The organism is Pseudomonas viridiflava (genome assembly GCF_003702045.1).
In the GTDB taxonomy this organism is placed as follows: Bacteria; Pseudomonadota; Gammaproteobacteria; order Pseudomonadales; family Pseudomonadaceae; genus Aquipseudomonas; species Aquipseudomonas viridiflava_C.
Map to the genome: position 1 here is coordinate 1 of NZ_RBTP01000012.1, position 57,671 is coordinate 57,671.

Here is a 57,671-nt window from a genome sequence, read left to right on the forward strand (position 1 = left end):
CGGCGATGCCGATCCTGGCTTCGTCCAGCCAGATGCGCACGGTGCGGCGGTCGAAGGTCAGCGGGGCCTGGACGAATGCCTGGCTGCCGAACAGGATCAGGCCAACCCGGTCACCTTGCCGTCCTTCCAGAAAATCGCCCAGCAAATGCTGAACCAGCACCAGCCGGCTGACTTCATCGCTGCGCCACTGCATGTCCGGGTAATCCATCGAACCTGACACATCCACGGCCACCAGCAGATCGCGGCCACTGGCGGCAATGGGCAAGGGTTCGCCCAGCCATTGCGGACGTGCGGCGGCCATCAGCAGTAGCAGCCAGATCAGCAGAAACGGTGAGCGCTGTCGCCACGCTGGCAGGTTGGCCTTGGCCCGGCGGCCGCTGAGGCCTTCGAGTTCGTTCAGGAAGCTGACCTTGAGCGCGGCTTCGCCACTGTCGGCCATCGGCAGCAGGAAACGCATCAGCCAGGGCAGTGGCAGCAGCACAAATGCCCACGGCCAGACGAGTTCAAACATGTTTGCGAATCCAGGTGTCGACCGCCTGGGTCAGGCCGGTGATGGCTTTGTCATCCAGCTTGCACTCGGGTTTGTAGGCGCCCTCGACCAAAATCATCCAGCGGGTCAGACCCGCAGCGGGGCAGCGATTATCGAGGAAGGCTAGCCATTTTCGACCGTTGAGGGTGTGGCTCTGGCTGTGGGGGTAATGGTTGCGGCACAGGCGCTTGAGCAGGCCGTTGATCTGCTGTAGCCAGGCACCGGCGGGGGCACCGTCGTAGGGTTTGGGCAGGCTGGCCAGTTCGGCCAGCGCGGCGACGCGTACCGGGTCCAGAGGTTGCTCGGTGCGGCTTTTGTTGTCCTTGGCCGGCAGCCACGTGCGCAATCGCCAGGCCCCCCAGCCCAGCGCGGGAATCACCAGCAACAGCAACCACCAGCCCGGCGCGGGCGGCCAGAAGCTTATGGCTTGGGGGGCGATCAGGGGCTTCAATTGATCCAGTGGATTCATTTGCGCCTCACTGGACGCCGGGCATTGAGGTATTCGCGCAGTTGCTCGACCAGCTCGACCTGGGTGCTCAGCGGCATGAGCAGCACGCGCAGCTTTTGAGCAAGCAGTTCCCAGCGCGCCGAGCGCTCTTCGCCCTGAACGCGGTACGCCCGGCGCAACTCCGGGTCGAGGGTGTCGAGTTCCAGTTGCGCGCCACGTTCGGCGAAGCGCAACAGCCCGGCAGCAGGCAATGCGCGGTCCAGCGGGTCGGAGACAGGCAGCAGCAACAGGTCGCTGTGGCGCGCCAGCAGGGTGAGTTGCTGCTCTGCGGTATCGGACAGGGCGCGTTCGTCGCACAGCACGATGACCAGGCTGCCAGGACGCAGTACCTCACGGGCGCGCCTCAAGGCCGAACCGAAGGCATCGCGTTCGGCCGGAATCTCGGTGTGCAGCGACTGATTGACCCGCACCAACCGGTTGAGCAATTGCAGCAGGCTCTGTTTGCTGCGCCGTGGCTTGATCTCGTAATGCTCGTTGTCGCCGAACACCAGTCCGCCGACCCGGTCGTTGTGTTCCAGCGCCGCCCAGCCGATCAGTGCCGCCGCCTGCGCGGCCAGCACCGACTTGAACATTTGCCCGGAACCAAAGAACAGGCGACGGCTTTGTTCCACCAGAATGAAGATGGGCCGCTCGCGCTCTTCATGGAAGAGTTTGGTGTGCGGTTCCTGAGTGCGCGCAGTCACTCGCCAGTCGATGCTGCGCACATCGTCGCCTGCCTGATAGACCCGGACCTGATCGAAATCTACGCCACGGCCACGCAGTTTGGAGTGGTGCAGGCCGATCAGCGGACTGCGCTGGCTCGGCGTCGAGAAAAGTTGCACTTCCCGCACGCGATGGCGCATTTCGATCAGCTCGCTGAGCGTGACGCGAATGCCCGGTTGGGGGATCAGGTAGGGTTGCATGGGGTCAGGCGACGGCCACGACGTCGAGGATCCGCTGTATTACGCGGTCCTGATCGATGCCGGCAGCTTCGGCTTCGAACGACAGGATAATGCGATGGCGCAGCACATCGAACAGCACCGCCTGGATATCCTCGGGGCTGACGAAGTCGCGTCCGGCCAGCCAGGCGTGGGCCCGTGCGCAACGGTCCAGCGAGATCGAACCACGCGGGCTGGCACCATAGGCGATCCACTCGGCCAGCTCCTGATCGAATTTGGCCGGGGTGCGCGTGGCCATGACCAGTTGCACCAGGTATTCCTCAACCGCGTCGGCCATGTACAGCCCCAGGATTTCCTTGCGGGCGGCGAAGATGGCCTGCTGGCTGACACGCCGCTCCGGCTTGGTTTCGCCGTTCAGCGCTTCGCCACGGGCCTGCTGCAAAATCTTGCGCTCGACGGCAGCGTCCGGGAAGCCGATCTTGACGTGCATCAGGAAACGGTCGAGCTGCGCTTCGGGCAATGGGTAGGTGCCTTCCTGCTCGATGGGGTTCTGCGTCGCCATGACCAGAAACAGTGGCGAAAGGTCGTACGTGCTACGTCCGACACTGACCTGGCGTTCGGCCATAGCCTCAAGCAACGCTGACTGCACCTTGGCGGGCGCCCGGTTGATTTCGTCCGCCAACACCAGGTTGTGGAAGATCGGGCCTTGCTGGAACACGAAACTGCCGGTTTCCGGGCGATAGATTTCGGTGCCGGTGATGTCGGCAGGCAGCAGGTCGGGGGTGAATTGAATGCGATGAAACTGTGCTTCGATGCCTTCTGCCAGTTCCTTGATGGCCTTGGTCTTGGCAAGACCCGGAGCGCCCTCGACCAGCATGTGGCCGTCGGCAAGCAAGGCGATGAGCAGGCGTTCGATCAGCTTTTCCTGGCCGAGGATTTGCGTTGAAAGAAATGTTCGCAGCGCAATCAGCGCCTCACGATGTTCCATCGGTGACTGTTCCTGGCAGGGTAATCAGCCGCGTCGAGCGACGTCAGGCTGGGGGCGATACTTTAATTCATTCGGGCGGGTATCGACTAACGACTCTAGGGTTTTTTATGGAGTTTAGAGAGAGTTCCCGCTTTTATCTGGGAATTGTCCTACATGTTCTGTCCGTTCTTTGTAGGAAGTTAGAGGCGAGGGCCAGTGGTCGTCGATAAGATGACTCACGCATGCCTGAAAGTGGGAGCACGCTTGCTCGCGAAAAAGGGCGGTACACCCAATCACAGGCGTGCGGCAGGCCACGTCGATCATGACACCCGATAAAACGCTGCCGCATTGCTCCACAGCGCTTTCTGCGCACCCGCGTCACCCAGCGCTTCGACCACCAGATCGACATCACTCGGCTCGAATGGCCGAGGTGCACGAGTGGACGGCAGGTCGGTGCCGAACATCAGGGCGTCGGGGTTGGCAGAGTGAATGTCCTTCAACACCGCTGGCACAGCAAAATCGACACGTCCGAAACCGCAGGCCTTGATCCGTACGCCTCGCTCGGCCAGACGCAGCAACACAGGCAAGCCCTCAGCGCTCAGCCCCAGATGGTCGATGCTGACGGCAGGCAGCCTGAGCAGGCGGGTTTCGATGCCAGCCAGCTCGCGCGAATCGATGTACAGCTCCGAGTGCCAGCCGACCTGATCATGGACCCGCAGTGCCAGCGCTTCCAGTTGATCCAACTGTTCCGAACCCCCGCGCTTGAGGTTGAAGCGCAGCGCACGTACGCCGGACGCGGAGAGGGTTTGCAGCTCTGCCTCGGTGACGCTTGCGGGCAACTGCGTGACACCCACGAAGCCCGGTCCCAGGCGTTTCAGTGCAGCGAGCAGGTAGCTCTGATCGAAGCCCTGAAACGAACCTGAAACCACCGCACCGCCCTTGACGCCCAACGGTTCGACGAGCGACAGGTAATCGGCGACGCCAAAAGGCTCCGGCAAGAAGCCGTTGTTGGCCTGCAGCGGATAAGCGGGGTCGATGATGTGGCAGTGGGCGTCGAAAATGTCGGGCATGTCAGGCTCCTGATGGCGGTGCAGGTTTACTTAGGCGAGTTCGCTGACGTAGGTGCCCACGTCTTTCAAAAGGATGTGCAGGGTTTCTTCGACTTCGCGCAGCTCGGCTTGCGAGGTGCTGTGCAGGATTTCGTAACGGTCATGGCCGTCCAGTTGCTTGCCATCCGCCGGTTCTATTTCCAGCAGCAGGCGTTCGGCACTGAAGGTGACTTTCAGCGTTGAAACCGTGTGTGTCTTGTCGTCGCGAACGGTGATTTCCACTTCGTTCTCATCAGGGAAACGGCTCAGCGAGAACAGCTCGCCGTTCTCGCTGTGGCAGCAGAGCAGGGCCATGTTGTCGTATTCGTCGTCGCAGGGATTGACGATGAGGCTGGCAGTCTTGATGAGCATGGTCGGTTTCCGGTTTGTCGAAAGTGGGCGAGCAGTACGGATTTTGCCAGTCCCCGAGACATTTTGTCGGCCATTAATTGGCACTATCGTGCGAGTTGGCGTGCTAGGCGATGACCGAATATGTCGCAGCCTCGTAAGTAGTGTCCGGTCTGCTGTCGTTAAGCTGCACCAAAGGTGTGCGCGCACGAAGCCTTGGGGCTTGCTGTTTCTTTTTTCATCGCGTGCCCTGCGACATTCAAATGTGACTACCCTGACACGACAGGCGTTAGTACTTTAGCTTTACACTCGATCAGGTGGTGTCCATTCAACCGGACGCCGGTACACCCGGATCCCGACACCTTCTACAAGCCTCCCCAATAAAAGCCAAAGCGGAGTACCACAGATGGCGTTCTTCACCGCAGCCAGCAAGGCCGATTTCCAGCATCAACTGCAATCGGCACTGGCTCAGCACATCAGCGAACAGGCACTGCCACAAGTGGCGCTGTTCGCTGAACAGTTCTTCGGCATCATTTCACTGGATGAACTCACTCAGCGTCGGCTGTCTGACCTTGCGGGCTGCACGCTGTCCGCGTGGCGCCTGTTGGAGCGTTTCGAACACGCCCATCCTCAGGTTCGCGTCTACAACCCCGATTACGAGCGTCACGGATGGCAATCGACTCACAGTGCCGTAGAAGTGCTGCATCACGACCTGCCGTTTTTGGTCGACTCCGTACGCACCGAGCTGAACCGTCGCGGTTACAGCATCCATACCCTGCAAACCACCGTCCTCAGCGTACGACGCGGCCCGAATGGTCAACTGCTCGAACTGCTGCCTAAAGGCACCACTGGCGACGACGTACTGCAAGAATCGCTGATGTACCTGGAGATCGACCGCTGCGCCAATGCCAGCGAGTTGAATGTCCTGGCCCGCGAACTGGAGCAGGTGCTGGGCGAAGTCCGCGCGGCTGTGGAAGATTTCGAGCCGATGAAGGCGCGTCTGCGTGAATTGCTGGTCAGCATCGACGCCAACGAATCCAACACCGACGTTGAGGAAAAGGCCGAGATCAAGGTCTTTCTGGAGTGGCTGGTAGACAACCACTTCACCTTTCTGGGCTACGAAGAATTCGAAGTCAGCAGCGACGCCAACGGCGGCCAGCTGGTGTACGACGAATCCTCGTTCCTGGGCCTGACCAAACTGCTGCGCCCGGGCCTGAGCCGTGAAGAACTGCACATCGAAGATTACGCAGTGAAATACCTGCAAGAGCCGATGCTGCTGTCATTCGCCAAGGCTGCGGTGCCAAGCCGTGTGCATCGTCCGGCCTACCCTGATTTCGTCTCGATCCGTCAGATCGACGCATCGGGCAAGGTCATCAAGGAATGCCGCTTCATGGGCCTCTACACCTCGTCGGTGTATGGCGAGAGTGTGCGGCAGATCCCGTACATCCGTCGCAAGGTCGCCGAAGTCGAGCGCCGTTCCGGTTTCGATGCCAAGGCGCATCTGGGCAAGGAACTGGCGCAGGTGGTCGAAGTGCTGCCCCGCGACGATCTGTTCCAGACTCCGGTAGACGAGCTGTTCACCACCGTGATGTCCATCGTGCAGATTCAGGAGCGCAACAAGATTCGCGTGTTCCTGCGCAAGGACCCGTACGGCCGTTTCTGCTACTGCCTGGCCTACGTGCCGCGTGACGTGTACTCCACCGAAGTGCGACAGAAGATCCAGCAGGTGCTGATGGATCGCCTGAAAGCCAGCGATTGCGAATTCTGGACGTTCTTCTCCGAATCCGTTCTGGCGCGCGTGCAGTTGATTCTGCGTGTGGACCCGAAGGTCAATCTGGAAATCGACGTTGCCCAACTGGAGAACGAGGTCATTCAGGCCTGCCGTTCCTGGAAGGACGACTACGCCAGTCTGGTGGTCGAAAGCTTCGGCGAGGCCCACGGCACCAACGTGCTGGCCGATTTCCCGAAAGGCTTCCCGGCAGGCTACCGCGAGCGTTTTGCGGCGCATTCGGCTGTGGTCGACATGCAGCACGTGCTGAGCCTGAGCGAAACCAACCCGTTGGTGATGAGCTTCTACCAGCCTCTGGCCGGTGGACGTCAGCAGCTGCACTGCAAGCTGTACCACGCCGATACACCGCTGGCGCTGTCCGACGTACTGCCGATTCTGGAGAACCTCGGCCTGCGTGTGCTGGGTGAGTTCCCGTACCGCCTGCATCACGCCAACGGTCGTGAGTTCTGGATTCACGATTTCGCCTTTACCTACGGCGAAGGCCTGAATCTCGACATTCAGCAGCTCAACGACACGCTGCAGGACGCTTTCGTACACATCGTCAGCGGCGACGCCGAGAACGATGCCTTCAACCGTCTGGTACTGACGGCCGGTCTGCCGTGGCGCGACGTGGCCTTGCTGCGCGCCTATGCCCGCTACCTGAAGCAGATTCGTCTGGGCTTCGACCTGGGTTATATCGCCAGCACCCTGAACAACCACACCGACATTGCACGTGAGCTGACGCGTCTGTTCAAGACCCGTTTCTACCTGGCGCGCAAGTTGGGTTCGGACGATCTGGACGACAAGCAGCTGCGTCTGGAACAGGCCATTCTGACCGCGCTGGACGATGTCCAGGTGCTCAACGAAGACCGCATCTTGCGTCGTTACCTTGACCTGATCAAAGCGACGCTGCGGACCAACTTCTACCAGACCGATGCCAACGGCCAGAACAAGGGCTACTTCAGCTTCAAATTCAACCCGCGCCTGATCCCCGAGCTGCCGAAGCCGGTGCCCAAGTTCGAGATTTTCGTCTACTCGCCACGCGTCGAGGGCGTGCATCTGCGCTTCGGCAACGTTGCCCGCGGCGGCCTGCGCTGGTCGGATCGCGAAGAAGACTTCCGCACCGAAGTGCTGGGCCTGGTAAAAGCCCAGCAGGTGAAGAACTCGGTCATCGTGCCGGTCGGCGCCAAGGGTGGTTTCGTGCCGCGCCGCCTGCCGACCACAGGCAACCGTGACGAAGTGCAGGCAGAGGCGATCGCCTGCTACCGCATCTTCATCTCGGGCCTGCTGGACATCACCGACAACCTCAAGGAAGGCGTACTCGTGCCGCCGGTCAACGTGGTTCGCCACGATGACGACGATCCGTACCTGGTCGTTGCCGCCGACAAAGGCACGGCGACCTTCTCCGACATCGCCAACGGCATCGCTATCGATTACGGTTTCTGGCTGGGCGACGCGTTTGCGTCCGGTGGTTCGGCCGGTTACGACCACAAGAAGATGGGCATCACCGCCAAGGGTGCCTGGGTGGGCGTGCAGCGTCACTTCCGCGAGCGTGACATCAACGTTCAGCAAGACAGCATCAGTGTGATCGGCATCGGCGACATGGCCGGTGACGTGTTCGGTAACGGTCTGTTGATGTCCGACAAGCTGCAACTGGTCGCGGCTTTCAACCATCTGCACATCTTCATTGATCCGAATCCGGATCCGGCCACCAGCTTCGTCGAGCGTCAGCGTCTGTTCGATCTGCCACGTTCGGCCTGGACCGACTACGACGCCAGCATCATGTCCGCAGGCGGCGGCATCTTCCCGCGCAGCGCCAAGAGCATCGCCATCAGCGAGCAGATGAAGGCGCGCTTCGACATCAAGGCCGACAAGCTGACCCCGACCGAACTGCTGCATGCGCTGCTCAAGGCACCTGTGGACCTGTTGTGGAACGGCGGCATTGGTACGTACGTGAAGTCCAGCGAAGAGTCTCATGCAGACGTGGGCGACAAGGCCAACGATGCGCTGCGTGTCGACGGCAACGAGCTGCGCTGCAAGGTGGTGGGCGAGGGAGGCAACCTGGGCATGACCCAGCTGGGCCGTGTCGAGTTCGGCCTCAATGGCGGCGCGACCAACACCGACTTCATCGACAACGCCGGTGGTGTGGACTGCTCCGACCACGAAGTGAACATCAAAATCCTGCTCAACGAAGTGGTGCAGGCTGGTGACATGACCGAGAAGCAGCGCAACCAACTGCTCGAAAGCATGACCGATGAAGTCGGCAATCTGGTCTTGGGCAACAACTACAAGCAGACTCAGGCACTGTCGCTGGCGGCTCGTCGCGCCTATGACCGCATCGCTGAATACAAGCGCCTGATGAACGATCTGGAAGCCCGTGGCAAGCTGGACCGTGCCATTGAGTTCCTGCCGGCCGAAGACCAGATCGTCGAGCGTGTGTCGGCCGGTCATGGCCTGAGCCGTGCCGAGCTGTCGGTACTGATCTCGTACAGCAAGATCGACCTCAAGGAAGCGTTGCTGGAATCCCGTGTTCCGGATGACGACTACCTGGCACGTGACATGGAAACCGCGTTCCCGCCATCGCTGGGCGCCAAGTTCTCTGTGGCCATGCGCGGTCACCGTCTGAAGCGTGAAATCGTCAGCACCCAGATCGCCAACGACCTGGTCAACCACATGGGCATCACGTTCGTGCAGCGACTCAAAGAGTCGACCGGCATGAGCGCTGCCAGCGTGGCCGGTGCCTACGTGATCGTGCGTGACATCTTCCACCTCCCGCACTGGTTCCGTCAGATCGAGGCGCTGGACTACAAGGTGTCGGCGGAAATCCAGCTGGCGCTGATGGACGAACTGATGCGTCTGGGGCGTCGCGCCACACGCTGGTTCCTGCGCAGCCGTCGCAATGAACTGGACGCTGGCCGTGACGTGGCGCACTTCGGTCCGCACATTGCAGCACTGGGTCTGAAGCTCGACGAGTTGCTGGAAGGTCCGACCCGCGAAGTCTGGCAGACCCGCTATCAGGCGTATGTTGAAGCCGGTGTGCCTGAACTGCTGGCGCGTATGGTCGCAGGCACCACTCACCTGTACACGCTGTTGCCGATCATCGAAGCCTCCGATGTCACGGGGCAGAACGCTGCCGACGTGGCCAAGGTCTACTTCGCCGTGGGCAGTGCGCTGGACGTGACCTGGTACTTGCAGCAGATCAGCAGCCTGCCGGTGGAAAACAACTGGCAGGCCCTGGCCCGCGAAGCGTTCCGCGACGACATCGACTGGCAGCAGCGGGCGATCACCGTATCGGTTCTGCAGATGGCAGACGGTCCGGCCGACGTGGAAGAGCGTCTGGCGCTGTGGCTTGAACAGCACGCGCTTATGGTCGAGCGCTGGCGCGCCATGCTGGTCGAACTGCGTGCTGCAACCGGCACCGATTACGCCATGTACGCCGTCGCCAACCGCGAACTGCTGGACCTGGCCATGAGTGGGCAAGCCGTCACGGTGTGATGGCTTGATCAGGTTGTGCGCTAACTGAAAACCCCGCATCGAAAGATGCGGGGTTTTTTAATGGGTGCGCTGATGACGGCAGACATCGTGGGAGCGGACTCGTCCGCGAAAAGTCAGTACATCCGACGAGTATCCAACGCCTGAAATGCGCATTTGCGGACAAACGAAACGCCGCCCGGTCCGCTCCTGCGGTGTTTGCCTTTAGTCAGCGCTGTGTTGAAGATGCAAGGAAATTCCTGCGGCATTGGCCGCTGAGCATTTACACGATCGGCGAGGTCAATACCCTATCATCCACTCTTCGGGAGAATAACCATGCAGGCAGACGCACTCACCTGGGGCCACGGCCCGCGCATTCTTGAAGTGTTCCTTGAGCCCACATGCCCGTTTTCGGTCAAGGCTTTTCGCAAGCTCGACACGCTGCTGGAACAGGCTGGTGACGACCGCCTCACGGTCAAGATCCGACTCCAGTCCCAGCCGTGGCACATGTTTTCCGGGGTTATCGTGCGCTGCATCCTCGCCGCTTCGACCCTCGAAGGCGGCAAGGACACTGCCAAGGCTGTGATGGCCGCCGTGGCTGCGCATCGCGCCGAGTTCGAGTTCGAACACCACGCCAGCGGGCCTAATCTGGACGCCACGCCGAACGAGATCATTGCCCGTCTGGAAGGCTACAGCGGCGTGCAGCTGGCCGAAGCCTTTGCGCAGCCCGAGCTTGAACACGTTATCAAATGGCACTGTAAATACGCCCGCCAGAACGGTATTCATGTGTCCCCGACCTTTATGGTCGACGGTCTGGTGCAGCCTGCCATGAGCAGTGGCGATGCGATTGAGCAGTGGCTTTCGCAGCTTGGGTTGAACTGAGATCGCCGCTGGTTGGGCGTCACTGATTCAGAGCTTCATGCCCACCGCTAGCCGGTTGAATGCATTCATCAAGGCCACCGCGAGCGTCAGGTCGGAAATTTCGGTGTCGGAAAAGTGCGCTTTGAGGGGTTCGTAAAGCTCATCCGGCGCGCCCTTTTCGCTGACATGCGTCAGGGTTTCGGCCCATGCCAGCGCAGCGCGCTCGCGTTCGTCGAACAGCTCGCTGATGCGCCAGCCTGCCAGGCAATCGAGTTTCGCCTGCGACACTTCGCAGCCACGCAAGGTCTGTGAATGTTTGCCCAGACAGAAGGCGCAGCCATTGATCTGCGAGATACGCAAGTACACCAGCTCTACCAGCGGCAGGCCGAGCGGGCTTTCTTCCAGCGCTTTATTGGTGGCGAGCAAGCCTTGGTAGGCAACAGGTGAAAGGGTGGAGAAGGGCAGTCTGAGTTGGCTCATGATGAAGCTCCAGTGTGAAATTAAGGGTCAGGCGCAGGCCGGCGTGCTGAACAGCGGCTGCAAGGCCAGTCGATTGCGAGCCTGCTCCAGCGCGCTGCGAACGGCTTCTTCGCCGAACACCAGCCCTTGCAGGTAGATGAAGCCGGTGTCGTACAGCCCCAGCGTGTTGAGCACGACGCGCAGGTAAGACGTCAGAAAGTCCGGTTGTCTGGCGCGCTCGCCCTGATGGAAGCCGCCCGAACCGACCAGCACATACACAGGCCTGTCCGCCAGCAGACCGGTTTTGCCTTCCGGCCCTGAGCTGAACGTGCGCTGGATGCGCAGCACGTAGTCAATCCAGAGTTTCAAGGCGGCGGGCACGGTGAAGTTGTGCATCGGCGTGGCGATGATCAGCACATCGCAGGCTTCCAGTTCGCGGATCAGGGTTTCAGAAACGTCGAACACAGGATCCTCGAAGGGTGTTGGCGTCGTCAGGGCGCGGGCGTAATCCACCCCAAGCGCAGGCAAAGGTTGTGCGCTCAAATCGCGTTCAGTCAGGGTGATACCCGGATGGCGGGCTCTTAGTGAGTCAATCAGTTCGCCTGCCAGACCATTGGCATGGGAGGCGAAGCCCTGCGGGCTGGCATTGACCAGCAGCACATTGTTCATTGTTGATTCCTCGCCCGAAGGTCTTGAGTGAAGTGCATGCCACGGGCCAGCAGCCCCTGGCGGAAATAGAAGCGTTGCGCCAGGGGCATGTGCAGACCTGTGTCCAGCACCAGGTAATCGCTCTGGCGGCGCAGAGCCTCATCGCGTACGCCATTCAGCAGTTGCGCGCCTAGTCCTGAGCGCTGCAACTGCGGACTGATCACCAGATCATCGACGTAGACGAAGCGCCCATAGAGCAGGTTTTCCAGTTCGCGGTAACCGGCCAGGCCGAAGATTGACTGATCGTTGCGCACCGCCAGCAGGCGATAGCCCTGGTCCATCTGCCTTTGCAATTGGTCGGTGTAACTCTGTACGTCGGTGAGGTGTGGTCGCAGCATGCACATCAAGGCAAAACTGGCCTGCAAGGCGTAATGGTCTTCGAGGTGTTCGATGATGCCGGTCATGCCCGTTATCCGTAGTGCAGATGAGGGCTTACTTTAAGTGGGCAATGACATAGTCTATAGAGCCAAAAATTGAACAAACGACTAGGCCATGCGGATTTCCTTCGAGCTTGATCGCAACCACTCGGCCCCGATCTATCGCCAGTTGTATCGGCGCTTTCGCGAATGCATGACCGACGGGCGCCTGCGCCCTGGCGACCGGGTGCCCTCCGTCCGGGCGCTCGCCGCCGAGCTGAACCTGGCACGTGGTACCGTGGAGGCGTCCTACCAGTTGCTGATTGGCGAGGGTTACCTGATCCCGCGCGGTCCGGCCGGGACCATCGTTTCTGCGCAACCGAAGGTGCATGTTGCGCCGGTCACTCAGGCGAAGGTCGAGCCCAGGGTTCATCAGGCGATTCATAGCGGCACCGCACCGCTCGCCTTGCAGATGGGATTGCCTGCACTGGATGCGTTTCCCCGAAAGCTCTGGACCCGACTGGCCAGCCGTCAATTGCGTCAGAGCGGTCCTGAGGGTCTGGTTTACCCGGGCGCGCAAGGGCATGGGCCACTGCGCACGGCCATCTCCCGCTATCTGGGCATTTCCCGAGGTATCACCTGCGGGCCCGAGCAGGTGTTTGTCTGCGCGGGGTATCGTGCCTGCCTCGACCTGATCAGCCACACGTTAATGGAACACGGCGATGCCTGCTGGGTAGAGGATCCCGGTTACTTCATGGCGCGCAATACCCTGAAACAGGCAGGCGCCCATCTGGTGCCTGTTCCGGTGGATGGCGGTGGGCTCGACGTCGCGCACGGTATCGCTCAGGCGTCGGATGCACGATTTGCAGTAGTCACCCTGACTCACCAGAGCCCCTTGGGCATGCCCTTGAGCCTTGCGCGTCGGCTGGCACTGCTGGACTGGGCCAATCGCCAGGGCAGTTGGATCATTGAGGACGACTATGACAGCGAATACCGTTATCTCGGGAAGCCGTTGCCTGCACTCAGGAGTCTGGATGAGCAGGGTCGCGTGCTCTACACCGGCACTTTCAGCAAGGTGTTGTTTCCGGGTTTACGCCTGGCTTATCTGGTGGTACCGCCTGAGCAGGTCGCGGCATTCGTGTTTCAGGCGGACCGTCTGCAAAACCATTGCCCGCTGCTGCTGCAGGCTACGGTTGCCACTTTTCTGGATGAAGGCCACTTCGCGCGGCACTTGAACAAGATGCGCAGTCTTTATGCCCATCGCCGCCAATGGCTGATCGATGCGTTGCATCATCAGTTCGGCGAACGCTTACACATCGACTTGCAGGCGGGTGGTATGCATGTTGTGGCTGTTCTAAAGGAGGGCGATGACCAGGACATCACCCAGCGCGCCCGTGCGTTCGGGCTGGCTATCGAGCCATTGTCGAAATGGCATCTGCAAACGACGCCGCGTCAGGGGCTGGTCATGTGCTTTACCAATGTTGTCAGTCCAGAGCAGGCACAGGAGCTGGTTGCGCGGTTGACGCACGCGTTTTCATGACGGCAGGTCCTGAATTGGTTTGTTTGTCGATGTGACGCGCAGCGTTGGGGCACGATCAGTCTCAACCCATCACCGATCGTTCCTCACGCTCCAGCGTGGGAATACCTTTCTGGACGCTCCGCGTCCGCTTTTTCTGCTTTATTGAAGGTATAAAAAACCCCGCACAAGGCGGGGTTCTTTCAATGCTGTGTTTCGCTATTACGCTTGAACGACCGGGATGTTGGCGTTCGCTGCGGCTTCACGGAACTCGGCGATCTGATCGAAGCTCAGGTAGCGGTACACGTCCGCTGCCATCGTGTCGATCTGCTGGGCGTAACCCATGTACTCCTCGACGGTCGGCAGGCGACCCAGGATCGATGCGACAGACGCCAGTTCGGCCGAGGCCAGGTAGACGTTCGCGCCGTCGCCCAGACGGTTCGGGAAGTTACGGGTCGACGTCGACACAACGGTCGAGTTCGGTTCTACGCGTGCCTGGTTACCCATGCACAGCGAGCAGCCCGGCATTTCCATGCGCGCGCCAGCCTTGCCGTAGATGCCGTAGTAGCCTTCTTCGGTCAACTGATGAGCATCCATCTTGGTTGGCGGCGACAGCCACAGGCGTGTCGGCAACTGGCCTTTGACCTTGTCCAGCAACTTGCCCGCAGCGCGGAAGTGGCCGATGTTGGTCATGCAGGAACCGATGAACACTTCGTCGATCTTCTCGCCCTGTACCGAAGACAGCAGGCGTGCATCGTCCGGGTCGTTCGGTGCGCAGAGCACAGGCTCTTTGACGTCGGCCAGGTCGATCTCGATGATCTCAGCGTACTCGGCGTCCTTGTCGGCTTCCAGCAGCTCAGGGTTGGCAACCCAGGCTTCCATCGCCTGAGCACGACGCTCCAGGGTGCGAGGATCACCGTAACCTTGTTCGATCATCCAGCGCAGCAGGGTGATGTTGGAGTTCAGGTATTCGATGATCGGCTCTTTGGCCAGCTTGATGGTGCAGCCTGCAGCCGAACGTTCGGCCGATGCGTCGGACAGCTCGAAGGCCTGCTCGATGCTCAGGTTGTCCAGGCCTTCGATTTCCAGGATGCGGCCGGAGAACGCGTTCTTCTTGCCTTTCTTCTCTACGGTCAGCAGGCCAGCCTGAATCGCGTAGTAAGGAATGGCGTGAACCAGGTCGCGCAATGTGATGCCAGGTTGCATCTTGCCTTTGAAGCGAACCAGGATCGATTCAGGCATGTCCAGCGGCATGACGCCGGTGGCCGCAGCGAACGCAACCAGACCGGAACCGGCCGGGAAGGAAATGCCGATCGGGAAGCGGGTGTGCGAGTCGCCACCGGTGCCGACGGTGTCCGGCAGCAGCATGCGGTTCAGCCAGCTGTGGATGATGCCGTCGCCCGGACGCAGTGAAACGCCGCCACGGGTCATGATGAAGTCAGGCAGCGTGTGGTGCGTCTTGACGTCGATCGGCTTTGGATAGGCAGCGGTGTGGCAGAAGGACTGCATGACCAGATCGGTCGAGAAGCCCAGGCACGCCAGGTCTTTCAGCTCGTCGCGGGTCATCGGGCCAGTGGTGTCCTGGGAACCGACGGTGGTCATTTTCGGTTCGCAGTAGGTGCCCGGACGGATACCTTCCACGCCGCACGCCTTGCCGACCATCTTCTGCGCCAGGGTGAAACCCTTGGTGCTTTCGGCTGGCTGATCAGGCGTCTTGAACAGGTCGAAGGCTGGCAGGCCCAGTTCGGCGCGAGCCTTGCTGGTCAGGCCACGGCCAATGATCAGCGGGATACGGCCACCGGCACGGACTTCGTCCAACAGCACCGGAGTCTTCATTTCGAAGGTGGTGATGACCTCGTCGCTGTCGTGCTTGCAGACCTTGCCAGCGTACGGGTAAACGTCGATCACATCGCCCATGTTGATGTTCGAGACATCGAATTCGATCGGCAGGGCGCCTGCGTCTTCCATCGTGTTGTAGAAGATCGGAGCGATCTTGCTGCCGAAGCAGAAGCCGCCAGCGCGCTTGTTCGGCACGTAAGGCACGTCGTCGCCGAAGAACCACAGTACCGAGTTGGTCGCCGATTTACGCGAGGAACCGGTACCGACCACGTCACCGACGTAAGCGATAGGGAAGCCCTGGCCGCGCATTTCTTCGATCTGCTTCATCGGGCCGATGGAGCCCTGTACGTCTGGAACGATGCCTTCACGGGCCATTTTCAGCATGGCCAGTGCGTGCAACGGGATGTCTGGACGCGACCAGGCATCAGGCGCAGGGGACAGGTCGTCGGTGTTGGTTTCGCCAGTGACCTTGAAGACGCGCAGGCTGATCTTGTCGGCCAGAGTAGGACGCTTCTTGAACCACTCGCCGTCAGCCCAGGATTGCAGAACTTCTTTGGCGTGAGCGTTGCCGCTCTTGGCTTTTTCGGCCACGTCGTGAAAGGCGTCGAACATCAGCAGCGTGTGCTTGAGCTGTTCGGCAGCGACCGGTGCCAGGGTGGCGTCGTCGAGCAGGTCAACCAGCGTGACGATGTTGTAGCCACCCTGCATGGTGCCCAACAGTTCGGTTGCGCGTTTTTTGTCGATCAAGGGAGAAGTGGCTTCCCCCTTGGCCAGGGCAGACAGGAAACCGGCCTTGACGTAGGCAGCCTCGTCAACGCCTGGTGGAACGCGATTGGTGATCAGGTCGACAAGGAAAGCTTCTTCGCCAGCCGGAGGATTTTTCAGCAGCTCAATGACGCCTGCGGTTTGTTCGGCGTTAAGCGGCTGGGGCACGATACCCTGGGCGGCACGCTCTTCGATGTGTTTACGGTAGGCTTCAAGCACAGTATTACCCTCATCAGTGGTCCCAAATGGGTGTCCGGGACGCTCATCCAGAAATTGTCCGTACCCACGCAAGACTTTAGAGCCTTGTTGGCAGGGTGTCGGCAATTCCTAACAGAAGCTGTTTTCAAAGTTTTACGCCTGCAGGACGGGGAGGAGAGGCGGCCGACACGGCCATTCGTGATGAGGGAATGGCCTGTCGACGCCGCACTGCGGGATTAACTTGACTGTGCTCGTGACGCTTTGAAAACAGCTTCCAACGGACATTGGCGCCTTAAAAGGCTCGCTGATTCTACGGCAAATCTGAACTAAAGGTAAGTTAGCCCCTACATGTTCGGGGGTGAAAGTGCTTAGACAAAGGACTAATATGAGTCCTTGTTTCGCCTGCCCAAGCCCCGCCAGCCATGCCTGATCACATCATCAAAACACCCTGCGTCGGCCTTTGCTCCACTGTTTACGGGGATTTGGTGTGCCGTGGCTGCAAACGCTTCCATCACGAAGTCATCCACTGGAATGGTTACAACGAAGACGAAAAAAGAGCCGTCTGGTTGCGTCTGGAACAATTGCTGGTTCAGGTGATGACCGCCAAGCTCGAAATTTTCGATGTCGACAAGCTGCGGTTACAGCTCACCCAGCGCAAGATCCGCTTCGTGCCCCACCAGTCCGAATATTGCTGGGCGTATCAATTGATCGCGCGCGGTGCCAGGGTCATCAGCCAGGTTGAAGCCTACGGATTCGTGTTGTTACCCGAATTTCGTAACTGGTCACTGCCGGAATTGCGCGATGCGATCGACCGGGAATTCTTCCTGCTTTCCGAAGCGCACTATCAGCGTTATATAGCGCCGGGCTTTCTCAGGGACGCTTTCGGCGCCTGATCCGCTTCGCGCTTTTGTCTCGCGGGACGTCCACAGCCCTCGTATAATGCCCGGCTTTGCCTCCCCGCCATCTGTGAGCCTATGTACCCGATCCCTGAAATCGAAGCCTTTCTGCTTTGCCGTACGCCTGACAGTTGGGTTCAGGCTGCATTGCGCAACCTCGACATCCTGTTGATCGACCACGCGAACAACGAGAAGAAAGCGGCCGGGGCGGCGTTTCAGTTCATGTTCCAGTACAACGACAAGTTCGACCTGTTGGCCAAGATGTCGCGGCTGGCTCGCGAGGAGCTGCGTCATTTCGAGCAGGTGATCAGCATCATCCGCAAGCGCCAGATTCCGCTGGTCAATATCAGCTCGGCGCGTTATGCCGGGGCATTGCGCAAGTTGGTGCGCAATCACAACCCTTACCGGTTGACCGATGCGCTGGTGGTAGGGGCTTTTGTTGAAGCCCGGTCCTGCGAACGCTTTGCCGCGCTGGTGCCCCACTTGGATGAAGACCTGGCCAAGTTCTACGGCAGCCTGCTCAAGTCCGAGTCACGGCATTTTCAGGATTATCTGAAGCTGGCTTATACCTATGGCGACAGGGCGGACGTGGACGCCAAGATCGAAGAAATTCGTCTGGCCGAGCGGGAGCTGATCGAGAGCCCTGACGAAGAGTTCCGTTTTCACAGTGGTGTACCTGTCGCTGCCTGATCCAGCGTGCAGCTCCCGGCAGCGACAAGAAAAACGACCGCCTAACCAGCGGTCGTTTTTTTATGTCTATTTAGCAAGCAAGCTAACAAATGCTTTGACAATGGCTGTCTAGGCAGTAATATTTTGTAATCACTGCTTAGGCAGCTTTCTGGGTGGTCACTTGAAACATTTCAGTCCTGAGAACTTCGACTCCAGCCTGATCGGGCTGCTGGTCGGCCGTACCAATGCGCTGAAAGACCGCATGCTGGACAAGTACCTGCTGCCTTACGACGTCACGTTCGCGCAGTTCAAGGTGCTGATCATCATTGCTCAGTTTTCGACCGATACGCCGGTGGAGTTGTGTCGGCACCTGTCGCTGGACAGTGGTTCGATGACTCGCATGCTGGATCGCCTGGAACAGAAAGAACTGATCGTACGCACTCGTTCCGAAACCGATCGCCGTCAGGTGCATGTCGCCTTGACGCCGCAGGGACAGACGCTATCGGATCTGTTGCCGCAGATTGGTGCCGATGCGATGAACGACACCTTCGCCGCCCTCGACACCGAGGAAGTGGAGGCTTTGCGCCGGATTCTGACCAAGGTCCTGGTCGCCGCCGATGATCACATCACCCTGACTCGCCTGAGCTTTAACGGCAAAGGCAAATAAATACGAGCACGAAGTTGGGGTGGCCCCTCTGGCCGGACCTCAGCCGTATTGCCGACTTGAAGGTAATTTGTCATGGCCACTGCCGCCGCTGAAAACACTTCTGCCCCTGAACAGAAAGCGCCCAACGGCCCGTCATCCGGCAAGCGCAGGTTTTTGCTGATCGGGCTCGCCATCATCGTCGTGCTGTGTGGACTGGCGATCTGGGGCTGGTATGAGGTGTACGGTCAATGGAGCGAAGAGACCGATGACGCCTACGTGAGTGGCAACGTGGTGGAAATCACGCCGCTGGTCACCGGTACGGTCATCAGTATTGCCGCTGACGACGGCGATCTGGTCCGGGAAGGTCAGGTTTTGCTGCGGTTCGATCCAAGCGATGCCGAGGTCGGGCTTCAGAGCGCCGAAGCCAATCTGGGCAAAGTCGTGCGTCAGGTTCGCGGCCTTTACAGCAACGTCGATGGCATGAAAGCTCAATTGGCCGCACAGCGTGCGGCTGTGCAGACGGCTCAGGACAACTACAGCCGTCGTCGCAGCCTGGCGGCCGGTGGCGCGATTTCCCAGGAAGAGCTGTCCCATGCGCGGGACCAACTGACCAGCGCCCAAAGTGCCTTGAATAACATCCAGCAACAGTTGAGCACCAGTGTCGCGCTGGTTGACGACACCGTGGTGTCTTCTCATCCGGATGTGAAGGCGGCTGCGGCGCAGTTGCGACAGGCCTATCTGGCCAACGCGCGGACCACACTGGTCGCGCCGGTCACCGGTTACGTAGCTAAACGTAGCGTGCAACTCGGTCAGCGCGTTCAGCCGGGCACTGCGACGATGGCCGTGATTCCGCTGGATCAGCTGTGGATCGATGCCAACTTCAAGGAAACCCAGTTGGGCAAGATGCGCATCGGTCAACCGGTGGAAATCAGCTCCGACCTGTATGGCAGCGATGTGAAATACAGCGGCACCATCGACAGCCTGGGTGCGGGGACCGGCAGTGCATTTGCGCTCTTGCCTGCCCAGAATGCCACCGGCAACTGGATCAAGATCGTTCAGCGCGTACCGGTCCGGGTTCACATCAACCCTGAAGAGCTGGCCCAACACCCTTTGCGCATCGGGCTGTCGACCACCGTCGAAGTCAATCTGCACGACCAGAGCGGACCGGTTCTGGCGCAGCAGCCTCCGAAGCAGGCGGCGTTCAGCACCCAGATCTACGCCGAACAACTGGCCGACGCCGACGCTTTGATCGCGCGCCTGATCCATGAAAACAGCGCCGCCAGTGACAGAAGCAAAACCGCCCAGCGCTGATCCGCCCATTCGCATGCTCCGGCCTTTGGGCCGGAGTGTCGCCCACGTTTTCAGGGACTCGCGATGAGCACCAACGCCCCCGCTTCCTTTACGCCACCCAGCCTGTTGCTCTGCACCATCGGCCTGTCGCTGGCGACCTTCATGCAGGTGCTCGACACCACCATTGCCAACGTGGCCCTGCCGACCATTGCAGGTAACCTGGGCGTCAGCTCTGAGCAGAGCACCTGGGTCATCACTTCGTTCGCGGTCAGTAACGCCATTGCGCTGCCACTCACCGGCTGGCTGAGCCGCCGCTTCGGCGAGGTCAAACTGTTTCTGTGGGCAACCCTTCTGTTTGTGCTGGCGTCGTTTTTGTGCGGGATTTCCACGTCGATGCCTGAGCTGGTGGGTTTCCGGGCCTTGCAGGGGATCGTGGCCGGGCCGCTCTACCCGATGAGCCAGACCTTGCTGCTGGCGGTTTATCCACCGGCAAAGCGGGGCATGGCCTTGGCATTACTGGCAATGGTCACGGTGGTTGCGCCCATTGTGGGGCCGATTCTGGGCGGCTGGATCACGGACAGCTACAGTTGGCCGTGGATCTTCTTCATCAACATCCCGATCGGGTTGTTCGCCGCCTTTATAGTCCGTCTGCAGATGGCCAAGCGACCGGTCAGCACCCAGCAACAGCCGCTGGATTATGTGGGGTTGATTGCCCTGATCATCGGCGTCGGTGCGCTGCAGGTGGTACTGGACAAAGGTAATAACCTGGATTGGTTCGAATCGAACTTCATCGTGATCGGCTCGTTGATTTCGCTGGTGGCGCTGTCGGTGTTCGTGATCTGGGAGATGACCGACAAACATCCCATCGTCAATCTGCGGTTGTTTGCCTACCGTAATTTCCGGATCGGTACGCTGGCGATGATTGGCGGGTATTCGGCGTTCTTCGGTGTCAACCTGCTGTTGCCGCAATGGTTGCAGACGCAGATGGGCTACACCGCCACCTGGGCCGGGCTGGCGCTGGCACCGATCGGTATCCTGCCGGTGCTGATGTCGCCCTTCGTCGGCAAATACGCGCACACATTCGACCTGCGCCTGCTGGCCAGTCTCGCGTTTCTGGCAATGGGGCTGAGTTGTTTCATGCGTGCCGACTTCACCAATCAGGTGGACTTCGAGCACGTGGCGATGGTGCAGTTGTTCATGGGGATTGGCGTGGCGCTGTTCTTCATGCCGACGTTGAGTATCCTGTTGTCGGACTTGCCGCCCCATCAGATCGCCGATGGCTCCGGTCTTGCCACGTTCCTGCGCACGCTGGGCGGCAGTTTTGCGGCCTCGCTGACGACATGGATCTGGATTCGCCGTGCTGAACAGCACCACGCGTACCTGAGCGAGAACATCAGCACCTATGACCCGAATACGCGCCATGCGCTCGACGCCCTGGGTGGTGCAGGTCCGCAGGCCTACGCGCAACTGGAACAGACACTCAACGGTCAGGCGTACATGATGTCGACCGTGGATTACTTCTACATGCTGGGATGGTTGTTCGCAGGATTGATCCTGCTGGTCTGGTTCGCCAGACCTCCGTTTGCTGCCAAGGCGGGCCCAGCGGCGGGAGGAGGGCATTGATGCTCGGTCCACTGAGTAAACACTACTCAGTGGACCGAGCTTGCTCGCAAAGACCCTGTTCCAGACGTCCTGGAACGATCAGAGGATTGTGCGGGTTGACTTACAACGAAGACGGCAGCGCCAGCGTGCGATTTTCTTGCGGCACAAAATCAAACGAACCCAGGCTGAAACCCTGTTCGTCCACTTGCAGCGCCCAGCCCTGACGGTCCCAGTCGCCGAGCACGATGCGCTTGGCGGCAACATCGCCCAACTGCAATTTGTGAATGGCGGGACGGTGAGTGTGGCCGTGGACCAGCGTGCGCACACCGAACTGCAGCATGATCCGTGGCACCTCTTCAGGCGTCACGTCGACGATGTCGTTGGCTTTCATGCGGGTCTTGGCACGGCTTTCATTGCGCAGTTTGCGCGCCAGTTTGTAGCGGGTTTTCAGCGGTAGATGACGCAGAATGAACAGCGTCAGCGGATGGCGCAGGTAGCGACGCATCCTGATGTAACCCACGTCACGCGTACACAGGCTGTCGCCGTGCATCAACAGCACTGGCTCACCGTTCAACTGCACCACGGTCGGGTCGCTCAGCAGCGTACAACCCGCTGCCTTGCAGAAACCCTTGCCGATCATGAAGTCACGGTTGCCGTGCATCAGAAAAATTCGGGTACCACTGTCGCTCAGTTCGCGCAGGGCCTTGCAGATCGAAAGCTGGAACGGCGACATGGCGTCGTCACCGATCCAGGCTTCGAAGAAATCCCCGAGGATATACAGCGACTCGGCTGTGCGAGCCCGGCCTGCGAGTAGATCCAGAAACGCCCGGGTAATGTCGGGGCGTTCTTGCTCAAGATGCAAATCGGAGATCAGCAGTATCACTCAACGATCTCGGCTTTTTCGATGATCACGTCTTCGACAGGAACGTCCTGGTGACCGGCTTTGCTGCTGGTGGCAACGCCTTTGATCTTGTCGACGACGTCAGTGCCTTCGACAACTTCACCGAATACGGCATAGCCCCAACCCTGTACGGTCTTGGCGCTGTGGTTCAGGAAAGCGTTGTCAGCCACGTTGATGAAGAACTGCGCGGAAGCCGAATGCGGCTCCATCGTACGCGCCATTGCCACGGTGTACTTCTTGTTCGGCAGACCGTTGTCGGCTTCGTTCTGAATGCTTGGGCGCTTGTCTTTCTTTTCTTTCATGCCTGGCTCGAAACCGCCGCCCTGGACCATGAAGTTACCGATCACACGGTGGAAAACGGTGTTTTCATAATGGCCGGCGTTTACGTATTCGATGAAGTTGGCAACAGTCAGTGGCGCCTTTTCTGCATTCAATTGCAGAACGATGTCACCGTGGTTGGTGGTCAGTTTTACTTTGGACATATCGAAATCGCTCTCTTGGCGTTCATGAAAGGGGCGCAATATCACCCTGACGTGCAGTTTACAGGCGAGGTTACATTTTTCGCGCCTTTTGCCGCTTTTCTGCTCACAACCTTGCAGTCTGTTGTCAGGGACTTGACAGCTTCGGCTATGATAAGCGCTTTGATTTAGTCGGCCTACCCTGGCCGCGCACAAGTATGTCCAAGGATCTTATGAGCAAGCCCACTCCAGAACCCGTTGCGAATTCAAAGGCAGGCCCTGTCGTACCGACCAACTTCCTGCGTCCAATCGTGCAGGCTGACCTGGATTCCGGCAAACACACCCAGATCGTGACCCGCTTCCCGCCGGAGCCAAACGGCTATCTGCATATCGGTCATGCCAAGTCGATCTGCGTGAATTTCGGTCTGGCCAAAGAGTTTGGCGGCGCGACGCACCTGCGCTTCGACGACACCAACCCGGCCAAGGAAGACCAGGAATACATCGACGCCATCATGAGCGATGTGAAGTGGCTGGGCTTCGAGTGGGCAGGCGAAGTGCGCTACGCTTCGCAATACTTCGATCAGTTGCACGACTGGGCCGTCGAACTGATCAAGGCCGGCAAAGCCTATGTCGATGATCTGACCCCCGAGCAGGCCCGCGAGTACCGTGGCACCCTGACCGAGCCGGGCAAGAACAGCCCGTTTCGTGAGCGCAGCGTCGAGGAAAACCTGGACCTGTTCGCCCGCATGAAAGCCGGTGAGTTCGAAGACGGCGCTCGCGTATTGCGCGCCAAGATCGACATGGCGTCGCCGAACATGAACCTGCGTGACCCGATCCTGTACCGCATTCGCCATGCCCATCACCACCAGACCGGTGACAAGTGGTGCATCTATCCGATCTACGATTTCACTCATGGTCAGTCGGACGCCATCGAAGGCATCACCCACTCGATCTGCACCCTGGAATTCGAAAGCCATCGTCCGCTTTACGACTGGTTCCTGGACAACCTGCCGGTGCCGTGCAGACCGCGTCAGTACGAGTTCTCCCGCCTGAACCTGAGCTACACCGTGACCAGCAAGCGCAAGCTCAAGCAACTGGTCGACGAGAAGCACGTCAGCGGCTGGGACGACCCGCGCATGTCCACGCTGTCCGGCTTCCGCCGTCGTGGCTACACGCCGGCTTCGATCCGCAACTTCTGCGAAATGGTCGGCACCAACCGTTCCGACGGTGTGGTGGATTTCGGCATGCTCGAATTCAGCATCCGTGACGATCTGGACCGCAACGCACCGCGCGCCATGTGCGTGCTGCGCCCGTTGAAGGTCGTGATCACCAACTACCCGGAAGGTCAGGTCGAGAAGCTCGAGCTGCCGCGTCATCCCAAGGAAGACCTGGGCGTGCGCGAGCTGCCGTTTGCGCGTGAGATCTACATCGATCGCGACGACTACATGGAAGAGCCACCGAAAGGCTACAAGCGTCTGGAGCCCAATGGCGAAGTGCGTCTGCGTGGCAGTTACGTGATCCGTGCCGACGAGGCCATCAAGGATGCCGACGGCAATATTGTCGAGCTGCGCTGCTCCTACGACCCGGACACCTTGGGCAAAAACCCTGAAGGTCGCAAGGTCAAGGGCGTGATTCACTGGGTGCCGGCCGAGGCCAGCGTGGAATGCGAAGTGCGGCTGTACGACCGCCTGTTCCGTTCGCCTTCGCCTGACAAGGCCGAGGACGGCGCCACGTTCCTGGAAAACATCAACCCTGATTCCCTGCAGGTACTCACAGGTTGTCGTGCTGAACCATCGCTGGCTAATGCACAGCCGGAAGACAGGTTCCAGTTCGAGCGCGAAGGCTACTTCTGCGCCGACATCAAGGACACAAAACCTGGTCATCCGGTCTTCAACCGCACAGTGACACTGCGCGATTCCTGGAGCTGAGGCTGTACCACGGGGGTAGGAAAGTGCTTTCCATCTACAACACGCTCACCAAGAGCAAAGAAGTTTTCAAACCGCTGGATGGCAACAAGGTGCGCATGTACGTCTGCGGCATGACCGTGTACGACTACTGCCACCTGGGCCACGGCCGCAGCATGGTCGCGTTCGATCTGGTGACGCGCTGGTTGCGGTTCAGCGGTTATGAGCTGACCTATGTGCGCAACATCACCGACATCGACGACAAGATCATCAACCGTGCGCGTGACAACGGCGAGTCTTTCGACGCGCTGACGGCGCGCATGATCGACGCCATGCACGAGGATGAGGCGCGCCTCAACATCCTCAAGCCGGACATGGAGCCGCGTGCCACCGATCATATCGCCGGCATGCACGCCATGATCCAGACGCTGATCGACAAGGGCTATGCCTACGCGCCAGGCAATGGCGATGTGTATTACCGCGTCGGCAAGTTCGTCGGCTACGGCAAGCTGTCGCGCAAGAAGATCGAAGACTTGCGCATCGGTGCGCGGATCGAAGTGGATGAGTCCAAAGACGATCCGCTGGACTTCGTGCTCTGGAAAGGCGTCAAGCCCGGCGAGCCGAGCTGGGAGTCGCCGTGGGGGCCGGGGCGTCCGGGCTGGCACATCGAGTGCTCGGTGATGTCGACCTGCTGCCTGGGTGACACCTTCGATATTCACGGCGGCGGCAGTGACCTTGAGTTTCCGCACCATGAAAATGAAATCGCCCAGAGCGAAGCGGCGACCGGCAAGACGTACGCCAACGCGTGGTTGCACTGCGGCATGATTCGCATCAATGGCGAGAAGATGTCCAAGTCGCTGAACAACTTCTTCACCATTCGTGACGTGCTGGAGAAATACCACCCCGAGGTGGTGCGCTACCTGCTGGTGTCAAGCCACTACCGGAGCGCGATCAACTATTCCGAGGACAGCCTGCGCGAGTCCAAGGCGGCGCTGGAGCGCTTCTATCACGCGCTCAAGGGCTTGCCGGTGGCCGAGCCTGCGGGTGGCGAGGCGTTCGTCGAGCGCTTCACCACGGCGATGAACGACGACTTCGGTACGCCAGAAGCTTGCGCGGTGCTGTTCGACATGGTGCGCGAGATCAATCGTCTGCGTGACGCTGATCTTGCTGCCGCTGCGGGCCTTGCGGCGCGTCTCAAGCAGTTGGCAAGCGTGCTGGGTGTGTTGCAGCTCGAAGCCGACGACTTTTTGCGCGCAGGCGCTGAAGGCCGTGTCGATGCCGCTGAAGTGGAAGCGCTGATCCAGGCGCGTCTGGCTGCGCGTGCCGCCAAGGACTGGGCCGAATCCGACCGCATCCGTGATCAGATCACGGCGATGGGCGTGCTGCTGGAAGATGGCAAGGGTGGCACGACCTGGCGTCTGGCGGACTGAAGTCGATGATCGTGCCCATTCCTGAGCCCATCGTTATACACAAGTCGCGATGAGCATTTGGAGCGAGCACGATTTCGGCCGTGGGAGCGGACTCGTCCGCGAAAGCGGGTACATCCGACGATGATGCAGCGTCTGAAACGCAGTATTCGCGGACAAGTCCGCTCCCACGTTCTGGTAGAGCATCACGGGATGCATGCCCACGCGGAGCGATGGGTACGATCAGTGCCGAGGCGCCGATCAGGTGTCATCGCCTTGCTGTTCACGCAACCGCTTGTACAAGGTGTTGCGACTCACCCCGAGTCGCTTCGCCAGCTGTGAAATGTTGCCTCCGGTGGCCTGAAGCAGGTCGTTCAGGTCACCGGTCGGCAGCACACTCTCCTTGGTCATCTGCGCGATCTGCGTCTCATGAGGGGGCTCGTCCAGTCCCGCATCCAGAAAGAAATCCTCCGGCAAATGCTCGGTACTGATCGGCTGATCGTCAGCCAGTGCCAGTGCCACCTGAATCACGCTGTTCAACTGGCGGATATTGCCCGGCCAAGGGTGATGCTCGAACAGCTCCAGCACCTCCCGTGAAAAACCGGCGCGCTGGTGCGGGTCCCGATGCCTTTCCCAGATGCGCTGCACCAACGCGTGCTTGTCGGTTCTTTCACGCAATGGGGGCAGTTCGATGTTCAGGCCGCTGATCCGGTAGTACAGATCCTGACGAAAATGCCCAGCCTGTACCTGATCGCGCAACGTGCGATTGGTGGCCGATACCAGGCGGATGTCCACCGGGTACAATTCGCCGCCGCCCAATGGCTGAACGCAACGCTCCTGAAGAACGCGCAGCAAGCGCGCTTGCACTGACATAGGCATGTCACCGATTTCGTCCAGAAACAGCATGCCTTTGTCGGCTTTGCGAATCAGCCCGATGCTGCCTTTCTGGCTGGCACCTGTGAATGCGCCTCTGGCGTAACCGAACAGTTCAGCCTCTACCAGATCAGCGGGAATCGCCGCACAGTTCACCGCAATCAACGGCTGACTCGCCCGCGAGCTGGCCTGATGCAGTGCCTTGACGAACACTTCCTTGCCAACCCCGGTTTCCCCGTGGATCAGCAGGGGGATATCTTTTTCCAACAGGCGCTGCGCCTGTATCACTGCTTTTTCGACGCGGGCATCGCCCAAGCTGATGGCTTGCAGGTCCAGGCCTCTAGGGGCGACCGGCAACGCAGATGCCGTAACGGTGTGCAATTGCAGCGGCTTGCGTCTCGGGCGCTTGATGAGGCATTGAAAACGGTTGTTGCCGAAGGCTTGCAGCGCAAAAGGCCGGGCTTCGGTTTCGCTGAGCAATTGCAGGATCGGGCATTTGAACAGCGTCTCGATGCTCACCCCCGCGAGCCTGACGCCCAGCAGCGTGTCGGCGCGGCGATTGGCGCAGAGAATCTGGCCGCTCTCGTCGAAAATCAGCAGGCCGGCCCACTGGCTGTCGAGGTTGTTCAGGCCGGTGTTGAAAATCAGTTGGAAATGGGTGTCGCGAAACTGATCAAGGATCAGCCGGTTTTCCACCGACTGGCTCATCATTTTGACCATGCCCAACGTGTGGGAGGGCGGCAGGAAGCTGTCGCTGGACACGTCCAGTACAGCAATGATGCGTCGGTCGGCATCGAAGATCGGCGAGGCGGAGCCCGTCATGAAACGGTTGGCTTTGAGAAAATGCTCATCGGGCTCGATGTGAATGGCCTGCTCACACGCCAGCGCCGTACCGATGGCATTGGTGCCCGTGCCTTGCTCGCTCCAGCTGGCCCCGGCCAGAAACCCTTGATGCGACGCGTCGCCAAACCGCTGCGTGCCCCACGACTTGAGTAACTGGCCTTGGGGGTCAGCCAGCAGGATCAGGCAGTTGGAATTACTCAGGATGTTTTCGTAGACCGGTAGCACTTCCTGGTGGGTCGTCTGAACCAGTGCGTTGTGCCGCTCAAGTAGCCGAGAAACCTCTGCACCGGGCAGTTGGCCGAAAGACGGGCGCGTCTGGTGATCGAGACCGAAGTCCCGGCAACGTGTCCATGAATCCCGAATGATGATGTCGTGCGCAAGCGAAGTGCTGGATTGAGCCATGGCAAAACCTGCAAGGATGACGTGTTGTTTTTATTTTCAGGTTTCGTCGCGTGTCCATCCTGGCGTGCAACGTTCATCCAGTGTCGTTCAGATGTGTTCAAAGTCAACGTTCATTTTGTTCAGTTGTTCAGCGTTTACTGTTCATTTTTGTTCAGCTGTGAAGTGGCTCTCAGTCAATGAATACGGGCGAATGCTCTGGAACGGGCTTTGGCGCCGCATCGGCAGAACTGGCACGAATGTCGCTATGTGCACATCAGTCACGCATTACCCTAAAAAAAACAACAAAGGGCACGCCATGTCTCTCACGCTGGAGCACGTCAGTCGCGCAGTCGATGGCCAAACATGGATCGACGACGCATCCCTGAGCTTTGAGCCAGGGTCCTTCAACGTTCTGCTGGGGCGAACCCTGTCAGGCAAAACCAGCCTGATGCGCCTGATGGCAGGGCTGGACAAACCCGACAGCGGGCGAGTGCTGATGAACGGAGTCGATGTTACGAATCGGCCGGTTCGCTTGCGCAACGTCTCGATGGTTTATCAGCAGTTCATCAATTACCCGAGCATGACGGTATTCGAAAATATCGCTTCGCCGTTGCGCCAGGCGGGCATGTCGAAAGACTTGATCCATAGCCGCGTCAACGAAACAGCGAGGATGCTGCGCATCGAGAAATTCCTGCAGCGTCACCCCCTTGAGCTGTCCGGCGGCCAGCAGCAACGCACCGCGATGGCACGGGCGCTGGTCAAGGATGCTGAGCTGATTCTGTTCGACGAGCCGCTGGTTAACCTCGACTACAAATTGCGCGAAGAGCTGCGTCAGGAAATGCGTGAGCTGTTTGCGGCGCGCCACACCATCGCCATCTATGCCACCACCGAGCCTAACGAAGCGTTGGCACTGGGCGGCACGACCACCATTTTGCATGAGGGTCGCGTAGTCCAGAGCGGCAAGACCCCTGAAGTCTACCACAAACCCGCTACCGTGCTGGCCGCCGAGCTGTTCTCGGAGCCGCCGATCAACCTGATGGAGGGGCGTATTGAAGGTAACGAAGTCAGCTTTGCCAACTTCGTGCATTTCCCGCTCAACGTCGACCTGCGTGCCATCGGTGATGGTGAGTATCGCTTCGGTGTACGCCCCAGCCATCTGAGTCTGGTCCCCTCCAACGATGACGACCTGGAGCTGGCCGTGACCGTAGAGCTTGCAGAGATCAGCGGCTCTGAAACGTTCCTGCATGTGCGCAACGAGCTGTTTTCGCTGGTGCTGCACCTGCCGGGCGTCCACGCCTACGACGTCGATGCGCCGATCCGGGTGTATATCCCGACCCACAAACTTTTCGTGTTCGATCAGCAGGGCGGCCTAATCCAGGCACCGGGCCTGCGCATGTCGAGGGTTGCCTGATGGCCGAGATCCGATTGCAGAACCTGGCTCACAGTTACAGCGCCAACCCCGGCCCGGACGATTACGCGATTCGCGAGATGAGCCACATCTGGGAGCAGGGCGGCGCGTATGCGCTGCTTGGGCCTTCCGGGTGCGGCAAGTCGACCTTGCTGAACATCATTTCCGGCCTGTTGAGCCCGTCACAGGGGCAGGTGCTGTTCGATTCCAAAGTCGTCAACGAGCTGCCGCCCGAGCACCGTAACATCGCTCAGGTTTTCCAGTTTCCAGTGATCTACGACACCATGACCGTGTTCGATAACCTGGCCTTTCCGTTGCGCAATCAGGGCATGGACAAAGCGAAAATTCTTGCCAAGGTCAATGAAATTGCGGACGTGCTGGATTTGCAGCCCTTGCTGAAAAAGAAGGCCCGTAATCTGACGGCGGATGAAAAGCAAAAGGTTTCAATGGGTCGCGGTCTGGTGCGTGATGACGTTTCGGCCATCCTGTTCGATGAGCCGCTGACAGTCATCGACCCGCACCTGAAGTGGAAACTGCGTCGAAAGCTCAAGCAGATTCACGAGCAATTCAACATCACGATGGTGTACGTCACCCACGATCAGTTGGAGGCCTCCACCTTCGCCGACAAGATTGCAGTGATGTACGGCGGCCAGATCGTCCAGTTCGGCACACCGCGTGAGCTGTTCGAAAAGCCGAGGCACACGTTTGTCGGCTATTTCATTGGCAGCCCCGGCATGAACCTGATCGAGGTGCAGGCCCAGGGTGATGGCGTCGGTTTTGGCGATGTTCACGTGCCGCTGTCCAGCCTGTTGCAGCAGCTGATCGCACGTGCCTCGTTCACCAGCCTCAAGATCGGCATTCGTCCCGAGTTCGTGCACGTATGGGACGGCCCTTACGAAGAAGCGATGTGCGCCGACGTGGTCTATGTCGAAGACCTGGGCACCTACAAGATTCTGACCCTGTCGCTGGCCGGGCAGAAGATCAAGGTGCGCATGCCGGAAGACAAGCCTGTGCCGCAAGGGCAGGCGTGGATCAGCTTTCCGGCGCAGTGGCTGATGGTGTACGCCGACGACTTCCTGCTTGAGTCCACTCCAGAGCGAGACCTGCCATGAATAACAAGGTCCAGAACAACAAGGCCTGGTGGCTGGTGCTGCCGGTGTTCCTGCTGGTGGCGTTCAGCGCCATCATTCCGATGATGACCGTGGTCAACTACTCGGTGCAGGACATCTTCGACCAGTCCAGCCGCTACTTTGTCGGCACCGACTGGTTCAGGCAGGTCCTGCAGGATCCGCGTCTGCACGACTCGCTTCTGCGCCAGTTCATCTATTCGGGCAGTGTGCTGCTGATCGAGATCCCGCTGGGTATCGCGGTTGCGCTGTGCATGCCGACCAAGGGTCGCTGGTCCACGGTTTGCCTGATCCTGATGACCATTCCGCTGCTGATCCCCTGGAACGTGGTCGGCACCATCTGGCAGATTTTCGGCCGCGGTGACATTGGTCTGCTGGGCTACACGTTGAACAACATTTTGCACATCAACTACAACTACGCGGCGAATGCGTCGGATGCCTGGGTCACGGTGCTGATCATCGACGTCTGGCATTGGACATCACTGGTTGCGTTGCTGAGCTACTCAGGCTTGCGGGCTATTCCGGACGTCTATTATCAGGCGGCGCGGATCGATCGGGCTTCCAGTTGGGCCATCTTCCGACACATTCAGTTGCCGAAGATGAAAAGCGTGCTGTTGATCGCCGTGATGCTGCGCTTCATGGACAGCTTCATGATCTATACAGAGCCTTTCGTGCTCACGGGCGGCGGCCCGGGTAACTCCACCACGTTCCTCAGCCAGACCCTGACGACGATGGCGCTCGGGCAGTTCGACCTGGGGCCGGCGGCGGCGTTCTCGCTGGTGTATTTCCTGATCATTCTGCTGGTGTCGTGGGTGTTCTACACCGCCATGACCCACAGCGAAAAGAATTGAGGGCCGCGTCATGAGTCTGCGCAAAGCCATACCGATGTTGATTTACCTGCTCTTTCTGCTGGTGCCGATCTACTGGCTGGTCAATATGTCGTTCAAGACCAACACCGAAATCCTTGGTGGCCTGACCCTCTGGCCGCAAGATTTCACCTTGGCCAACTACAAGGTGATCTTCACCGACGAAAGCTGGTACAGCGGCTACCTTAATTCGTTGTACTACGTGTGCCTGAATACCGTCATATCGCTGAGTGTCGCATTGCCAGCAGCCTATGCGTTTTCACGCTATCGTTTCCTCGGCGACAAGCACCTGTTCTTCTGGCTGCTGACCAACCGCATGGCGCCACCGGCGGTGTTCCTGCTGCCGTTTTTCCAGTTGTATTCGTCGATCGGTCTGTTTGATACGCACATCGCCGTGGCGCTGGCGCATTGCCTGTTCAACGTGCCGCTGGCGGTGTGGATTCTGGAAGGCTTCATGTCAGGTGTTCCGAAAGAGATCGATGAAACCGCCTACATCGACGGTTACAGTTTTCCCAAGTTCTTCGGCAAGATTTTCATCCCGCTGATTGGTTCGGGGATCGGTGTCACGGCGTTCTTCTGCTTCATGTTTTCGTGGGTCGAGCTGCTGCTGGCGCGGACCCTGACTTCGGTCAACGCCAAGCCGATTGCTGCGGTCATGACACGTACGGTTTCGGCGTCCGGTATTGACTGGGGGGTACTGGCTGCGGCCGGTGTGCTGACCATTCTGCCGGGCATGCTGGTGATCTGGTTTGTTCGCAACCACGTGGTCAAGGGCTTCGCCCTTGGCCGTGTCTGAGGAGACGAAAAATGGAGTGGATGTCCTGGACTCTGCCCACCGCAGCCTTCTTCGGCAGTATCGCCTTGTTGCTGGTGGGAATGACGGTATGGGAACTGCGCTCGGCCAGTATCGAGCGTCGCGGATTTCTGCCGATTGCCACGACCCGTGGCGACCGGCTGTTCATTGGGCTGTTGGGGAGCGCTTATCTGCATCTGATGGTCATCGGTGCGACTGACTGGAGTATATGGGTCGCGTCGGGGGCTTCTCTGGTGTGGCTGTTGGTGGTGATGCGTTGGGGTTAGCAGGCGGACGGGCATCATTGCCCGGACAACGGCTGGCGGTGTTCGTAAAGCGGGACTACATAAGAAACAACTCTTGAGGTGTCTATGTTCAATAAGAAAAACAAGCTGCAACATAGCGTGACGTTGGCGACCATGATCATGCTCAGCGGGCTGAGCGTTTCAGCCTGGGCGGATCAGTATGAGGATGCGGCAAAGAAGTGGGCGGCCAGCGAATTCAAGCCGACCACGCTTTCCGATGCCGAACAGTTGAAAGAGCTTGAGTGGTTCATCAAAGCGGCCGAGCCGTTCCGTGGCATGGACATCAAGGTGGTGTCGGAAACCCTGACCACCCACGAATACGAATCCAAGACCCTGGCGAAAGCGTTCACTGAAATCACCGGCATCAAAGTCACTCATGACCTGCTTCAGGAAGGGGACGTCATCGAGAAACTGCAGACCGCCATGCAGTCTGACAAAAGCATCTATGACGGCTGGGTGAATGACTCTGACCTGATCGGTACTCACTTCCGTTATGGCAAGGCGCTGTCGCTGACCGACCTGATGGCCAGTGCCGAAGGTGCGAAAGTCACTTCTCCTACGCTGGATCTGAAAGATTTCATCGGCACTTCCTTCACCACCGCGCCAGACGGCAAGCTCTATCAGCTGCCTGACCAGCAGTTCGCCAACCTGTACTGGTTCCGTGCCGACTGGTTTGATCGTGCCGATCTGAAAAAGCAATTCAAAGACAAATACGGTTACGAGCTGGGCGTGCCGGTGAACTGGTCGGCTTATGAAGACATCGCCAAGTTCTTCAGCGAAGACGTGAAAACCATCGACGGCAAGCGAGTCTATGGCCACATGGATTACGGCAAGAAAGACCCGTCGCTGGGCTGGCGCTTCACGGATGCCTGGTTCTCGATGGCTGGCAGCGGCGACAAAGGTCTGCCCAACGGTTTGCCCGTGGATGAGTGGGGCATTCGTGTCGAGGCCTGCCATCCGGTTGGCTCCAGCATCACTCGCGGTGGCGACACCAACGGTCCTGCGGCTGTCTTCGCCACCCAGAAATACATCGACTGGCTGAAAGCCTACGCACCGCCGCAAGCTGCGGGCATGACCTTCTCCGAATCGGGGCCGGTCCCGTCGCAGGGCGAAGTTGCGCAGCAGATCTTCTGGTACACCGCCTTTACTGCCGACATGACCAAGCCTGGCTTGCCGGTGATGAATGCGGACGGCACGCCGAAGTGGCGCATGGCGCCGTCGCCTAAGGGCCCGTACTGGAAAGAAGGCATGAAGCTGGGCTACCAGGACGTGGGCTCGTGGACGTTCCTCAAGTCAACGGAAGAGAAAAAGCGTAACGCAGCCTGGCTCTACGCGCAGTTCGTGACGTCCAAGTCGGTGTCGCTTAAGAAAACCATCGTTGGCCTGACACCGATTCGCGAATCGGACATCAACTCCAAGGAAATGACCGCGCTTGCACCGAAGCTGGGTGGTCTGGTCGAGTTCTATCGCAGCCCGGCCCGCGTACAGTGGTCGCCAACCGGCACCAACGTACCGGATTATCCGAAGCTTGCGCAGCTGTGGTGGAGCCACGTAGCCGAAGCGGTAACGGGTGAGAAGACCGCGCAGGCTGCGCTGGACGGGCTGGCCAAGGATCAGGATGCGATCATGACCCGCATCGAGCGCTCCAAGGTTCAGGACGCCAGCGGTTGCGCGCCGAAAATGAACCCGGAAACCACGGCTGAAGAGTGGTACAGCAAGGCCGAGAACAGCGGCGGCAAGTTCCTCGCACCCCAGCGCAAGCTGGCTAACGAGAAACCGAAAGGCGAGACCATTGCTTACTCCGACCTGTTGAAGAGCTGGGAAGCAGGGAAGAAATAAGCGTCTGTGACATGCAAAAACGGCACCCTCGGGTGCCGTTTTCGTTGCTGCTGCGAAGTTACTGCTGCAAAGCTGTATCAGCTATGCAGCGTCTCGGCAGCATACAGGGTGTTTTCCAGCAGGCAGGCGCGCGTCATGGGGCCTACGCCGCCTGGGACGGGGGTGATCCAGCCTGCGCGGGGCAGGGCAGTGTCGTACACCACGTCGCCCACCAGCTTGCCGTCTTCCTGCCGGTTGATCCCGACATCAATGACAATCGCGCCAGGCTTGATCCACTCGCCTTTGACCAGGCCTGGCTTGCCAGCGGCAACCACCACCAGATCGGCGCGGCCTACGTGGCCTGCCAGGTCCTTGGTGAAGCGGTGGGTGACGGTCACGGTGCAACCGGCCAGCAGCAATTCCATCGCCATCGGGCGACCGACGATGTTGGATGCACCTACCACCACGGCGTCCATTCCATACAGGTCCACGCCTGTGCTTTCCAGCAGGGTCATGATCCCTTTCGGCGTACAGGGGCGCAGCAGTGGAATGCGCTGGGCAAGACGGCCGACGTTATAAGGATGAAAACCGTCCACATCCTTGTCCGGGCGAATGCGCTCCAGCAACAACGAAGCGTCCAGGTGCTCGGGCAACGGCAATTGAAGCAGGATACCGTCTACTGCTGCGTCTTCATTGAGGCGATCGATCAGTTCGGTCAGCGCAACCTGTGTGGTGTCGGTGGGCAAGTCGTAGGCTTGGGAGATAAAGCCGACTTCCTCGCAATCCTTGCGCTTGTGAGAGACATACACCTGGGAGGCGGGGTCGCTGCCCACCAGAATCACCGCGAGGCCCGGCGTGCGCAGGCCTTGCTGGCTACGTTCGGCGACACGTTTGGCGATCTGCTGGCGCAGGCTGGCTGCGATCGCTTTGCCGTCGATTAGTTTTGCAGTCATGACGCGTGATTAACCATCGAGAGGAAATAAAATGAGCGCGCATTCTCGCATGACATGGCGCGAGGGCAAAGGCGCTTGGTCAGCATATTCCGCTAACTCCTTTATCTAACTGAATTTTTTTCAAAAAAGAGTTGACGACCTTTGGGGGCGTCTATAAGATTCGTCGCACTTGCCGGGCAGAGCCCAGCACTGGTTAAGCTAGCACTGGTTGATTAGGTCAGGCAGAGTTGCAAATCAGCTCGGTGTGATTGAAAGCCTTTTAATTTGTGATCGTAAAAGAATACAGATTATATAAGTGCCCGTAGCTCAGCTGGATAGAGCATCCGCCTTCTAAGCGGATGGTCGCAGGTTCGAGTCCTGCCGGGTGCGCCATTCAAGGCAGCTTTGGCACAGCAAGTAATGTTTTACTGGTCACATGCAATATGGTGGGCGTAGCTCAGTTGGTAGAGCACAGGATTGTGACTCCTGTTGTCGAGGGTTCGATCCCCTTCGTCCACCCCATATTAAGAAAGGCGCCAGATTCATAGTCTGGCGCCTTTGCTTTAAAGCTTGTAGCGCGGATGTGGTGGAATTGGTAGACACACTGGATTTAGGTTCCAGCGCCGAAAGGTGTGAGAGTTCGAGTCTCTCCGTCCGCACCAAGATACAAATAACTCGGGTGGAAGCACCTCAGTTATAAGAAAAAAGCCGCCTAGTGCGGCTTTTTTTGTTTCAGCGCATTGGTTTTACCGTTTCGCTGGTCCGAAGGTCTACCGCCGTCGGTCGAGTGGGGCGCGCTACGTGGAGGGAATCGGTAGTGGTCCGGCACGCAGGCTTTCTTATAAAGAAGACCGTGCCAGACGCATCGCCTGCGGCGTGAGGTCTTTATGGCCAGTGCGCGTCGACGGTCCGATTCTCCCCTCTTAAACTGCCCTTTTTCAGTAGGGTGACTTCTTGAGTTTGACCCACTAGAATGCATGCCCTTGATTCTGGGGTCGGAAACGGCCGGCTAACGTCTGTGCAACGAGGAATATCCATGCAAGTTTCTGTTGAAAATACTTCCGCTCTTGAGCGCCGCATGACCATTGGCGTGCCTGCCGAACGCATCGAGACTGAAGTCAACAAGCGTCTGCAGCAGACCGCACGTAAAGCCAAGATCCCGGGCTTCCGCCCTGGCAAAGTGCCTATGAGTGTCATCCGTCAGCGTTACGAAGACGGCGCGCGTCAGGAAGCACTGGGCGATCTGATTCAGGCTACTTTCTACGAAGCGGTCGTTGAGCAGAAGCTCAATCCGGCTGGCGCACCCGCTGTAGAGCCGAAATCCTTCGAAAAAGGCAAGGACCTGGAATACGTGGCGACTTTCGAAGTCTTCCCGGAATTCACCGTTGCCGGTTTCGACACCATCGCTGTAGAGCGTCTGTCTGCCGATGTGGCTGACAGCGATCTGGACAACATGCTGGAAGTGCTGCGCAAGCAGAACGTTCGTTTTGAAGAAACCGACCGTGCCGCCCAGACTGAAGACCAATTGAATATCGATTTCGTGGGCAAGGTTGACGGCGAAGCATTCGCTGGCGGTTCTGCCACTGGCACCCAGCTGGTTCTGGGTTCCGGCCGCATGATCCCGGGCTTTGAAGACGGTTTGGTGGGCGCCAAGGCAGGCGAAGAGCGCGTTCTGAACGTGACCTTCCCTGAGGACTACCAGAACCTGGAGCTGGCCGGCAAGGCTGCCGAGTTCACCGTTACCGTGAACACCGTTTCCGAGCCAAAACTGCCTGAGCTGAACGAAGAGTTCTTCAAGCAGTTCGGCATCAAGGAAACCGGCATCGACGGTTTCCGCGCCGAAGTTCGCAAGAACATGGAGCGCGAGCTGCGTCAGGCCATCAAGTCCAAGGTCAAGAATCAGGTTATGGACGGTCTGCTGGCCGCCAACCCGATCGACGTTCCAAAAGCTCTGCTGGAAAACGAAGTCAACCGTCTGCGCGTTCAAGCGGTTCAGCAGTTCGGTGGCAACATCAAGCCTGATCAACTGCCGGCCGAGCTGTTCGAAGAGCAGGCCAAGCGCCGCGTCGAGCTGGGCCTGATCGTTGCTGAAGTGGTCAAGCAGTTCGACCTCAAGCCTGACGACGCTCGCGTTCGTGATCTGATCCAGGAAATGGCCTCGGCCTACCAGGAGCCAGAGCAGGTCGTGGCCTGGTACTACAAGAACGAGCAGCAAATGAACGAAGTACGTTCTGTTGTGCTTGAAGAGCAAGTTGTAGATACTGTTTTGCAGAAAGCTAGCGTGACCGACAAATCGGTCTCCTACGAAGAAGCGGTCAAGCCGGTGGAAGCTCCAAAAGCCGACTGATTTCTCTTTTCGTTCGAAAACACCCACAAGCCAGCCTTCGCGCTGGCTTGTGCGTATTCAAGACTCGACTATTTGGGAGTGAATGCAGGACATGTCCCGCAATTCTTATATTCAGCAGAACTCTGACATCCAGGCCGCTGGCGGCCTGGTCCCGATGGTTATCGAGCAGTCCGCCCGTGGCGAACGCGCCTATGACATCTATTCGCGCCTTCTCAAGGAGCGGGTGATCTTTATGGTTGGTCCGGTAGAGGACTACATGGCCAACCTTATCGCGGCGCAACTGCTCTTCCTTGAAGCGGAAAACCCGGACAAGGATATCCATCTGTACATCAACTCACCGGGCGGTTCGGTGACTGCAGGCATGTCGATCTACGACACCATGCAGTTCATCAAGCCTGACGTGTCGACCATCTGTATCGGTCAGGCATGCAGCATGGGTGCGTTCCTGCTGGCCGGTGGTGCCGAGGGCAAGCGTCACTGCCTGCCGAACTCGCGCATGATGATTCACCAGCCATTGGGCGGTTTCCAGGGGCAGGCGTCGGACATCGACATCCATGCCAAGGAAATCCTGCACATCCGTCACCGCCTGAACTCGTTGCTGGCGCACCACACCGGCCAGAGCCTCGAAACCATCGAGCGTGATACCGAGCGTGACAACTTCATGAGCGCTGAGCGTGCGGCTGAATATGGCCTGATCGACTCGGTGATCAACAAGCGTCAAATGCCTGCCTAAGCAGCTCAAAATGTAGGGGGGCGGCACAACCGACCGCCTGCGGACTTGAAAAAGCCCGCAATAGCCTTCATCTTGTGTTGCAAGCCTACCGGATTGGATCGATCGAATGACTGACACCCGCAACGGCGAGGACAACGGCAAGCTGCTCTATTGCTCCTTCTGTGGCAAAAGCCAGCATGAAGTGCGCAAATTGATTGCCGGCCCCTCGGTCTTTATCTGCGACGAGTGCGTCGACCTGTGCAATGACATCATCCGCGAGGAGGTGCAGGAAGCACAGGCCGAAAGCAGCGCGCATAAATTGCCTTCGCCTAAAGAAATCAGCGGCATCCTTGATCAGTATGTAATTGGTCAGGAGCGTGCCAAAAAGGTTCTCGCAGTAGCGGTGTACAACCACTACAAACGCCTGAATCAGCGCGACAAGAAAAACGACGATGTGGAACTGGGCAAGAGCAACATTTTGCTGATCGGCCCGACAGGTTCCGGCAAGACGCTGCTGGCTGAAACACTGGCCCGCCTGCTCAATGTGCCGTTCACCATCGCGGATGCCACGACCCTGACCGAAGCCGGTTATGTTGGTGAGGACGTGGAAAACATTATCCAGAAGCTGTTGCAGAAATGTGATTACGATGTCGAGAAGGCCCAGATGGGTATTGTCTACATCGATGAAATCGACAAGATTTCGCGCAAGTCCGACAACCCTTCGATCACGCGTGACGTGTCTGGCGAAGGCGTGCAACAAGCCTTGCTGAAACTGATCGAGGGTACTGTCGCTTCCGTTCCGCCTCAGGGTGGCCGCAAGCATCCACAGCAGGAGTTCCTGCAGGTGGATACGCGCAATATCCTGTTCATCTGCGGTGGTGCGTTCTCGGGTCTGGAAAAGGTTATTCAGAATCGCTCTACGCGTGGCGGCATCGGTTTCAACGCCGAAGTTCGTAGCAAGGAAGAGGGCAAGAAGGTTGGCGAGTCTCTGCGTGAAGTCGAGCCTGACGATCTGGTCAAGTTCGGTCTGATCCCGGAATTCGTAGGCCGTCTGCCGGTTCTGGCGACGCTGGACGAGCTGGATGAGGCTGCGTTGATGCAGATCCTCACCGAGCCGAAGAACGCGCTGACCAAGCAGTACGCCAAGCTGTTCGAGATGGAAGGTGTGGACCTGGAGTTCCGTACCGATGCGTTGAAGTCGGTTGCCCGTCGTGCGCTGGAGCGCAAGACAGGTGCCCGTGGCCTGCGCTCGATCCTCGAAGGCGTTTTGCTCGACACCATGTACGAAATCCCGTCGCAAAGCGACGTGAGCAAAGTGGTGATCGACGAAAGCGTTATCGAAGGCACGTCCAAGCCGCTGTTGATCTACGAAAACAGCGAGCCGCCTGCCAAGGTTGCTCCTGACGCGTAACGGCATTGTCTTGACGCGTAAAGAGACACGAAAGGGGGCCTTAAGGTCCCCTTTTGCATTTCCGGCGTGCTCGTTCGTCTTGTAGAAGAAGGCGAACCTGAGCGGGCCGCAGCCCTTGGGGCTTGTTTTTTTCGAACACTACCCCCATCTTGGCTTCAAGCTAATTCCATCTGTCCCGGCCGTTTGGCCGCTGTAGAGGCGAAATCATGAAGACCACCATCGAATTGCCTCTTTTGCCATTGCGTGATGTCGTGGTTTATCCGCACATGGTTATCCCGCTGTTCGTGGGGCGCGAGAAGTCTATCGAAGCCCTCGAGGCAGCGATGACGGGTGACAAGCAAATTCTGTTGCTCGCGCAAAGAAATCCCGCTGACGATGATCCTGACGAACAGGCTCTTTATAGCGTCGGCACCATTGCAACCGTATTGCAACTGCTGAAATTGCCTGACGGCACCGTCAAGGTGCTGGTAGAGGGCGAGCAGCGCGGTTCGGTAGAGCGTTTCATCGAGGTTGACGGTCATTACCGTGCCGAGGTGGCGCTGATTGACGAAGTGGACGCCCCGGACCGAGAGTCCGAGGTTTTCGTGCGCAGCCTGCTGGCTCAGTTCGAGCAGTACGTGCAGTTGGGCAAGAAAGTCCCTGCAGAGGTCCTGTCGTCCCTTAACAGCATCGATGAGCCTGGCCGTCTGGTTGATACGATGGCGGCCCACATGGCGCTCAAGATCGAGCAGAAGCAGGACATCCTCGAGATCATCGACCTGTCCGCCCGTGTCGAGCACGTGCTGGCTCTGCTGGATGCCGAAATCGACCTGCTGCAGGTCGAGAAGCGCATCCGCGGTCGCGTCAAAAAACAGATGGAGCGCAGCCAGCGCGAGTACTACCTGAATGAGCAGATGAAGGCCATTCAGAAAGAACTGGGCGATGGTGATGAAGGCCATAACGAAATCGAAGAGCTGAAAAAGCGCATCGATGCCGCCGGTCTGCCGAAAGATGCCCTGGCCAAGGCGACTGCGGAGCTGAACAAGCTCAAGCAAATGTCGCCAATGTCCGCTGAAGCCACCGTGGTGCGCTCCTACATCGATTGGCTGGTGCAGGTGCCGTGGAAGGCTCAGAGCAAGGTGCGCCTGGATCTGGCGCGTGCAGAGGCCATTCTGGACGCGGACCATTACGGTCTGGACGAGGTCAAGGAGCGCATCCTTGAATACCTCGCCGTGCAGAAGCGTGTGCGGTGTTGTGCCTGGTCGGTCCGCCTGGCGTGGGTAAAACCTCACTGGCCGAGTCGATTGCCAACGCGACCAACCGCAAATTCGTGCGCATGGCCCTCGGTGGTGTGCGTGATGAAGCGGAAATCCGTGGCCATCGCCGGACTTATATCGGTTCGATGCCAGGAAGATTGATACAAAAAATGACGAAGGTGGGTGTGCGCAACCCGCTGTTCCTGCTCGATGAAATCGACAAGATGGGCAGCGACATGCGCGGCGACCCGGCGTCGGCATTGCTGGAGGTCCTGGACCCCGAGCAGAACCACAATTTCAACGATCACTATTTGGAGGTCGATTACGACCTGTCGGATGTGATGTTCCTGTGCACCTCGAACTCGATGAACATTCCGCCAGCGCTGCTGGACCGGATGGAAGTCATTCGCCTGCCGGGCTACACCGAAGACGAAAAGATCAACATCGCCGTCAAATACCTTTCGCCCAAGCAGATTCAGGCTAACGGCTTGAAGAAGGGCGAGATCGAATTCGACCAGGAAGCGATCCGCGACATCATCCGTTATTACACCCGTGAAGCAGGCGTACGCGGGCTGGAGCGCCAGATTGCCAAGGTCTGCCGCAAGGCGGTCAAAGAGCATGCGCTGGAGAAACGCTTCGCCGTTCAGGTCACGGCCGATATGCTCGAGCACTTCCTGGGCGTGCGTAAATTCCGTTACGGCCTGGCTGAGCAGCAGGACCAGATCGGTCAGGTGACGGGGCTTGCGTGGACTCAGGTGGGTGGTGAGTTGCTGACCATCGAAGCTGCTGTCGTGCCAGGTAAGGGCCAGTTGATCAAGACCGGTTCGCTGGGCGATGTGATGGTCGAATCCATCACCGCAGCTCAAACCGTGGTGCGCAGCCGCGCCCGCAGCCTGGGGATTTCAGCGGACTTCCACGAGAAGCACGACACCCATATCCATATGCCTGAAGGCGCTACGCCCAAGGATGGCCCAAGCGCTGGCGTTGGTATGTGTACGGCGCTGGTGTCGGCGCTGACTCAGATCCCGGTGCGTGCCGATGTGGCAATGACCGGTGAAATTACCCTGCGTGGTCAGGTGTTGGCCATCGGTGGCTTGAAGGAAAAACTTCTGGCTGCACACCGGGGCGGAATCAAGACGGTGATCATTCCGGAAGAAAATGTACGCGATTTGAAGGAAATTCCTGACAATATCAAACAGGATCTTCAGATAAAGCCGGTTAAATGGATTGACGAAGTCCTGCAAATTGCGCTGCAATACGCCCCGGAGCCCTTGCCGGATGTGGCTCCTGATCTCGTTGCGAAGGATGAAAAACGCGAGTCTGACTCTAAGGAAAGAATTAGCACGCATTAAGTCTGGCAGGCTTCCTTGACAGCTTTTTAGAGCCCTTGTTATAAAGCGGCTCTTTAAAGCAAGTCCGGCCAGCCTCCCAGCGCTCGTTTTGCTTAACACCTAAAACTTAGAAACATACTCAATATAGAGATAAGGGGACTTAGAGTGAACAAGTCGGAACTGATTGATGCTATCGCTGCATCTGCTGATATCCCGAAAGCTGCTGCTGGCCGTGCGCTGGACGCAGTGATCGAATCCGTCACTGGCGCTCTGAAGGCTGGCGACTCGGTTGTTTTGGTTGGCTTTGGTACGTTCTCCGTCACAGATCGTCCTGCGCGTACCGGTCGCAATCCTCAGACTGGCAAGACGCTGGAAATCGCTGCTGCTAAAAAACCAGGTTTCAAAGCCGGTAAAGCCCTGAAAGAAGCTGTCAACTAAGCCTCTTCAAGCCTTGCCCGCTGGGTCGGCGTTTCTCCGATTCAGTAGCGGAGCGGTGGTGCAGTCGGTTGCAACGCCGAAGGGTTCGAGCCCTTCCGCTTCGTCAGTTACGAGAAGGCGCATCCTCGGATGCGCCTTTCTTCTATCCGCTTTCTACCCACGCTCCGCGGTTGGTTAGTCAGTTCAACCGTTTTGGGGGACGCAATGCTGCAGAACATCAGGGACAATTCACAGGGCTGGATTGCCAAGACAATCATCGGAATCATCATCGCATTGATGGCCTTCACGGGCATCGAGGCGTTGTTTACCGCGACCAGCAACAAGCAGAACGCTGCCGAGGTCAATGGCGAGGACATCACTCAAAATGAGCTGAGCCAAGCCGTCGACATGCAGCGCCGTCAGCTTTCCCAGCAACTGGCTCAGCAGTTGGGCAAGGACTTCGATCCTTCGCTGCTGGACGAAAAGTTGCTGCGCGAGTCCGCTCTCAAAGGGCTTATCGACCGCAAACTGCTGCTGCAGGGTGCCGCCGATTCCAAATTCTCCTTTTCCGATGCCGCGCTGGATCAGCAGCTTTTGCAGACGCCTGAGTTTCAGGTGGATGGCAAATTCAGCCCGGACCGTTTCGATCAGGTGATTCGCCAGTTGGGCTACAGCCGTCTGCAATTCCGTCAGATGCTGGGGCAGGAAATGCTCATCGGTCAGGTTCGTGCCGGTGTCGCAGGCAGTGCCTTTGTGACCGACGCCGAGGTTGAAGCCTTTGCACGCCTTGAAAAGCAGACCCGTGATTTCGCGTCGTTGACATTGCTGGCCGATCCGTCGGCGGTGAAAGTCACCGACGATGAAGTCAAGGCGCACTACGATGAGCATGCCAAGGAGTTCATGAGTCCTGAGCAGGTGGTGCTCGATTACATCGAATTGAAGAAGTCGGCCTTCTTCGACAAGGTGCAGGTCAAGGACGAGGACTTGCAGGCGGCGTATCAGAAAGAGATCGCCAACCTGTCCGAACAGCGCCGCGCTGCGCACATCCTGATCGAAGTGAACGACAAGCTCAGCGATGAGCAGGCCAAGGCGAAGATTGAAGAGATTCAGCAGCGTCTGGCCAAGGGTGAGGACTTCGCCGCATTGGCCAAGGAGTTCTCGCAGGACCCGGGTTCGTCGAGCAAGGGCGGGGATCTGGGCTACGCAGGCAAAGGCGTTTATGACCCTGCGTTCGAAGACGCGCTGTACGGTTTGAACAAGGACCAGGTTTCGCAACCTGTGCGCACTGACTTCGGCTGGCACCTGATCAAGCTGTTGGGCGTTGAAGCGCCGTCGGTTCCGACATTCGCCAGTCTGAAAGACAAGCTGACCAACGACCTCAAGTCGCAGCAGGTGGAGCAGAAGTTCGTCGAAGTGACCAAGCAGTTGGAAGATTCGGCGTTCGAATCGTCCGATCTTGCGCAGCCAGCTCAGGATCTGGGCCTCAAGGTTCAAACGACGGCACCGTTCGGTCGTGAAGGCGGCGAGGGTCTGACGGCCAACCGTGCGGTCATCCAGGCAGCATTCAGCCCTGAAGTGCTGGAAGAGGGTTCCAACAGCAACACGTTGGAGCTGGACCCGGAAACTGTGGTGGTCGTGCGTGCCAAAGAGCACCTGCAACCCAAGCAGTTGCCGCTTGAGAACGTCGCCAGCGCCATTCGTGCTCAGTTGGTGAAGGAAAAAGCCAGTGCCGAAGCCAAGTCCAAAGGCGAAGCGCTGCTGGCCGGTCTGCGTGATGGCAAAATCCCGCTGGTGGCCAAGCAGGCCGGTCACGAGTGGAAAGTGATGGAAGCGGTCACTCGCAGTCAGGAGGGTGTAGACCCTGCCGTTCTGCAGGCGCTGTTCCGCATGCCTAAGCCAACAGGCAAGGACAAGCCGGAATACACCAGCCAGACGGCCGCAGATGGGAGTTTTGTGATCGTGCGCCTCAACGGTGTCAATCAGGCGGCTGCGCCGACTGACGCGGAAAAGACGCAGTACCGTCGTTACCTCGCATCGCGTGCCGGTCAACAAGACTTCGCAGCGTTCCGTGCCCAGCTGGAAAGCAAGGCGAAGATCGAGAAGTTCTAAGCCGGGTTAATGCGAAGGCCGGGTGGTCATCACCTGGTCTTTTGCAGAAGCCAAAAAAGAAGGCCGCTCAATGAGCGGCCTTCTTTTTGCCTGCCGGAAAGTGCCGCTCGTCTGAGCGGCACCCGCCGTATCACTCTTCGATGTTGCCCATCGCGGTGGTGTTGAAGCCGCCGTCGACGTACATGATCTCACCGCTGATGCCCGAGGCCAGGTCGGAACACAGAAATGCGCCGGCGTTGCCGACTTCGTCGATGGTCACGTTGCGGCGCAGAGGGGTCTGCGCTTCGTTGGCGGCCAGCATCTTGCGGAAGTTCTTGATACCCGACGCTGCCAGGGTACGGATCGGGCCTGCTGAAACGGCGTTGACGCGAGTGCCTTCAGGGCCAAGGCTGCCTGCCAGGTAGCGAACGCCAGCTTCCAGGCTGGCCTTGGCCATGCCCATCACGTTGTAGTTCGGCATGGTGCGTTCTGCACCCAGGTACGACAGGGTGAGCAGGCTGCCATTGCGGCCTTTCATCATTTCGCGGCCCGCTTTGGCCAGTGCCACGAAGCTGTAGGCGCTGATGTCGTGGGCGATGCGGAAGCCTTCACGGGTGGTGGCTTCGGTGAAGTCGCCATCGAGCTGATCGCCCGGCGCGAAGCCGACCGAGTGGACGATCACGTCCAGGCCATCCCACTTCTTGCTCAGTTCTTCGAAGACCTTGTTGATCTCTTCGTCGCTGGCCACGTCGCAAGGGAAGCACAGCTCAGGGCTCGAGCCCCAGCCTGCGGCGAACTCTTCGACGCGACCTTTGAGTTTGTCGTTCTGGTAGGTGAAAGCAAGCTCTGCACCTTCACGATGCATGGCGGCAGCGATGCCGGATGCGATGGACAGTTTACTGGCGACACCGACGATCAGGACGCGCTTACCGGCGAGAAAACCCATGTGTTGTTCCTCTTCAGGTTAATCGACAGCGACTGGTGCCAAAAAGGCGGCTTCCAGAAGCTGCTGTGTATAAGGATGTTGCGGTGCGGCAAAAACAGCCTGCGCGGCACCCTGTTCGACCACTTGGCCTTGCTTGACCACCATCAACTGGTGGCTAAGCGCTTTGACGACAGCCAGGTCATGGCTGATGAACAAATACGTCAGGTTGTACTTGGTTTGCAGCGAGCGAAGCAGCTCCACCACTTGGCGCTGCACCGTCCGGTCGAGCGCCGATGTGGGCTCGTCCAGCAAAATCAGCGCCGGTTTGAGCACCAGTGCCCTTGCAATGGCAATTCTCTGGCGCTGACCACCGGAGAACTCGTGGGGGTAGCGGTGCCGGGTTTCCGGGTCCAGACCTACCTCTTTGAGTGCCTCGATGATCGCCGTCTCCTGCTCGGCAGCCGTGCCCATGTTATGAATGCGCAGGCCTTCGCCCACGATATCACTCACCGACATGCGGGGGCTCAGGCTACCAAACGGGTCCTGGAACACCACCTGCATCTGCCTGCGCAGCGGACGTATCTGCTGCTGCGACAGGGAGTCTAGCGGTTTGCCCCTGAATCGTATGGTGCCTTCACTGCCGATGAGCCGAAGAATCGCCAGGCCCAACGTCGATTTGCCCGATCCACTTTCACCCACGATGCCCAGTGTCTGGCCTTCCGGCAGGCTGAAGCGGATACCGTCGACGGCCTTCACGTGGTCGACGGTGCGCTTGAGCAGGCCCTTCTTGATCGGGAACCAGACTTTCAGGTCCTCGACTTCAAGCAGCGGAGCGCCAGCGGGATTGGTCGAAGGACCGCCGCTGGGCTCGGCGCTGAGCAAAACCTTGGTGTACGGGTGCTGCGGTGAACGGAACAGCTCTTCGCACGATGCCTGTTCGACGATGCAACCGCGCTGCATGACACATACTCGGTTGGCTATTTGCCTCACAACGTTCAAATCGTGGCTGATCAACAGCAGTGCCATGCCCAGCCGGGCCTGCAAATGCTTGAGCAATTCGAGAATTTTCAGCTGCACCGTCACGTCCAGCGCAGTGGTCGGTTCATCGGCGATCAACAGTTCCGGCTCGTTGGCCAGGGCCATTGCGATCATGACGCGCTGGCGCTGGCCGCCTGACAGCTCGTGTGGCAACGCTTTGAGTCGCTTGCGAGGCTCTGGGATGCCCACCAGATCCAGCAGCTCCAGCGTGCGCTCAGTGGCCGCCTTGCCGGTCAGGCCCTTGTGCAGGCCGAGGACTTCGTTGATTTGCTTTTCAACCGAATGCAGCGGGTTGAGCGAAGTCATCGGCTCCTGAAAAATCATGGCGATGCGATTGCCGCGGATCGAACGCAGTTTTTTCTCTTCGACCTTAAGCAAATCATCGCCCGCGTAACGAATGGTGCCGCTCGGATGGCTGGCGATGGGATAGGGCAGCAGGCGCAGGATCGAGTGCGCGGTGACGGATTTGCCCGAGCCGCTTTCGCCGACCAGCGCCAGGGTTTCGCCACGGCGTATATCGAAGCTGATGTGCTCGACTACCCGTTGCCGCGAGTCGCCCGTCACGAACTCGACCGCCAGATCGCGGATTTCGATCAGATTGTCAGTGTTCATCTTATTTCCTTGGGTCGAAAGCATCGCGGGCGGATTCGCCGATGAATACCAGCAAGCTCAACATCAGGGCCAGCACTGCAAAAGCGCTGATACCCAGCCAGGGTGCCTGCAAATTGGATTTGCCCTGCGCAACCAGCTCACCCAGCGAAGGCGAGCCGGCGGGCAGGCCGAAACCCAGGAAGTCCAGTGCCGTCAGGGTGCCGATTGCGCCGGTCAGAATGAACGGCATGAAGGTCATGGTCGAGACCATTGCGTTGGGCAGAATGTGGCGGAACATGATTGCGCCGTTCTCCATGCCCAGCGCCCTGGCGGCACGCACGTATTCCAGGTTGCGCCCACGCAGGAACTCGGCACGCACCACATCCACCAGGCCCATCCATGAAAACAGCAGCATGATGCCCAGCAGCCACCAGAAGTTGGGCTGCACGAAGCTGGCCAGGATGATCAGCAGATACAGCACTGGCAACCCGGACCAGACCTCCAGAAACCGCTGGCCCAGCAAATCGACCCAGCCGCCATAGAAGCCCTGCAGCGCACCGGCGACCACGCCAATGATGGAGCTGAGAATGGTCAGGGTCAGGGCGAACAGAACCGAGACTCTGAAGCCGTAGATGACACGTGCCAGCACATCACGTCCCTGGTCGTCGGTGCCCAGCAGGTTCTCGCGTGAAGGCGGAGCAGGGGCTGGCACTTTCAGGTCGTAATTGATGCTCTGGTAGCTGAAAGGGATCGGTGCCCAGAGGGTCCAGCCATCTTTGGCGGCCAGCAGCTCTTTGATATACGGGCTCTTGTAGTTGGCTTCCAGGGGGAATTCGCCGCCAAAGGTGGTTTCCGGATAGCGTTCGAAGACCGGGAAATACCAATGCCCGTCGTAGCGCACGGCCAGCGGTTTGTCGTTGGCGATCAGTTCGGCACCCAGGCTCAGGCCAAACAGCAGCAGAAACAGCCACAGCGACCACCAGCCACGTTTATTGGCCTTGAACAGTTCGAAGCGGCGGCGATTGAGAGGAGACAACTTCATATCAATGCTTCCTGCTTTCAAAGTCGATGCGCGGGTCTACCAGCGTGTAGGTGATGTCGCCGATCAGCTTCACCACCAGACCCAGCAGGGTGAAAATGAACAGTGTTCCGAAGACCACCGGATAGTCGCGGTTGATGGCGGCTTCGAAGCTCATCAGGCCCAGGCCGTCGAGCGAGAAGATCACTTCCACCAGTAGCGAGCCGGTAAAGAAGATGCCCATGAACGCGGCGGGGAAGCCGGCAATCACCAGCAGCATCGCGTTGCGGAACACATGACCGTACAGCACTTTGTGGTTGCTCAGGCCTTTGGCCTTGGCGGTCGTGACGTACTGTTTGCTGATTTCGTCGAGGAAGCTGTTCTTGGTCAGCAGGGTCATGGTTGCAAAGTTGCCGATCACCAGCGCCGTGACAGGCAGGACCAAGTGCCAGAAGTAATCGAGGATCTTGCCTGCCGTGCTCAGTTCGTCGAAGTTGTTCGACGTGAGCCCGCGTAGCGGGAACCAGTTGAAGTAGCTGCCGCCGGAAAACACCACGATCAGCAGGATGGCGAACAGGAACGCCGGTATCGCGTAGCCGACAATGATTGCCGAACTGGTCCAGACATCAAAGTGGCTGCCGTGGCGCGTCGCCTTGGCGATGCCCAGCGGGATCGACACCAGGTACATGATCAGCGTACTCCACAGCCCGAGCGAGATCGAAACCGGCATCTTTTCGACGATCAGGTCGATCACCTTGGCGTCCCTGAAGAAGCTGTCGCCGAAATCCAGCGTGGCGTAGTTCTTGATCATGATCCACAGGCGTTCGGGCGCGGACTTGTCGAAGCCGTACATGCGCTCGATTTCCTTGATCAGCGCCGGATCGAGGCCCTGGGCCCCTCGGTAATTCGACCCCGCCACCGAGACTTCTGCGCCACCCCCGGCAATGCGGCTGGTGGCGCCGTCGAAACCCTCGATCTTGGCGATCATTTGCTCCACCGGTCCGCCGGGCGCGGCCTGGATAATAATGAAGTTGATGATCAGGATGCCGAACAGGGTCGGAATGATCAGCAGCAGCCGTCGCAGAATATAGGCCAGCATGTTATTGCTCCGTGCTCGCGGGGGCAGCCTGGTCAGGGGGCGGCTGGCTTGGTGTGGCGGGTGGGGTGTCAGGCTTGACCCACCAGGTCATCAGGCCGATGTCCGACAGTGCCTTGGCCTGCGGGTGGTCGAGATGGTTCCAGTACGCCACGCGCCAGGTCTTGATGTGCCAGTTCGGCACGATGTAGAAGCCCCACAGCAATACCCGGTCCAATGCCTTTGTGTGGTTGATCAGGCTCTGTCTGGAATCTGCATTGATCAGGCCGCTCACCAGCGTATCGATCGCAGGATCCTTCAGGCCCATGAAGTTGCGGCTGCCGGGGTTGTCGGCACTGGATGAATCAAAATAGACGCGCTGTTCGTTACCCGGCGAGCTGGATTGCGGGAAGCTGCTGACGATCATGTCGTAGTCACGCGAGCGCAGTCGGTTAATGTATTGCGACACGTCGGCGCGGCGAATCACCAGTTCGATGCCCAAATCGCTCAGGTTGCGCTTGTAGGGCAACAGGATGCGTTCGAATTCGGTCTGGGCAATCAGGAACTCCAGTTTGACCGGGTTGCCTTGGGCATCGACCATCTTGTCATCGACGATTTTCCATCCTGCTTCCTGCAACAGCTGAAACGCACGGCGCTGCTGCGGACGAATCATGCCGCTGCCATCGGTCACCGGCAGCGTGAAGGCGTCGGTGAACACCCGGTCCGGAACCTTGCCGCGCAACGGCTCCAGGATCTTCAGTTCTTCAGGAGAGGGCAGGCCGCTGGAGGCCATTTCCGAATTGTCGAAATAGCTCTTTGTACGGCTGTAGGAGCCGTTGAACAACTGCTTGTTGGTCCACTCGAAGTCCAGCAGCAGGGTCAGCGCTTCACGCACGCGGACGTCCTGGAACACCGGTTTACGCAGGTTGAAGATGAAGCCCTGCATGCCCGTCGGGTTGCCGTTGGGAAGCTCTTCCTGGATAAGTTTTCCAGCCTTGACCGCAGGGGTGTTGTACGCCGTAGCCCAGTTCTTGGCGCTGGTTTCTATCCAGTAATCGAATTGCCCGGCTTTTCCCGCTTCCAGTGCCACGGTGTTGTCGCGGTAGTAATCGGTGGTCAATACGTCGAAGTTGTAGAAGCCTTTGTTGATCGGCAGGTCCTTGGCCCAGTAATCCTTGACCCGCTCATAGCGCACCGAGCGCCCGGCTTTGACGTCTGCGACCTTGTAAGGCCCGCTGCCCAGCGGGAAATCCAGATTGCCCTTGCTGAAATCGCGGGTGGCCCAGAAGTGCTTTGGCAGCACGGGCAGTTGCCCGAGGATCAGCGGCATCTCGCGGCTGCCCTTGTGTTTGAACTTGAACAGCACGCGTAACGGATCTTCGACGACAACTTGGTCAACATCGGCGTAATACCCTCTGTACATGGGTGAGCCGTGCTCCATCAGGGTCTTGAAGCTGAACTCCACGTCTTCGGCGCGAATGGGATGACCGTCGTGGAAGCGTGCTTCGGGGCGCAGATAGAAACGGACCCAGCTGTTGTCCGGGGCCTTTTCGATCTTGGCTGCGATCAGCCCGTATTCGCTGAACGGCTCGTCCAGACTGGCGCGGGCAAGGGTGTCATAGATCAGGCCGATGTCATCCGCCGCCACGCCTTTGTTGATGAACGGGTTAAGGCTGTCAAACCCGCCGAAACCCGCCTGGCGGAGTGTCCCGCCCTTGGGCGCGTCCGGGTTCACATAATCGAAATGTTTGAAGTCGGCCGGGTATTTGGGCGCTTCGTCGTACAGCGTCACAGCGTGCTGAGGCGCAGCCTGTACGGAGCATGCCGCACCCGCGAGTAGCAGAGCGGCGGCCCGCAAGCGCAAAGCGTGCAATGGGTTCATCGGGGCTTCTCCAGAGACTTGAGCCACCACGCACGCAGCCCCAAGGTGTAGGGCGGGGTGGTGACCATAGCGAATCGGTTGCGATAGGCAAGGCGATGATTGTTCAGGTACCAGTTGGGAATGCTGTAGTGCTGGGATAACAGCACACGATCCAGCGCCCGGGCAGTGGAGACCTGTTCATCGCGGGTTTGGGCGGCGAGCAGTTTATTGAGCAGGCCATCCACCACCGGGTTGGCGACGCCTGCATAGTTTTTGCTGCCGTGGATGGCGGCCTGACTGGAGTGGAAATATTGCCACTGCTCAAGGCCGGGGCTGAGCGTCTGTTGCAGCGTCATGAGAATCATGTCGAAGTCGAAGCTATCCAAACGCTGTTTGTACTGCGCGCGATCCACGGTGCGCAGGCCGGCATTGATGCCCACACGACGCAGGTCTTCGATGTAGGGCAGCAGGATGCGTTCCAGGCTGGGATTGACCAGCAGAATCTCGAAGCGCAGTGGCTGATTGTCGCCATTGAGCAAGCCTTTGTCGGTCAGCTTCCAACCCGCACTGCTCAGCAGGGCCAGCGCCTTGCGCAGGGTTTCACGCGGGATTCCACCGCCATCGGTCTTCGAAGGCGTGAACGGCTGAGTAAAGAGGCTGGGCGGCAGTTGATCACGATAAGGCGCCAGCGCCAGCCATTCGCCGCCCGTTGGCAGCCCGGTGGCCGAGAACTCACTGTTCGGGTAATAGCTGACAGCGCGCTGGTAGGCGTCGCTGAACAGGGTGCGGTTGGTCCACTCGAAATTGAACAGCAGGCTCAGCGCCTCCCGAACACGGACGTCGGCAAATGCCGCGCGGCGGGTGTTCATGAACAACCCCTGAGTCTGGGTCGGGATCCGGTGCGGTATTTGCGCCTTGATCACGTCACCATTCACAACCGCCGGGAAGTTATAGCCATTGGCCCAGTTCTTGGCCTGATGCTCGATATAAATGTCGAACTCGCCCGCTTTGAAGGCTTCGAACGCCACATCGTTGTCCCGGTAAAACTCCACGTCAACGCGGTCGAAATTGTATTTGCCGCGGTTGACCGGCAGGTCTTTGCCCCAGTAATCCTTGACCCGTTCGAAGATCAGTTGGCGTCCTGGCTTGACCCGAGTGATGCGATAAGGGCCGCTGCCCAGTGGCGGCTCGAAGGTGGTGGCCTTGAAGTCGCGGTCTTTCCAGTAATGCTGCGGCAGCACGGGCAGTTCGCCCAAGCGCAGGATCAACAGCGGGTTGCCGGCACGTTTGAACACGAAGCGAATGCGATGGCGGTCGAGAATGTCGACACGCTGCACTTCCTGCAAGGCGGTGCGGTATTGAGGATGACCGTCCTTGAGCAATGTGCGGTAGGAGAACGCCACGTCGTAAGCGGTGATTGGCTTGCCATCGTGAAAGCGGGCTTGGGGCCGGATGTTGAACACCACCCAGCTGCGGTCTTCGCTGTATTCGACAGACTGGGCGATCAGGCCGTAACTGGAGGTCGGTTCATCGCCGGAGGGGTCGTACTGTCCTGTGCCGACCATCAGTGTTTCGTTCAACTCACTGACGCCGTATTGCAGGAAATTACCGGTCGATACCGGACTTGTGCCCTTGAAGGTGTAGGGGTTGAGCGTGTCGAATGTGCCGAACGCCATCATTCTCAGGGTGCCACCCTTCGGCGCCTCGGGATTGACCCAGTCGAAATGAGTGAAGCTGGCCGGGTACTTGAGGACGCCAAACTGCGCATAACCGTGACTTTCGGTGATGGCTGCGTTGGCGCAGAAGCTCAAGGCCAGACTGACGATTAGCAGGAAGGGACGTATCACGATCCAGGCGACTTGGGCTTTCGGGTCGCTAACAGTAACAGCTTGTCCCGGCAGGAAAAAGACTGGCGAAGGCTGCACGGCCGCAGAGGTGCTGGGTGCTGGTATTCAGGTCAATTTCAGAATGTGACGCGGACCCCGCAGAAACAGGCCATGCAAGCAGTGGCCTGTTTCTGCGCAATGCATCAGTGCGGCAGATAAACCGTCAGGGTCTGGCCTGGCTTGAGTGCCTGGCCGGTACGCGGATTCCAGCGCTTGAGATGTTGCATCTCGACATTGAAGCGCTTGGCGACCAGGTACATCGAGTCGCCTTTCTGGATCTTGTACTGCATGGATTTCTTCTCGCCGTCCTTGCTGCTGGCGCTGGCGACGGTCTTGCTGTCGGACTTGCCGGTGTCCTGCATCACCAGGGTCTGACCGATCTTGAGCTTCTTGCCGGACAGTTTGTTCCAGCGCTGAAGGTCTTCCACGTCGACCTTGTTGGCTTGTGCGATGGTGGTCAGGTTGTCGCCATTCTTCACCTTATAGGTGCGGCTGCGAGCAGGCTTTTCATTGCGGGCCAACGCTTCGAACACCGGCTGCGACGTGTTCAGACCCGGCTTGACGGGGATGGTCAGGGATTGGCCTGCTTTCAGGCGATTGCCTGCCAGCTTGTTGTTGCTTTTGATCGAGCTGACGGTCACCTGGTAACGACTGGCCAGGCTTTCCAGCGTATCGCCACGACGAACGCGATACGGTTGCCAGGCAACGAGTTCTTCCTGCTTCATGGTCGACAGGCTTGCCGTCAACAGTTGCGCCTTGGACGTAGGCACCAGCAAATGCTGAGGACCATCGATGGTCAGGCGCTTCTTGAAAGCGGGGTTGAGCTGGATGAGCTCGTCTTCGTCGATATCTGCTGCGCTGGCGACCTTGGACAGGTCCACACGCTTGTTGAGTTCGACGACTTCGAAATAGGGCTCGTTGGCGATCGGGTTCAGATTGACGCCGTACGCTTCCGGCGACAGAACGACTTGAGACAGCGCGAGCAACTTGGGCACGTAATCACGGGTTTCCTGCGGCAGTGGCAGGTTCCAGTAATCGGTCGGCAAATTGAGCTTGTCGTTGCGTTCGATAGCGCGGCTGACCGTGCCTTCGCCTGCGTTGTAGGCGGCCAGTGCCAGCAGCCAGTCACCATTGAACATGTCGTGCAGACGTGTCAGGTAATCCAGTGCGGCGACGGTCGAGGCCTGAATATCGCGGCGTCCGTCGTAGAAGTTGGTCTGGCGCAGATTGAAGTAGCGTCCCGTCGAGGGAATGAACTGCCAGAGGCCCACGGCCTGGCTGCGTGAAACCGCCATCGGGTTGTAGGCGCTCTCGATCACCGGGAGCAGGGCAAGCTCCAGCGGCATGTTGCGCTCTTCAAGGCGCTCGACGATGTAGTGCATGTAAAGGCTGCCACGCTCGCCAGCGTTTTCCAGAAAGGAAGGGTTGTTGGCGAACCACAGACGTTGCTGGTCGATACGCGGATTCTGGTCATTACCCTGCTGCAACTGAAACCCTTGGCGCATCCGTTCCCAGACATCCTGGGGCGGGGCCAGTGGCGTGGCAGGCTTGGTGGTCAGAAAAATAGGTTTTTGCTTGATACCGGTGGCCAGATTGGGCGCGCGGTGGGAGCTGGAAGACTCGACATGGGCTGTGCTCTGACAGCCGACCAGAAGCGCACTCGCTGCTACAGCCACGGCCTGGGCCAACCGAGTCAATGCGTCCGAATTTACAGGCTTGCTTATAGATGACGACATTGTTCGGGGGGTACATCCAGACGAAAATGTCGGGCGATTCTAGAAAGCGTGCTGCCGCTGGTCAACCTTTCAGAATTTTATTGCGGTTTGATGGTCGCTTCAAAACGTGTCTTTCCATGCCCTCAGGCTGGCAAAGACTGCACTCTGCGAGGCATTTTCGTGCCCGTCCCGTTCGTCCACTTTTTCTTTAACGGATGTTTCGTGGGCACGAAGGAAGGGGTTGGTGCGTTTTTCCAAGGCTAGATTGGAAGGCAATGTGATGCGATTTTCGTCACGCAGGCGAACCACTAGGGCCAGGCGCTCGGCAATATCCCGATTATCGGGCTCCACGGCCTGAGCGAACTTGAGGTTGCTCAACGTGTACTCGTGGGCACAGTAGATCTGGGTGCTGTCCGGCAGGGCGGCCAGTCGGTCGAGCGATGCGTGCATCTGTTCGGGCGTGCCTTCGAACAGCCTGCCGCAGCCTGCCGCAAACAGGGTATCGCCGCAGAACAGCAAGGGCCTGGTGGCGTCGTCATGGTAGAAGGCTATGTGGCCTAAGGTGTGTCCTGGCACTGCGTGAACCGTAAACTCCAGCCCCAGCACCGTTACGCGGTCATGATCGTTCAGTGCGACATCGCGGGCTGGAATGCTTTCTGCCTGCGGCCCTTGAACCTTGGCACCGCTGACCTGCTTGAGCCGGGCGACACCGCCTACGTGGTCGTTGTGATGATGGGTGATCAGGATGTCGGTGAGCGTGTGATCGGGGTGATCGGCAAGCCAGGCCAGCACGGGCGCTGCGTCTCCCGGATCGACCACGGCGCAGCGTTTGGCCGAAAGGTCTTGTAACAACCAGATGTAGTTGTCATTGAAAGCGGGCAGGGCGTGGATCTGTATCATGGCGCAGTTCGCATCGCAGGGAACAATGGTGCATCTTAGAGTCTGTTGCCGTTGTATGCGAGCACCTCTGGAGGAGAACTCATGACCGATGAAGCGTTCGCTCAGGCTGATCCTGAGTGGCTTGCCTTGATTAGCGCCGCTCGCCAATGGCTGTCCGGCCCACTGGGCCAGCTTCTGCTCGAGGAAGAGCGTCGGGTTCTGGAAGAGGAACTCGGCCGTTACTTTGGCGGCTATCTGGTGCATTACGGGCCCTCGGCAGAAACGCCGCCCGTGGCGCAGCAAGTGCAGCGCAATGTCCGCCTTGGCGCGCCGCTGCCGGGCGTCGAGATCGTGTGCGAAGAGCAGGCCTGGCCCTTGAGCGAGCATGCTGCCGACGTGGTGGTGCTGCAGCATGGTCTGGATTTCTGTCTGTCGCCCCACGGCCTGTTGCGCGAAGCCGCCAGCAGCGTTCGGCCCGGTGGGCATTTGCTGATCATCGGTATCAATCCCTGGAGTGCCTGGGGCGTGCGGCACGTATTTGCCCGCGATGCGTTGCGCAAGGCGCGCTGCATTTCGCCTTCGCGCGTTGCCGACTGGCTTAACCTGCTGGGCTTCGCGCTGGAGAAACGCCGCTTCGGATGCTATCGTCCGCCCCTTGCTTCGGCGGCATGGCAGTCACGTCTGTTAGGGCTGGAAAGCTTTGGCGAAGGGCGGCAAGGCCCCGGTGGCGGCTTCTATCTTCTGGTGGCGCGCAAGCTGGTGGTCGGCCTCAGGCCTCTGCGCCAGGTGCGGCGTGAACCAATGGGCAAGCTGATTCCGCTGCCTATGGCCAAGGTCAGTCGCGCCACCCAGGATTCCTGACTTCTGCTCATGCGAAAGAAGCCCATCATTCCGGAAAGGTTGTAATGAGCGATAGCGTAGAACTCTTCACCGATGGTGCCTGCAAGGGCAATCCCGGCCCCGGCGGCTGGGGCGCCTTGCTGGTGTGCAAGGGCGTCGAAAAAGAGCTGTGGGGTGGCGAGGCCAACACCACCAACAACCGTATGGAGCTGACCGGCGCGATCCGCGGCCTTGAAGAACTCAAGCGTCCGTGTGAGGTGACCCTGGTCACTGACTCGCAGTACGTGATGAAAGGCATCACCGAGTGGATGGTGAACTGGAAAAAGCGTGGCTGGAAGACCGCTGCCAAGGAGCCGGTCAAGAATGCCGACCTCTGGCAGTTACTGGACGAGCAGGTCAGTCGGCATACCGTCAAGTGGCAGTGGGTCCGCGGTCACATCGGCCATCCCGGCAACGAGCGTGCCGACCAGTTGGCCAATCGCGGCGTCGACGAGGTGCGTGGCATCAAGCACGGCTAGGCTGCTTTGCCCCGTTTGCCAAGAGGCGGGATAACAGTCTGGCACGCACTATCGCGTGTTAAGATCGCGGCCTGTAAATGAGGCTACAGTTCATGGCAATGCAAAACACAGACAACAGATCGATCGTACTCGACACCGAAACCACCGGTATGCCGGTGACCGATGGGCACCGCATCATCGAGATCGGTTGTGTCGAGCTGATCGGTCGTCGCCTGACCGGGCGGCATTTTCACGTTTACCTGCAACCCGATCGCGAGAGCGATGAGGGTGCGATCGGCGTACACGGCATCACCAACGAATTTCTGGTCGGCAAGCCGCGTTTTGCCGAAGTCGCCGATGAGTTTTTCGAGTTCATCAAAGGCGCTCAGCTGATCATCCACAACGCGGCGTTCGACGTTGGTTTCATC

46 protein-coding genes, 3 tRNA genes and 1 pseudogene (1 of these 50 running past the window's edge) are annotated in these 57,671 nt (G+C 58.9%); 28 read left to right on the forward strand and 22 right to left on the reverse strand.

Going from position 1 to position 57,671, the window contains the following annotated elements:
* The 6 genes from ALP40_RS02200 to ALP40_RS02225 all read right to left on the reverse strand — a co-directional run.
* A partial coding sequence (locus ALP40_RS02200; RefSeq protein WP_122206662.1) for a VWA domain-containing protein occupies nucleotides 1-511 on the reverse strand: 511 nt, incomplete at its 3' end.
* Nucleotides 504-998, reverse strand: a complete 495-nt coding sequence (locus ALP40_RS02205; RefSeq protein WP_122206663.1) for a DUF4381 domain-containing protein — start codon at nucleotides 996-998, stop codon at nucleotides 504-506. The genes ALP40_RS02205 and ALP40_RS02200, both read right to left, overlap by 8 nt.
* Nucleotides 995-1,939: a DUF58 domain-containing protein gene (locus ALP40_RS02210; protein WP_122206664.1), complete on the reverse strand. Its 945-nt coding sequence runs from the start codon at nucleotides 1,937-1,939 to the stop codon at nucleotides 995-997. Before ALP40_RS02210 ends, ALP40_RS02205 begins: the two co-directional genes overlap by 4 nt.
* A gap of 4 nt (nucleotides 1,940-1,943) precedes the next feature.
* Nucleotides 1,944-2,903, reverse strand: coding sequence for a MoxR family ATPase (locus tag ALP40_RS02215; RefSeq protein WP_004883864.1), 960 nt, complete (start codon nucleotides 2,901-2,903; stop codon nucleotides 1,944-1,946).
* Nucleotides 2,904-3,202: 299 nt separating this feature from the next.
* On the reverse strand, nucleotides 3,203-3,952 hold the full coding sequence (locus ALP40_RS02220; protein ID WP_122206665.1) for an amidohydrolase family protein: 750 nt from the start codon (nucleotides 3,950-3,952) through the stop codon (nucleotides 3,203-3,205).
* Between the two features lie 30 nt (nucleotides 3,953-3,982).
* On the reverse strand, nucleotides 3,983-4,342 hold the full coding sequence (locus ALP40_RS02225) for a hypothetical protein (protein WP_122206666.1): 360 nt from the start codon (nucleotides 4,340-4,342) through the stop codon (nucleotides 3,983-3,985).
* Nucleotides 4,343-4,724: 382 nt separating this feature from the next.
* Here ALP40_RS02225 and ALP40_RS02230 point away from each other — a divergent pair, with 382 nt between their 5' ends.
* Nucleotides 4,725-9,581: an NAD-glutamate dehydrogenase gene (locus ALP40_RS02230; RefSeq protein ID WP_122206667.1), complete on the forward strand. Its 4,857-nt coding sequence runs from the start codon at nucleotides 4,725-4,727 to the stop codon at nucleotides 9,579-9,581.
* A 312-nt stretch (nucleotides 9,582-9,893) separates the two neighbouring features.
* A complete protein-coding gene (locus tag ALP40_RS02235) occupies nucleotides 9,894-10,439 on the forward strand; it encodes a thioredoxin (RefSeq protein WP_122206668.1) in 546 nt (181 codons plus the stop codon).
* Nucleotides 10,440-10,466: 27 nt separating this feature from the next.
* On the opposite strand, the gene ALP40_RS02240 is transcribed toward ALP40_RS02235, so the two are convergent.
* From ALP40_RS02240 to ALP40_RS02250, 3 genes are read right to left on the reverse strand one after another with little or no spacing between them, the layout of a single operon-like run.
* Nucleotides 10,467-10,898, reverse strand: a complete 432-nt coding sequence (locus tag ALP40_RS02240; protein WP_122206669.1) for a carboxymuconolactone decarboxylase family protein — start codon at nucleotides 10,896-10,898, stop codon at nucleotides 10,467-10,469.
* Between the two features lie 27 nt (nucleotides 10,899-10,925).
* The gene (locus ALP40_RS02245) at nucleotides 10,926-11,546 is read right to left on the reverse strand and encodes an FMN-dependent NADH-azoreductase (RefSeq protein ID WP_122206670.1); all 621 of its coding nucleotides are present in this window, start codon (nucleotides 11,544-11,546) and stop codon (nucleotides 10,926-10,928) included.
* Complete coding sequence (locus ALP40_RS02250; protein WP_122206671.1) at nucleotides 11,543-11,989, reverse strand: GNAT family N-acetyltransferase; 447 nt, start codon at nucleotides 11,987-11,989, stop codon at nucleotides 11,543-11,545. Before ALP40_RS02250 ends, ALP40_RS02245 begins: the two co-directional genes overlap by 4 nt.
* A gap of 88 nt (nucleotides 11,990-12,077) precedes the next feature.
* On the opposite strand from ALP40_RS02250, the gene ALP40_RS02255 reads away from it, so the two are divergent.
* Complete coding sequence (locus tag ALP40_RS02255; RefSeq protein WP_122206672.1) at nucleotides 12,078-13,481, forward strand: PLP-dependent aminotransferase family protein; 1,404 nt, start codon at nucleotides 12,078-12,080, stop codon at nucleotides 13,479-13,481.
* 198 nt (nucleotides 13,482-13,679) lie between these two features.
* Here ALP40_RS02255 and acnB read toward each other — a convergent pair whose 3' ends face one another.
* Nucleotides 13,680-16,280, reverse strand: coding sequence for a bifunctional aconitate hydratase 2/2-methylisocitrate dehydratase (acnB, locus tag ALP40_RS02260; RefSeq protein WP_122206673.1), 2,601 nt, complete (start codon nucleotides 16,278-16,280; stop codon nucleotides 13,680-13,682).
* 401 nt (nucleotides 16,281-16,681) lie between these two features.
* Between acnB and ALP40_RS02265 the strand changes: the two genes are divergently transcribed.
* The 5 genes from ALP40_RS02265 to ALP40_RS02285 all read left to right on the forward strand — a co-directional run bounded on the left by ALP40_RS02265 (nucleotide 16,682) and on the right by ALP40_RS02285 (nucleotide 21,383).
* A complete protein-coding gene (locus ALP40_RS02265; RefSeq protein ID WP_122206674.1) occupies nucleotides 16,682-17,152 on the forward strand; it encodes a DUF1289 domain-containing protein in 471 nt (156 codons plus the stop codon).
* An 81-nt stretch (nucleotides 17,153-17,233) separates the two neighbouring features.
* A complete protein-coding gene (locus ALP40_RS02270) occupies nucleotides 17,234-17,845 on the forward strand; it encodes a tRNA-(ms[2]io[6]A)-hydroxylase (protein ID WP_122206675.1) in 612 nt (203 codons plus the stop codon).
* Nucleotides 17,846-18,005: 160 nt separating this feature from the next.
* A complete protein-coding gene (locus ALP40_RS02275; protein ID WP_122206676.1) occupies nucleotides 18,006-18,491 on the forward strand; it encodes a MarR family winged helix-turn-helix transcriptional regulator in 486 nt (161 codons plus the stop codon).
* A gap of 72 nt (nucleotides 18,492-18,563) precedes the next feature.
* Nucleotides 18,564-19,781, forward strand: a complete 1,218-nt coding sequence (locus ALP40_RS02280; protein ID WP_122206677.1) for an HlyD family efflux transporter periplasmic adaptor subunit — start codon at nucleotides 18,564-18,566, stop codon at nucleotides 19,779-19,781.
* A 63-nt stretch (nucleotides 19,782-19,844) separates the two neighbouring features.
* Nucleotides 19,845-21,383 carry a DHA2 family efflux MFS transporter permease subunit gene (locus ALP40_RS02285; protein WP_122206678.1) on the forward strand — a complete coding sequence of 513 codons (1,539 nt, stop codon included), beginning with the start codon at nucleotides 19,845-19,847 and terminating at the stop codon, nucleotides 21,381-21,383.
* Nucleotides 21,384-21,483: 100 nt separating this feature from the next.
* Here ALP40_RS02285 and lpxH read toward each other — a convergent pair whose 3' ends face one another.
* Both lpxH and ALP40_RS02295 read right to left on the reverse strand, forming a co-directional pair.
* Nucleotides 21,484-22,245, reverse strand: a complete 762-nt coding sequence (gene lpxH, locus ALP40_RS02290) for a UDP-2,3-diacylglucosamine diphosphatase (RefSeq protein ID WP_122206679.1) — start codon at nucleotides 22,243-22,245, stop codon at nucleotides 21,484-21,486.
* Nucleotides 22,242-22,745, reverse strand: a complete 504-nt coding sequence (locus ALP40_RS02295; RefSeq protein ID WP_122206680.1) for a peptidylprolyl isomerase — start codon at nucleotides 22,743-22,745, stop codon at nucleotides 22,242-22,244. The genes lpxH and ALP40_RS02295 overlap by 4 nt, the downstream gene beginning before the upstream one ends.
* A 209-nt stretch (nucleotides 22,746-22,954) precedes the next feature.
* On the opposite strand from ALP40_RS02295, the gene ALP40_RS02300 reads away from it, so the two are divergent.
* Both ALP40_RS02300 and cysS read left to right on the forward strand, forming a co-directional pair.
* Nucleotides 22,955-24,649, forward strand: coding sequence for a glutamine--tRNA ligase/YqeY domain fusion protein (locus tag ALP40_RS02300; RefSeq protein ID WP_122206681.1), 1,695 nt, complete (start codon nucleotides 22,955-22,957; stop codon nucleotides 24,647-24,649).
* Between the two features lie 23 nt (nucleotides 24,650-24,672).
* Nucleotides 24,673-26,055, forward strand: coding sequence for a cysteine--tRNA ligase (gene cysS, locus ALP40_RS02305; RefSeq protein ID WP_122206682.1), 1,383 nt, complete (start codon nucleotides 24,673-24,675; stop codon nucleotides 26,053-26,055).
* 237 nt (nucleotides 26,056-26,292) lie between these two features.
* Here the strand turns inward: cysS and ALP40_RS02310 are convergent, their stop codons facing one another.
* Nucleotides 26,293-28,149 carry a sigma-54-dependent Fis family transcriptional regulator gene (locus ALP40_RS02310; protein WP_122206683.1) on the reverse strand — a complete coding sequence of 619 codons (1,857 nt, stop codon included), beginning with the start codon at nucleotides 28,147-28,149 and terminating at the stop codon, nucleotides 26,293-26,295.
* Nucleotides 28,150-28,444: 295 nt separating this feature from the next.
* Between ALP40_RS02310 and ALP40_RS02320 the strand changes: the two genes are divergently transcribed.
* The 6 genes from ALP40_RS02320 to ALP40_RS02345 all read left to right on the forward strand — a co-directional run bounded on the left by ALP40_RS02320 (nucleotide 28,445) and on the right by ALP40_RS02345 (nucleotide 34,466).
* Nucleotides 28,445-29,539 (forward strand): ABC transporter ATP-binding protein, encoded by a 1,095-nt coding sequence (locus ALP40_RS02320; RefSeq protein WP_122207413.1) that lies wholly within the window; start codon nucleotides 28,445-28,447, stop codon nucleotides 29,537-29,539.
* Entirely contained in the window at nucleotides 29,539-30,648 is a 1,110-nt protein-coding gene (locus ALP40_RS02325) for an ABC transporter ATP-binding protein (protein ID WP_122206685.1), read from the forward strand. Before ALP40_RS02320 ends, ALP40_RS02325 begins: the two co-directional genes overlap by 1 nt.
* A complete protein-coding gene (locus tag ALP40_RS02330; RefSeq protein ID WP_025996880.1) occupies nucleotides 30,645-31,514 on the forward strand; it encodes a carbohydrate ABC transporter permease in 870 nt (289 codons plus the stop codon). Before ALP40_RS02325 ends, ALP40_RS02330 begins: the two co-directional genes overlap by 4 nt.
* Nucleotides 31,515-31,524: 10 nt before the next feature.
* On the forward strand, nucleotides 31,525-32,325 hold the full coding sequence (locus ALP40_RS02335; protein WP_083185984.1) for a carbohydrate ABC transporter permease: 801 nt from the start codon (nucleotides 31,525-31,527) through the stop codon (nucleotides 32,323-32,325).
* Nucleotides 32,326-32,336: 11 nt separating this feature from the next.
* Nucleotides 32,337-32,609: a DUF2160 domain-containing protein gene (locus ALP40_RS02340; protein ID WP_004883898.1), complete on the forward strand. Its 273-nt coding sequence runs from the start codon at nucleotides 32,337-32,339 to the stop codon at nucleotides 32,607-32,609.
* An 84-nt stretch (nucleotides 32,610-32,693) separates the two neighbouring features.
* The gene (locus tag ALP40_RS02345) at nucleotides 32,694-34,466 is read left to right on the forward strand and encodes an ABC transporter substrate-binding protein (RefSeq protein ID WP_004883899.1); all 1,773 of its coding nucleotides are present in this window, start codon (nucleotides 32,694-32,696) and stop codon (nucleotides 34,464-34,466) included.
* 77 nt (nucleotides 34,467-34,543) lie between these two features.
* Here the strand turns inward: ALP40_RS02345 and folD are convergent, their stop codons facing one another.
* A complete protein-coding gene (gene folD / locus ALP40_RS02350) occupies nucleotides 34,544-35,398 on the reverse strand; it encodes a bifunctional methylenetetrahydrofolate dehydrogenase/methenyltetrahydrofolate cyclohydrolase FolD (RefSeq protein WP_122206686.1) in 855 nt (284 codons plus the stop codon).
* Nucleotides 35,399-35,693: 295 nt separating this feature from the next.
* Here folD and ALP40_RS02355 point away from each other — a divergent pair.
* From ALP40_RS02355 to ALP40_RS02395, 9 genes and pseudogenes are all read left to right on the forward strand, one after another.
* Nucleotides 35,694-35,770 (forward strand) — tRNA-Arg (locus ALP40_RS02355).
* A gap of 53 nt (nucleotides 35,771-35,823) precedes the next feature.
* Nucleotides 35,824-35,899, forward strand: a tRNA-His gene (locus ALP40_RS02360).
* Between the two features lie 55 nt (nucleotides 35,900-35,954).
* A tRNA-Leu gene (locus ALP40_RS02365) sits at nucleotides 35,955-36,039 on the forward strand.
* A 374-nt stretch (nucleotides 36,040-36,413) separates the two neighbouring features.
* Nucleotides 36,414-37,724 (forward strand): trigger factor, encoded by a 1,311-nt coding sequence (tig, locus tag ALP40_RS02370; protein WP_122206687.1) that lies wholly within the window; start codon nucleotides 36,414-36,416, stop codon nucleotides 37,722-37,724.
* Nucleotides 37,725-37,815: 91 nt separating this feature from the next.
* A complete protein-coding gene (gene clpP / locus ALP40_RS02375) occupies nucleotides 37,816-38,457 on the forward strand; it encodes an ATP-dependent Clp endopeptidase proteolytic subunit ClpP (protein ID WP_002552734.1) in 642 nt (213 codons plus the stop codon).
* A gap of 106 nt (nucleotides 38,458-38,563) precedes the next feature.
* Nucleotides 38,564-39,847 (forward strand): ATP-dependent Clp protease ATP-binding subunit ClpX, encoded by a 1,284-nt coding sequence (clpX, locus tag ALP40_RS02380; RefSeq protein ID WP_122206688.1) that lies wholly within the window; start codon nucleotides 38,564-38,566, stop codon nucleotides 39,845-39,847.
* Nucleotides 39,848-40,053: 206 nt separating this feature from the next.
* Nucleotides 40,054-42,434, forward strand: a pseudogene (lon, locus tag ALP40_RS02385) (endopeptidase La).
* Between the two features lie 144 nt (nucleotides 42,435-42,578).
* Entirely contained in the window at nucleotides 42,579-42,851 is a 273-nt protein-coding gene (locus tag ALP40_RS02390) for an HU family DNA-binding protein (protein ID WP_004883906.1), read from the forward strand.
* A 204-nt stretch (nucleotides 42,852-43,055) separates the two neighbouring features.
* Nucleotides 43,056-44,939, forward strand: coding sequence for a SurA N-terminal domain-containing protein (locus ALP40_RS02395; protein ID WP_122206689.1), 1,884 nt, complete (start codon nucleotides 43,056-43,058; stop codon nucleotides 44,937-44,939).
* A 130-nt stretch (nucleotides 44,940-45,069) separates the two neighbouring features.
* Here ALP40_RS02395 and fabI read toward each other — a convergent pair whose 3' ends face one another.
* From fabI to gloB, 8 genes are all read right to left on the reverse strand, one after another.
* Nucleotides 45,070-45,864 (reverse strand): enoyl-ACP reductase FabI, encoded by a 795-nt coding sequence (gene fabI / locus ALP40_RS02400; RefSeq protein WP_122206690.1) that lies wholly within the window; start codon nucleotides 45,862-45,864, stop codon nucleotides 45,070-45,072.
* Between the two features lie 18 nt (nucleotides 45,865-45,882).
* The gene (locus ALP40_RS02405) at nucleotides 45,883-47,493 is read right to left on the reverse strand and encodes an ABC transporter ATP-binding protein (RefSeq protein ID WP_122206691.1); all 1,611 of its coding nucleotides are present in this window, start codon (nucleotides 47,491-47,493) and stop codon (nucleotides 45,883-45,885) included.
* Nucleotide 47,494: 1 nt separating this feature from the next.
* Nucleotides 47,495-48,514 (reverse strand): ABC transporter permease, encoded by a 1,020-nt coding sequence (locus tag ALP40_RS02410; RefSeq protein ID WP_122206692.1) that lies wholly within the window; start codon nucleotides 48,512-48,514, stop codon nucleotides 47,495-47,497.
* A gap of 1 nt (nucleotide 48,515) precedes the next feature.
* Nucleotides 48,516-49,589 (reverse strand): microcin C ABC transporter permease YejB, encoded by a 1,074-nt coding sequence (locus ALP40_RS02415; RefSeq protein WP_122206693.1) that lies wholly within the window; start codon nucleotides 49,587-49,589, stop codon nucleotides 48,516-48,518.
* Between the two features lies 1 nt (nucleotide 49,590).
* Nucleotides 49,591-51,447 (reverse strand): extracellular solute-binding protein, encoded by a 1,857-nt coding sequence (locus tag ALP40_RS02420; RefSeq protein WP_122206694.1) that lies wholly within the window; start codon nucleotides 51,445-51,447, stop codon nucleotides 49,591-49,593.
* Entirely contained in the window at nucleotides 51,444-53,273 is a 1,830-nt protein-coding gene (locus tag ALP40_RS02425) for an extracellular solute-binding protein (protein ID WP_122206695.1), read from the reverse strand. Before ALP40_RS02425 ends, ALP40_RS02420 begins: the two co-directional genes overlap by 4 nt.
* A gap of 182 nt (nucleotides 53,274-53,455) precedes the next feature.
* Entirely contained in the window at nucleotides 53,456-55,048 is a 1,593-nt protein-coding gene (locus ALP40_RS02430; protein WP_122206696.1) for a LysM peptidoglycan-binding domain-containing protein, read from the reverse strand.
* 99 nt (nucleotides 55,049-55,147) lie between these two features.
* Nucleotides 55,148-55,927, reverse strand: coding sequence for a hydroxyacylglutathione hydrolase (gloB, locus tag ALP40_RS02435; RefSeq protein WP_122206697.1), 780 nt, complete (start codon nucleotides 55,925-55,927; stop codon nucleotides 55,148-55,150).
* 81 nt (nucleotides 55,928-56,008) lie between these two features.
* Between gloB and ALP40_RS02440 the strand changes: the two genes are divergently transcribed.
* The 3 genes from ALP40_RS02440 to dnaQ form a co-directional block, all read left to right on the forward strand.
* The gene (locus ALP40_RS02440) at nucleotides 56,009-56,767 is read left to right on the forward strand and encodes a methyltransferase domain-containing protein (RefSeq protein WP_122206698.1); all 759 of its coding nucleotides are present in this window, start codon (nucleotides 56,009-56,011) and stop codon (nucleotides 56,765-56,767) included.
* A 44-nt stretch (nucleotides 56,768-56,811) separates the two neighbouring features.
* The gene (gene rnhA, locus ALP40_RS02445; RefSeq protein WP_024687909.1) at nucleotides 56,812-57,264 is read left to right on the forward strand and encodes a ribonuclease HI; all 453 of its coding nucleotides are present in this window, start codon (nucleotides 56,812-56,814) and stop codon (nucleotides 57,262-57,264) included.
* 92 nt (nucleotides 57,265-57,356) lie between these two features.
* Nucleotides 57,357-57,671 carry the 5' portion of a DNA polymerase III subunit epsilon gene (gene dnaQ / locus ALP40_RS02450; protein WP_122206699.1) on the forward strand. The gene runs 465 nt beyond the window's last position, so the window shows 315 of its 780 coding nt (coding positions 1-315); its start codon is at nucleotides 57,357-57,359; its stop codon lies beyond the right edge, outside the window.

Bases quoted from the DNA above. Each gene is read 5' to 3' on its own strand.
- ALP40_RS02205 (WP_122206663.1), bottom strand. From the start codon at position 998: ATGAATCCACTGGATCAATTGAAGCCCCTGATCGCCCCCCAAGCCATA.
- ALP40_RS02210 (WP_122206664.1), bottom strand. From the start codon at position 1,939: ATGCAACCCTACCTGATCCCCCAACCGGGCATTCGCGTCACGCTCAGC.
- ALP40_RS02215 (WP_004883864.1), bottom strand. From the start codon at position 2,903: ATGGAACATCGTGAGGCGCTGATTGCGCTGCGAACATTTCTTTCAACG.
- ALP40_RS02220 (WP_122206665.1), bottom strand. From the start codon at position 3,952: ATGCCCGACATTTTCGACGCCCACTGCCACATCATCGACCCCGCTTAT.
- ALP40_RS02225 (WP_122206666.1), bottom strand. From the start codon at position 4,342: ATGCTCATCAAGACTGCCAGCCTCATCGTCAATCCCTGCGACGACGAA.
- ALP40_RS02230 (WP_122206667.1), top strand. From the start codon at position 4,725: ATGGCGTTCTTCACCGCAGCCAGCAAGGCCGATTTCCAGCATCAACTG.
- ALP40_RS02235 (WP_122206668.1), top strand. From the start codon at position 9,894: ATGCAGGCAGACGCACTCACCTGGGGCCACGGCCCGCGCATTCTTGAA.
- ALP40_RS02240 (WP_122206669.1), bottom strand. From the start codon at position 10,898: ATGAGCCAACTCAGACTGCCCTTCTCCACCCTTTCACCTGTTGCCTAC.
- ALP40_RS02245 (WP_122206670.1), bottom strand. From the start codon at position 11,546: ATGAACAATGTGCTGCTGGTCAATGCCAGCCCGCAGGGCTTCGCCTCC.
- ALP40_RS02250 (WP_122206671.1), bottom strand. From the start codon at position 11,989: ATGACCGGCATCATCGAACACCTCGAAGACCATTACGCCTTGCAGGCC.
- ALP40_RS02255 (WP_122206672.1), top strand. From the start codon at position 12,078: ATGCGGATTTCCTTCGAGCTTGATCGCAACCACTCGGCCCCGATCTAT.
- ALP40_RS02265 (WP_122206674.1), top strand. From the start codon at position 16,682: ATGCCTGATCACATCATCAAAACACCCTGCGTCGGCCTTTGCTCCACT.
- ALP40_RS02270 (WP_122206675.1), top strand. From the start codon at position 17,234: ATGTACCCGATCCCTGAAATCGAAGCCTTTCTGCTTTGCCGTACGCCT.
- ALP40_RS02280 (WP_122206677.1), top strand. From the start codon at position 18,564: ATGGCCACTGCCGCCGCTGAAAACACTTCTGCCCCTGAACAGAAAGCG.
- ALP40_RS02285 (WP_122206678.1), top strand. From the start codon at position 19,845: ATGAGCACCAACGCCCCCGCTTCCTTTACGCCACCCAGCCTGTTGCTC.
- ALP40_RS02295 (WP_122206680.1), bottom strand. From the start codon at position 22,745: ATGTCCAAAGTAAAACTGACCACCAACCACGGTGACATCGTTCTGCAA.
- ALP40_RS02300 (WP_122206681.1), top strand. From the start codon at position 22,955: ATGAGCAAGCCCACTCCAGAACCCGTTGCGAATTCAAAGGCAGGCCCT.
- ALP40_RS02310 (WP_122206683.1), bottom strand. From the start codon at position 28,149: ATGGCTCAATCCAGCACTTCGCTTGCGCACGACATCATCATTCGGGAT.
- ALP40_RS02320 (WP_122207413.1), top strand. From the start codon at position 28,445: ATGTCTCTCACGCTGGAGCACGTCAGTCGCGCAGTCGATGGCCAAACA.
- ALP40_RS02325 (WP_122206685.1), top strand. From the start codon at position 29,539: ATGGCCGAGATCCGATTGCAGAACCTGGCTCACAGTTACAGCGCCAAC.
- ALP40_RS02330 (WP_025996880.1), top strand. From the start codon at position 30,645: ATGAATAACAAGGTCCAGAACAACAAGGCCTGGTGGCTGGTGCTGCCG.
- ALP40_RS02335 (WP_083185984.1), top strand. From the start codon at position 31,525: ATGAGTCTGCGCAAAGCCATACCGATGTTGATTTACCTGCTCTTTCTG.
- ALP40_RS02340 (WP_004883898.1), top strand. From the start codon at position 32,337: ATGGAGTGGATGTCCTGGACTCTGCCCACCGCAGCCTTCTTCGGCAGT.
- ALP40_RS02345 (WP_004883899.1), top strand. From the start codon at position 32,694: ATGTTCAATAAGAAAAACAAGCTGCAACATAGCGTGACGTTGGCGACC.
- folD (WP_122206686.1), bottom strand. From the start codon at position 35,398: ATGACTGCAAAACTAATCGACGGCAAAGCGATCGCAGCCAGCCTGCGC.
- tig (WP_122206687.1), top strand. From the start codon at position 36,414: ATGCAAGTTTCTGTTGAAAATACTTCCGCTCTTGAGCGCCGCATGACC.
- clpP (WP_002552734.1), top strand. From the start codon at position 37,816: ATGTCCCGCAATTCTTATATTCAGCAGAACTCTGACATCCAGGCCGCT.
- clpX (WP_122206688.1), top strand. From the start codon at position 38,564: ATGACTGACACCCGCAACGGCGAGGACAACGGCAAGCTGCTCTATTGC.
- ALP40_RS02395 (WP_122206689.1), top strand. From the start codon at position 43,056: ATGCTGCAGAACATCAGGGACAATTCACAGGGCTGGATTGCCAAGACA.
- fabI (WP_122206690.1), bottom strand. From the start codon at position 45,864: ATGGGTTTTCTCGCCGGTAAGCGCGTCCTGATCGTCGGTGTCGCCAGT.
- ALP40_RS02405 (WP_122206691.1), bottom strand. From the start codon at position 47,493: ATGAACACTGACAATCTGATCGAAATCCGCGATCTGGCGGTCGAGTTC.
- ALP40_RS02410 (WP_122206692.1), bottom strand. From the start codon at position 48,514: ATGAAGTTGTCTCCTCTCAATCGCCGCCGCTTCGAACTGTTCAAGGCC.
- ALP40_RS02415 (WP_122206693.1), bottom strand. From the start codon at position 49,589: ATGCTGGCCTATATTCTGCGACGGCTGCTGCTGATCATTCCGACCCTG.
- ALP40_RS02420 (WP_122206694.1), bottom strand. From the start codon at position 51,447: ATGAACCCATTGCACGCTTTGCGCTTGCGGGCCGCCGCTCTGCTACTC.
- ALP40_RS02430 (WP_122206696.1), bottom strand. From the start codon at position 55,048: ATGTCGTCATCTATAAGCAAGCCTGTAAATTCGGACGCATTGACTCGG.
- gloB (WP_122206697.1), bottom strand. From the start codon at position 55,927: ATGATACAGATCCACGCCCTGCCCGCTTTCAATGACAACTACATCTGG.
- ALP40_RS02440 (WP_122206698.1), top strand. From the start codon at position 56,009: ATGACCGATGAAGCGTTCGCTCAGGCTGATCCTGAGTGGCTTGCCTTG.
- rnhA (WP_024687909.1), top strand. From the start codon at position 56,812: ATGAGCGATAGCGTAGAACTCTTCACCGATGGTGCCTGCAAGGGCAAT.